A 55,814-nucleotide genomic window follows, 5' to 3' on the forward strand; every position below is an offset into this window, starting at 1 on the left:
TCGGCCGGCAGTTTTTTTGAGTCCAATCCGCCGAACTTGGCTGCGAGGTAGAACTGGTTGTTGTATTGGAATGGCTGCTCCAGCACGTCCACCCAGTAGGTGCTGACGGTCTGCTTGCCGATGGTGTTGGCTTGTCCCGCCACGTCGGGGCGGATGTCCTTGGTGTTGGCGTCGAAGGCCAGGCCCGCGATGTAGGCGGAGTTGTTGCGACCGCTGTAGTCGTTGGAGTTGCCGAGATTGCCCAAACCCTGCAGCGCGCCAACACGGTTGGTGGCCGTGACTGCGTTAACAGTGTTGTCGTTCGCCACCTCGTCAGGCATGGTGGGCTCGCGTGTGCGGTAAGTGGTGTTGCCGGCCACGTTCTTGTCAACGTGGGTGTAGATGTCGCCGATGCCCAGTACGAAGTTGCGCTGGCACGAGTACTGGATCGGGTCGCCCCAGTTGGTGATCACCGGGAAGCCATCGACCCAGCTGGTTTTCGTGGGGGCGTCGGCATTGCCCATCGAACTCCAGGCCGCGACGTTGCCAAGGTTTCGGTAGTACCGCATGACCGCGTAGTACAGCTCGCTGACCGGGTCGTAGCCCTTGTAGTCGCCCGGAAGGATCTGGCCGAACTTGTTCAGGTAGTTCATCACGCCGCTGTCCGCGATGGCCACGCCGGTCGCCGTCGTGGTCGCGGCCGCATCGGTGTCATCGGGATTGCGGATGAAGGTGCCGTCCGTCTCGCTCCATTCCTTGCCGGCGTTGGTCGCGGGTGCCTGGCCGGGCGTCGGCGCGGTCGGTCCGACGAATTTCTGCCTGGCGCGCAGCACGCCGCCGTCGCGCTGGTCGCTGCTGTCGTTCAGGTAGCCGAAGGCGCTGAAGCGCATCTTGTCGGCATACTTCTGGATCAGCCCTTCGGGCTTGTAGTTGGTGCCGTAGGCCTTGCAGTTGGCTTCGAGCCCGCCTGCCGCGGCCGAGGGGTCGCACACTTTCACGCGCATCGTGAAGTCGCCATCGGCCGGCCCCTCTACGTTGAACGGCGTGAATGCGGTCGACGAGGGCGTGCGCCATTGGAACTGCATCACCGCACCGCCGCCCCTTTCGTAGTATTCGATCTGCACGCTGAACTGCTGACCCGCCGTCAGCGAGATGGTGGCCGAATCGTCGGTGGCCGGCCCGTGATCGGTCCAGTTGTTGATGCGGCGGGTGCTGTCGTTGAAGATGTTGTTGCCAGTGGTGTCTACCCAGAGCCGCACACCATCGTCGCTGATGGTGCGGAAGGTGTAATCGCCGGTTTGGGGTGCCGTGTAGACCCCGTTGAAGCGGGCCGAGAAGTTGTCGGCATTCACGCCGGCCACGGGGCTGCCGTTGCCCCAATTGTGGTCGGCGTTGTCCGTGGTGACGGTGGCAATCACCGGGCTGGTCAGGGTGATGTTGTTGAAGTACTGCGCCGTCATGGTGCGGCTACCGGTGCCCGTCGTGGACATGCGCATCTTGAAGCCGCGGTTGGTGATGCTCACGTTCAGTGAGGTGGCGCTGTTGAAGGGCGTCGCGCCCGCGATGGCGGATGCCGTGAGGCTGCGGTTCGGAAAGAGGCCGCGGTTGCCGTGCCAGGCTTTCTCGAGGATGGTGGTGGTGGCTGTATCGACCACCCGCCGCCCACCCGTCATGGCCCATCGGAAGGGATCGATCGTGGCGGTGGAGGCCCAATTCAGGAAATTGCCGCTCCACTTGTTGTCGTTGGCGCCCGTGCAGGTGCGGTTGGTGGCGGCGCCGGCCGGGTAAAAGTAGCTGGAGTCGCCCTTGTCGGCGGTGCTGACGCCATTGGCGGTGGTATCGACCTGGTACAGGTAGCACTTGCCCGGGTCGAAGTAGCCCAGGTAGTTGGTGTTGCTGGAGTAGTCGCCGACGTGGGCGGTGCGGGATGCGGTAGGCCATTCCACCGACAGCGCCAGCGCCAGGTTGCCCGGAACCTCCGAGGTCGAGAACACGGGCTGGTTGCCCAGGTTGGCCGCCGAAGCGACCAAAGCGCTGCCGAGCATCAGGCCGAGGCCGGTGGCGATGCCCGCGCGGCGCACGGCGCGAACGGACGAACGAATTCTTGTTTTCATGATTCGCCTGTGCCCTATTCGGGCTTGGTGAAGGAGGCTTGCAGGAACACTTGCGTGTCGCGCGGACCGTCGACGCGAACGGAGATCCGGTAGATGGGCGGGCTGGGAACGGAGGGGCCGGGCGTGCTCAGCTGGCTCTGGTCGCCGCCCTGCGTTTCAGTGCTCGACGGGGTATAGACGCAGCCGCTCTTGCCGATGGTCGAGAAGGCGCCGGTGGTGTTGCACATGCGGTCGATCACGTAGCGTACGGTGACGCCGCCGTTGCCCGTGATGGCGCCGCCGGACGGCGTGAAGGTGTTGCCCGCCACATCGGATCCGGTCAGTGTGGTTTTCTGCAGCAGCACTTCCGGGATGCCCTGTTCATTGGTCCGCAGCTGGATCGCGCTGTAGTTCGCCGTCAGCAGGTTGGCGGCGGTGACGGTCGTCTCGACGAGCGCGCCGCCGGTCTGGAACTCCTTCATCGCCTTCGCGATGGCAAGTTCGCCCTGGTTGACCAGATCGCGCTTGAAGGCGATGTTGCCGGCGCCGAAGAGCGAGTTGCCCGTCGACCGCATGACGGCCACGCCACCGGCGAGCAGCACCACGAGGATGATCAGGCAGAACAGCAGTACCACGCCGCGCTCGCGCGTCGGGCCGTGCATTTTGGACAATGTCTTCATGGCAGGGGCAGCAACAGCATGTTGCGCAGCGGGATGGTGGTGTCGATGACCCGGTAGCGGAAGTTCCGGTCGGCCTCGGGGATGGTCAGGGTGCGTCGGCTCGCTGCAGCGAGATCGCCAAAGATGGTCAGGCTGTCCTTGGTGACGGGGGTCTTCTCGAACAGGCTGCCTCGCATGACCAGCGCGACGCGCGCCGCCACGATGTGGCGCATGGTGTCGGGAGCGAGCATGAGGGTGCCGATGGCGTAGCCCGCGGTGGCAGGATCGATCCATGCATCGACGGTGCCGTTGCTGTCCGTGTCGACGCCGTACACCGCATACAGGGCCACGACGCCATCGGCCAATGCCTGCATGGCCGAGGTGTCGGTGCCCTCGTCGCTGCCGGTGCCGGCTGCTCGCAGCAGGTCGTAGGCGACGAGCGTGCGATTGGCGTTCACGCCGAGCAACTGGAACTGCAGGTTGTTGGCGTTCACGTTGCCGAGCGGAGTGAAGAGTGCCGTGCCGTTGGCTGCGAGCGTGGCAAGCGACGTGGTGGCGCCGGTCGAAGTGAAGTAGCGCCCGCCCATGGGGAGGACTTCGTTGCCCGCCGCGGCGAATGCCGTCGCGTCCGTCACGCTCACCTGTTCGATCAGGCAGTCGGCCGTGCCTTCCTGGCTCACCAGTCCGATGTCGCCATTCGCGAGGCCAATGGTGTTGTCCAGCCGCAGGTTGTTGTCGCTCGGGAAGCCGGAGCGAATGCGGCGCGGCACGTCGCCCGCTGCTGCGTTGCCGCCCATGATCACGAGGATGTCCGAGGCGCCGTCGGTCGCGCCCTTGGCAATCAGGAACGGCGCCAACCGCAGATTGCCTGCCGCGGCGGCGCCTGAACCACCGAGCAGCGTGTCGAACGGCGCCGGAAACGCGGATGCGGTTCGTGGCAGGATGGTGGTGGCGGTGCCGCCAATGCGGCGCGTGGCGCTCAGCCGGCAACCGAACAGCCCACGCGTCCCGGTCTGCGCGAAGCCGGAGCCAGCGCTTCGCAGCAGGCGATCGATCATGTAAGTGGCGTAGGAGCCACTCTGGTTCATGTCGTTGGTCGAGGTAGTGCTGCGCTTGTGCGTCTCGCCGACCGTGACCACACTGGTCACGGCGAGCACCACGACCAGGCCGATGACCAGAGCCACCAGCAGTTCGATCAGCGTCAGGCCGCGCTGCGCGGCGCGGGCAAAGGACTTGGAGCGGGCATTCATGGTGTGAGCGGCAGCGCGACGCGCGTGGTGAGGCGGCTGTCCTGTTCGCTGGCAGCGCGTTGGGGGGGGCGCCATGTGATGAGGATGTCGACGGTATTGGCCGCGCCGGTCGGGGTGATCGTGACACTGCCCTCAGGCAGGCCACCGGCTTGCGGGTCGCGGGCGCGGTCGTTCCACGAAGGGCTTCCGGCCGCGAGGTCGATCACAACCGTGCGTTTGATCCACATGGTGGACGCGATGTCGTTGGCGATCAGGGCGGCGCGGTTGCGGTCTTCCGCATCGATCGACAGGCTGATCGCGCGCGTCTGCAGGCCGATCAGGCCCAGGATGCCCAGCGAGAACAGGAGGATCGAAACCAGGACTTCGATCAGCGCGACACCGGACTGCGAAGCGCGTGCGCAGGAGGGCGTGGAGTGATGGTATTTCGTCACGCGGGGCATCCGTCGGGATGGGTGTTGGACAGCGTCTTGGCCCGGTCGCACAAGCGCACCTGTCCGCCAATGGCGACCAGCACGCGCAGGGGGCGATCGGCATTGGGGATCGTGATGTCATAGGCCGCAGCCGTGGCGCTGCATGCCACGCCGGTGCCCGGCGTGGGGTTGTCGACGACGCGTCCCAGGGAGTTGAAGCACAGCGTCGCGGGGCCGGTGATCTGGACGTCCGGGGCCAGTCCGGTCAGGCCGCCACCTTCGATGAACGTGGCGTCGGTTTCCTCACCCGTGAGGAGCGGCACGAAGTTGACCGACCAGTTGGCGCCATTGACTGCGGCGGTAAGGCCGTCCGCGGGGTTCGTGTCGGCCGTCAGCGAGAAGACGGTCTGGCGGCTGCGTCGAAGGGCTTCGGTCTGCGCAAGGCGAAGGCCGTTCTGCAACGCGTCGGCGACGGTGCGTATGCGGCTGTTGCGTATCCATCCATTCATTGCCGGAAACGCCAGCGCCATCAGGATGCTCAGCAGCACCACCGTCACCATCATTTCGATCAGCGTGAAGCCGCGCGCGCCATGCAGCCGATGGGTTGGCGTCTTCATCAGCAACCCGACTTCTTCGTCGTCCAGCCGGTGGCGCACTGCGTCCAACCCGAACCCACTGCGGTCGTGGCACGGGTGTTCTGCTGGTTCACGGTGAACGTGAAACCATTGGCGGACGACGCGGCCTGCGCTATGAACGTCGTGGCCGTCAGTGTCGGGCAGGAGATGGTGAAACTGCCTGCCGCGGGCGGCGCGGCGCACGGCGAAATGAACGTGGTGCCGATGGAGCGGTAGTCCCGGTTGTCCTGGAAGTGCCGCTCCATGTTGGCGCGCAGTGTCGAAAGGGCGTTCTGGGCGTCCACGAGCTGCCCGCGAAGCACGTACTCTCGATAGTTGGGGATCGCGATGGCGGCCAGGATCCCGATGATCGCCACAGTGATCATCACTTCGATGAGCGTGAAACCGGAGGCGCGACGCAGGTGGGAGGATGTCGATTGCAAAGTCGTACCTTTCGGAAAGAGGGCCCCGTTCCGGCGCCTTGCTCGAATGCACGAGCGAATAGATTTGGAAACAATTGGTGAAGAATTGTCTTTATTTGTTGGCAATTGAGAATTCCGCCCGTCCTCGACGGCCTGCCGCTTGTCGGGTCCAGCGGTCAGTGATGCGGCGAGCCAAGGTGCGTTTGGCGGCCAAGGACGGGCGCTTCCAATGACCTTCGTTGCGGCCTCTGTCCCATCTCCTTCGCGCGACCACGCGAGCCGGATCCTTGGTGCGTGTCTCGTGGCATTCCCGTTCTTGTGCCCGTTCGCCTCAGGTCCCTCTGCCGGCGCATGGCAACTGTTCGCCTCCGGCCTGTGCGCCGCGCTGTTCTTTTTCTTGCCTCCGGCTTGCGGCTCGATGTCCCGGGGGTTGATGGCTTGGCTGGGCTTGTGCGTCGCCGCCGTCGCGTTGTCGGGCCAAGGCGCCGTGGATGCCAGGTTGCTGGCCTGCGCCGTGCTGGCGGCCATCGGGGTGTCAGCCTTGACGGGGGCTGCTCTGGTTCGAATGCCCCTCGCCCGGGAGGCGCTGGCCTGGGGCGTGCTGGCTGCCGCGGTCATCAACGCCGTTCTCGGCCTGCTCCAGTACTTCGACCTTGCCGAGACGCTCCTTCCTTGGGTCACCTCCCCGACGGCGGGCCGAGCCTGGGGGACCTTGCGCCAGCGCAACCAATTTGCCACGCTGATCAGCCTCGGGCTTGTGGCCGCGCTGTGGCTCTATGCGGCCCGCAAATCGCGGCGCGAGCCAGTGCTGGTCGGCGGCGTCGGCGTGCTCCTTCTGGTGGCGACGGCTGCTTCGGGCTCGCGCACCGGTCTGCTGCAAATCGTGCTGATTGCTGGCGGGGCAAGCCTTGTGGCGTGGCGGCAGCGCCGTACGGAGCGCCAGATTGGACCGTTCAGCTTGCCGCACCCTCTCGCGCTGTTGTCCATGCTCCCGCTCTACTTCGTCGCGAACTGGTTGCTGCCCCGGTTGGCAGCCAGCGGGAGCGCGAACGTCCTTGCTTCAGCTGGCGCCCTGGTCCAGCGTCTGGAACCCGCTGCCCTCGGGGGTGACAGCCGCGTGACGCTGTGGCGTAACGTGCTCTCGCTCATCAGCGAGCGCCCCCTCACCGGCTGGGGCTGGGGCGAACTCAGCTTCGCGCACTTCACCACGCTGTACAGCGGCCCGCGGTTCCCCGTGATCCTCGACAACGCCCACAACCTGCCGCTGCACCTTGCCGTCGAACTGGGCATTCCGGCGGCGCTGTTGATCTGCGGGGGCTTTCTGTGGATGGTGGGTGCGGCGAAGCCGTGGCGCGAGCGCGACCCCTTGCGGCTGATGGCGTGGGGCCTGCTCGGCGTCATCCTCGTGCACAGCCTGCTCGAGTACCCGCTCTGGTACGGCCCGTTCCAGCTGGTGTTCGGCCTGTGCCTCGGCATCCTGTGGCCGGCATCGCCCAAGCGCCCGAACGCGAACAGCAGAAAGCTCGCCGCGTTCGCAGCCGCCGCGGCCTGGGTCGTCGTCATTGGCTACGCCGCCTGGGACTACACCCGCATCAGCCAGATCTACCTGCCGCGCGATGCCCGCATGCCGGCCTACCGCGACGACACGCTCGCCAAGCTCCAGGGCTCGTGGCTGTTTTCACGCCAGGTGGATTTTGCCGAGGTGACGCTGACAGCCGTCACGCCGGTGAATGCCGCGCACATGCACGACCTGGCCGGGCGCGTGCTGCATTTTTCGCCCGAGCCGCGCGTCATCGTGAAGTTGATCGAAAGCGCCGAGTTGCTGGGCCGCGATGCCGAGGCGCATGCATGGGCCGAGCGCTTCCGGGTGGCGTTTCCGGCCGCGTTCGCCCGCTGGCTGGACAACCGCCCGGACGACGCGCCCGAGCTGTAGCCGCTTGAATTCAGCCCGCAGTCGCGACGTAGCTGCCCGACTTCCCGCCGTGCTTTTCCAGCACATGCACGTCGGTGATCCGCATCCCCCGGTCGACGGCCTTGCACATGTCGTAGATGGTGAGCAGCGCGACCTGCACGGCGGTCAGGGCTTCCATTTCCACGCCGGTCGGGCCGACGGTCTCGACGGTCGCGGTGCAGGCCACCTGCGGCGCCTGGCCGCCCTCGGCGAGCGCGAAGGCCACGGCCACGCGGGTCAGCGCCAGCGGGTGGCACAGGGGGATCAGGTCGCTGGTCTTCTTGGCCGCCTGGATGCCGGCGATGCGCGCGATGCCCAGCACGTCGCCCTTCTTGGCGGTGCCCGATTCGATCAGCGCCAGCGTCGCGGGCTGCATCTCGATGCGGCCGGTGGCCACGGCCACGCGGTGGGTGGCGGGCTTGGCCGCCACGTCGACCATGTGGGCCTGGCCCTGGGCGTCAAAATGGGTGAGGGTGCTCATCGGTGAACGTTCGTTTTGAAGATGCATCATACGAGCCCGAGCCACAGACGAGGAATGCCGCGCTTGACTCCCTCTTCCCACAAGAAAACGCGCCCGACGCCCCTCCGGCACGCGGTGTGCGCTACTTTTTTGATAGCTTCCCAGGTGCTGCTGCCGGTCCCCGCGCTGGCGCAGGTGCAGCAGATCCTGCCGGGCCTCGGTGACGGCGGCGAGATGACGGCCAGTGCCGAGCGCCGGCTGGGCGACCAGATCGTGCGCGAGCTGTACCGCGACACCGACTACATCGACGACCCGGTGATCGCCGCCTACGTGCAGGACATCTGGCAGCGCCTGCTGGCCGCCGCGCGCGCGCGCGGCGAGCTCACGCCCGAACTCGACGAGCGCTTCGCCTGGACCATCCTGCTGGGGCGCGACCGCAACATCAACGCCTTCGCGCTGCCGGGCGGCTACCTCGGGCTGAACCTGGGGCTGCTGGCCGCGGTCGGCAGCCGCGACGAGCTGGCGACGGTGCTCGGGCACGAGCTGTCGCACGTCACGCAGCGCCACATCTCGCGCATCATGAGCAAGCAGGGCAAGCAGATGCCCCTGATGATCGCCGGCCTGATCTTGGGGATGATCGCGGCCAGCAAGAGCCGCAATTCCGACGCCGGCCAGGCCGTGATCATGGGTAGCCAGGCGTTGTTCATGCAGAACCAGCTGAGCTTCTCGCGCGACATGGAGCGCGAGGCCGACCGCATCGGCTTCGGCGTGATGACGCAGGCGGGCTTTGCGCCGCAGGGCGCCGCGGCGATGTTCGAGAAGCTGCAGTACGCCTCGCGCCTGAACGACAACGGCTCGTACCCCTACCTGCGCAGCCACCCGCTGACGACCGAGCGCATCTCGGACATGCAGGGCCGGTTCCAGTTCCGCGCCGACGCCGCGCCGCCGACGGTGCCGCTGGTGATGGACCACGCCATGGTTGCCTCGCGCGCCCGCGTGCTGACGCGCCCGGGCGTCGATGTGCTGCGGTTGTGGGTCAACGCGGCGTCGAGCGGCGAGTTCGCGGGCAGTTCACCGGCGCAGCAGGCGGGCACGCTCTATGCGGCGGCGATGTCGGCCAAGGAGCTGCGCGACTTCAAGGCGGCGCGTGCGCTGGCCGAGCGGCTCGTGGCCCGCACGGCCGACGATGCGGCCGCGAGCAAGCAGGCGCGCTGGCTGCAGGCCGAGATCGAACTCGCGGCCGGCGGCGCTTCTCGCGCGGCGGCGCTGCTCGACGCCAAGTCGAAGGAGCGGCCCGAGATGATCCTCGCAGCCGAAGCGGCGATCGCCCAGCGCCAGCCTGCGCCGATGGTGTCCGTGCTGCGCGACTGGGTGGCTGTCCATCCGCGCGATGCCACGGCCTGGCGCACGCTGGCCAATTTGTACGGGGCGCAGAACGACACGCTGCGCGCCATTCGTGCCGATGCCGAGGCCAACGTGGCGATCCTCGACTACCCGGCGGCGCGCGACCGCTTCAAGGCGGCACAGGAGCTGGTCCGCAAGTCGGGCGCGCCCATCGACCACTACGAGGCATCGATCATCGACACGCGCGCGCGCGCCGTCGACGTGCTGGTCAAACAGCAGGCCGAGGAGCCGCCGCTGAAGTAGTGAAGCGACGAGGGCCGGCGCTCAGCGCCGGGAGGACAGCAGCCCGCCCAGCGCGCTCTCGATGAGCAGCCCGAGCAGCGAGTAGATCAGCGAGCCCAGCAGCGCGGCGAGGAAGCCGTTCACATGGAAGCCGCCGAGCAGGCCCGAGGCGGCCCAGAACAGCAGGGCGTTGATCACGAACAGGAACAGCCCGAGCGTGACGATGGTGACCGGCAGTGTCAGGATCACCAGCACCGGCCGCACGACCATGTTGAGCAGGCCGATCACGGCCGCAGCGAGCAGCGCCGAACCGAAACTCTGGACCTGGACGCCGCTGTAGAGGTAGGCGACCGCGAGCAGCGCCACGGCGCTGAGCAGCCATTTGAGGAGGATGCGCATGCGCCGCAGGATACCCCACGGGCCCGCACAAAAGAACAAGCCCCGCTGCGTTGCCGCAGCGGGGCTTGTGTCGGTTCGGAGGGCCGGGCGTGTGGCCCCGCCCCGGGCTTACTCGGCCAGCTCGTTGGCCAGCACCAGCAGCGCGCCCATGCCCATCACGGCGCCGGGAAAGGCCCAGCCCGATTGCTTGGGCGGGGTCTGGTCGGGCGTGACCGGTTCCAGGTCGACGCCGATCTTCGGGCGGCGCGCATCGACCACGTGGGTGGCCGCGTGCTCGCGCTTGAGTTGCTGCGTCAGGTCGGTCAGCGGGCCCTTGGCCAGCACCGCCGTCACCTGGCCGCCGTTGCGTTCGAGCAGCGGCAGCATCTGCGCCTGCACCTTGCTGAACCACTTGGCGCGCCAGTTCTCGCGCGCGCTGTGGCTCACCCACTTGCTGATCCGGTGTGTCATGCGCGGCGCGCAGGCCACGAGCACCCAATGGCGCGCCACGACGTTGTCGGCATCCGGCGCCAGTTCGGCGAACTGCTCGCTGGCATAGACGGCGTCGTCGACGTAAAGAATGATCTTTTCCATGAGTGCTCTCCTTTGATAGTTAGAGTGACAGAGACCGGATTGATGCAAGAAGTTTCAGTGCGGGGCGTTTATCGTTCAACGAACGCTCAGTGGGCCGGGGTGGCGGGGGCCGGCTTGCGCGAAGCCACCCACTTGCCGATCGCCAGCACCAGCAGCGCACCGATGATGCCGGCGGCGTACTTGATGGTGTCGGTCTGCGGCACCTTCGGCACCCAGGTCCAGTTGGCGGGGTTCGCCAGGGCCGGGTCGGACACGGCCATCGTGCCGGCGATCCAGCCCAGCAGCATGCCGCCCAGCGTGATGATCATCGGGAAGCGGTCCATCAGCTTGATGACCAGCTGGCTGCCCCAGACGATGATCGGGATGCTCACGAGCAGGCCGAAGATCACCAGCGGCATCTGGTGGCCGTCGCCCGCGCCTTGTGCGGCACCGGCGATGGCGATCACGTTGTCCACGCTCATGACCAGGTCTGCCACGATCACGGTCTTCACGGCGCCCCAGAGGCGGTCGCTGCCGGCGATGTTGCCGTGCGCGTCGTCATGGTCGGGGGCCAGCAGTTTCACGCCGATCCACAGCAGCAGGATCGCGCCCACCAGCTTCAGGAACGGAATCGCGAGCAGCGTGAGCGCGAAGAAGATCAGGATCACGCGCAGCACGATGGCGCCGGCGGTACCCCACAGGATGCCCTGGGTGCGTTGCGCGGGCGGCAGCTTGCGGCAGGCCAGCGCGATGACGACGGCGTTGTCGCCGCCCAAAAGAATGTCGATCATGATGATCTGACCGACCGCGACCCAGAATTCCGGGGCCATGAACTGTTCCATAGATTCCTCTTTGTCTTGGCGCCACGCCCGCAGCTCCCTGATGGGGACCACGACGGGCAGCGGCATGCCGATGCGTTTCGATTCACCCTGCGCGGGTGCGGTCGAAAGCGGGGGAGCGAAGGCCGGGTGACACCGGGGACTTGCGAACGCTTCGACCAAACCTGCGCAGGTTCAAATCGAAGGTCTCGCTCGACAACAGCAAGCGCGCCGACCTGCGTCCGCGCGTGTGTCGCCCGACAGGCCGGAAGTGTTGTACTTCGTATTGACGACCTGACGATTCACGCTGCCCGGGGACAGCGATCGGGAGCTACTCCCCTTCGTGGGCGGGATTAGAGCATTGAAGACCGCGCCGAGGCAACCAAAAGTTTTCTTTACATTTGAAGGCAAATGTCCGGAGGGGCGCATGCAGCGGGCATTTGATGCTCCATTTTTGGGAGCGACTATGGCCCTAAAAAGGAGCGGGACATTGCGGGACTATGATCGCCGCTCGCTGTTTTTTCACTCTCCATGGCCGCCATCCACATCACCGACATCGAGGCCGCCATCAACCACTGGCGCGAGAAGTCTCCCTCGCCCGACGGCATCACGCTGGCGCCCGAGCTGCGCGCGCTGGCCGAGGTCTACGCGCTCATGGTCTTCCACCACGAAGACGAGGTCGACGAGGTCGGCTTTCCCGCCAAGGCCTGGGCCGCCTGGCTCGACTGGTACCACAGCACGCCCGACACGCCCTGCATCGCGATCTGCTCGACCAGCCAGGGCGACGACGAGTGCAAGGGCTGCGGCCGCAGCTTCGACGAGGTGCAGTACTGGCCGGCCATGACGCCGGTCGAAAAGCGCGTCACCTGGCGCCGCATCACCATGGAAGACTCGGCCTGGCGCTTCAACCGCTATGCCGAGCGTGCGCGCGAAGCCGAGCCCACCGCTGCGCAGCCCGAGTTCGACCCCGACGACGAGAAAAACTGGGCCTCCTGACCATGCGCCGCCTCGCGCAAGCCCCCAACCTCGCGATCGCGACCGTGTGGGCGCACGCCTTGTGCGAGGAGGGCGTGGCCGCGACGGTGCAGCGCGAATTCCTCGGCGCGGTCATGGGCCAGCTGCCGCCCGACCAGTGCCTGCCCGAGATCTGGATCGACGACGAATCGCAGTACGAACTCGCGCGGCGCCTGCTGCACGAACTGCAGCACCGTCCGCAGCGCAGCTGGCGCTGCGTGTGCGGCGAGCAGGTCGAAGGCGGTTTCGAGCAGTGCTGGCAGTGCGGCGAGATGATGCCGGCGGCCTAGCCGCGCGGACCCTTCACTTCCACTTGAGCAGTTCGACGTCGATGCTGTTGACGCCGTCGCCCAGCGTCAGCGTGCTTTCCTGGATCGTCGCCTGCAGCTGCATGCTGCGCTGCGCCAGCCTGGCGAGCGCCTGCGAGGCCTCGGTGGGCACGCGGTAGACCTTCAGGTTCTGCGGGCGTGTGAGCTTGCTCTCGATGCCGCGCCACCAGATCTCGGCCGCGTGGTTGAAGCAGTAGACGATCACCTCGTCCGCCTTGCCGCAGGCCTTGATGATGGGCTTGTCTTCCGGCTGGCCGACCTCGATCCAGATCTTGGTCTGGCCCGTGAAGTCGCGCAGCCACACGTCGGGCTCCTCGACGTTCGACAGGCCCGCGCCGAAGGCCAGCGTGCCGTCGCCGTTGCAGATGTCCTGCAGCTGGTGCGCGTTGAGCGCGAGCGCGACCAGCCGGATCATCATCCGCTCGTCGGTCTCGCTGGGGTGGCGCGCCAGGGTCAGCGCATGGTCGGCGTAGTAGCCGTGGTCGATGTCGGCCACCGCGAGGGTGGCCTTGAAGATGGTGGATTTGAGAGCCATGGGTGCGCGAGTGTATGCGCGCGCCCCTTCGGCCTCAGAACGCCAGCGACGCCTGCAGGTACAGCGTGCGCGGCTGGCCCACGTACTTGCCGCCGTTGTTGTCGACCGAACGGTTGTAGTAGCGGCGGTCGAACAGGTTCTTCACGCCCACGGCCAGCTTCAGGTGGCTCAGCGACGGGCCGAAGTCGTAGGCGGCGCGCAGGTTCACCGTGCCGTAGCCCGGGATGTCGCCCAGCCGCCCGCTCGGGTCTTCCACGGTGATGTACTTCGCGCCGTCGTCCGGCGAGCCCGGCGAACGCTGCTTCGATTGCGCGTAGAGGTCGGCGTTGAGCGTCCACGGCCCGCGCTCGTAGCGCGCGCCGAGCGTCGCGACATGGCGCGAGTAGAAGGGCAGGTCGCGCCCCGCGAACACGCCGGCCTTCGAAGTGGCCTGCGTGTACGTGTAGGTGCCCGACACCGACAGTCCCTTGAGCGCGTCGCTCAGGCTGCCCAGGTCGTAGCGCAGCGCCGACTCCAGCCCGCGGTGGCGCGTGGCGCCCAGGTCGGTCCACTGGCCGACGTCGCCGGTGATGGAGCGCGCCAGCTGCAACTCCTTGTCGAAGTTGATGTTGAACAGCGTCAGCTCGCCGCTCCACGATTCGCCCTTGTACTTGGTGCCGATCTCGTAGGTCTTGGCCTTCTCGGGGTGCAGGCTGGTGGTCGACTGCGCGAGCTGGGCGTACTGCTGCGGCCCGAACGACACGCCGGCATTGGCGAACAGCGTCCAGCGCTCGCTCATGCGGTAGAGCACCGACAGCGTGGGCAGCACCTCGTTGGAGTCGATCTTCGGATAGATCGCGTTGGTGATGCGGTTGTTGGCCACGGTGAACACGTCGTTGTGCGAGCGGAAGGACTCGTAGCGCACGCCGGGCGTGACCGTCCAGTTGCCGAAGTCGATGCGGTCGTCGATGTAGAACGCGTGCGCGGTCGTGCCGCCCTTGCTGGTCTGGTACGCGGGCTGCGCGAGCGCGTAGGCGTCGAAGCCCGGCGCCGGCCGGTAGTAGCTGCTGCGCGTGGCCGTTTCGGAGGCCTCTTCCTTCAGGTAGCGCGCGCCGATGCTGATCTCCTGCACCACGCTGCCCGAGTCGATCAGGCGCGAGTAGCGGGGCTCGAAGGCGTAGGTCTTGTAGTTGCGCGGCGCGGTGGTCAGGCGGCGGCGGTTGGCGTTGGCGCCCGTGCCTTCCTGCTCGAGGTAGCTGCTGCGGTACGAGTCCGTGTAGTAGGTCAGCATCTCGAACTTGTTCACGCCGTCGTTGTGCGTGTACTTGAGCGAGCCGTCGGTGCGGCGGCCCGTGAACTCGTCGTAGGGGCGGTCCGACTGGAACGGGTTGGCCGCGAACTGCGCCGTCGTCAGGCCGCCGGGCATGCGCCCCTTGCCTTCGAAGTGGTGCAGCGAGATCGCGATGTCGTCGGTCTTCGAGAGGCGGTAGGCGCCCTTGAGCATCAGGTCGTCGATGCGGGTCTTGTCGTTGCTCTGGCGAAAGCCGTCCCCATGCGTACCCGAATAAAGCAGTGCCAGCCCCAGGCCGTTCTCGTTGGTGCCGCCGATGAACAGGCTGGGCGTGGTCTTGGTGCCGCCGCCGTGGCTGGCGCTCTCCACGCCCACGCCGACTTCGCCCGCGAACTGCTTGGGGATCGAGCGCGTCACGAAGTTGATGATGCCGCCCACGTTCTGGGGGCCGTAGCGCACCGAGCCCGCGCCGCGCACCACGTCGACGGCCTCGAGGCTGCCCAGCGACACCGGCGCCAGCGACAGCTGCGGCTGGCCGTAGGGCGCGTAGGCCAGCGGCACGCCGTCCAGCAACACGGTCGATCGCGGCGACAGACGCGAGGTCAGGCCGCGCACGCCCACGTTGAGCGAGATGTCGCTGCCGCCGGTGCCATTGCTCTCCTGCACCTGCACGCCGGGCACCTGGCGCAGCACGTCGCGCACGCTGGCCGAGCCGCTTTCCTGGATCTGCTGGCGCTCGACGATGCTGCGCGCGCCGGCGTGCTCGAGCACCTTGGTCTCGGTGGGCGTGCCGAGCCAGTCGCCGGTGACGGTGATGGCTTCGAGCGACTTCGACGGCTCGGCGTCGGCCGCGAAGCTGTGCAGGCTCAGGGGCAGCAGGGCCAGGGCGATGGCGGTCTTTTTGTGCGGGAACAAGGGGAGTCCTCCTCGATGTATTTGTGATGGATGAAGGGATGGGATGTGTGTGTCGTTCAGGGCGCCGTGCCGCGGGACAGCGCCTGGCTGCGCGCGGCCGCAGCCACGGCACGCCGGCGCCACCAGAGCCACACGCCGCTCAGGCCGAGACCGGCCAGCGCCAGGCCCAGCAGCGCGGTGACTGCCTGGTGCACCACGCCGCCGAGCACGCCGGTGTGCAGCGGGTAGATCACGGCCACCGCGCCATTGCCGGTGTCCATGTCCTGCCAGCGGCGCACGCCGAGCAGCTCGCCCGTGACCGGATGCACCCACACCGAGCCGATGCCGTTCGGGTGCGGGTCGTCGGCGAGCCGGAAGCGCACGCGCAGCGGCCGGTCCGCGCGGCCGGGCACCTGCACGTAGCCGATGGGCTGGCCGGGGAACACGACCTGCGCGCGGGCGACGAGGTCGTCGAGCGGCAGGCGCGGGCCGGTGGCGGTGCCCTTGGGCACCCCGGGCGCCTTGGCAGGTGTTTGCCCGAGCGCGGTCGAGATGAAGCCCCCCAGCGGCCGCCAGGCCATGTAGGCACCGGTGAAGACCGACACCGCGATCAGCAGTCCGAGCACGGCGCCGCCCGTGCGGTGCAGGTCGAACAGCCCGCGCAGCAGGCCGCGGTCCAGCACGATGCGCAGCGAGGGCGGCCAGCGCGCCGGCCACCACAGCACCACGCCGGTGACCAGCAGGAACAGGTACGCCAGCGCGGCGATGGCGAGGATGCCCTTGCCCGTGTCTTCCAGCAGCAGGCTGCTGTGCAGCTCGAACAGCAGGTTGTAGGCGCCTTCGTGCGTGCCGCGGCGGCCCTGTTCGGCGCCGGTGGCGGGGTCGAGGTAGAGCGTGCCGTCCCACGGGCCGCGCACCAGCACCCAGAGCGTGTCGCCGGGCTGGCGTGGCGGGCGCAGCGTGAAGTTGGTGTCGGGGCCGAACTCGGCGAGCAGGCGCTGGCGCAACGGCTCCAGCGGCGCCGGGGCCGTGCTGCTGTTGCTGCGCGCGACGAAGAGCTCAGGATGCGCCGCGCGGTCGAGCGGCAGCGCTACGACCAGCACAGCGCCCAGGAGCGCCGTGAGGGCGAGCAGCGGCCCGAGCGTGAGGCCGATCCATCGGTGGAGCGTGAGCCAGAGGCGTCTCAGTGGGGCGCGCCGCATGAACAACGGGGACGTCGGGGCGTCCCGTCAGGGTTGTCGGCTGGCGTGCCCTGCACAGGGCACGTTGGCTGGTGGGTATCGAATGGCGAACGAGGCGCACCGGCCGTGGGCGGCACGGGCCGGCGGATCGTCGCGGGGGAAGCCTAAATTCTACGGGCCAGCTCGGCCGCCTTGCCGGTGTAGCTGGCGGGCGTCATGGCCAGGAGGCGGGTCTTCTCTTCCTCGGGAATGGCCAGCGAGCGGATCAGCCCGTGCAGCGCCTCGGCCGTCACGGTCTTGCCGCGCGTGACTTCCTTGAGCTGCTCGTAGGCGCCCTGCACGCCGAAGCGGCGCATCACGGTCTGGATCGGCTCGGCCAGCACTTCCCACGAGGCCTCGAGGTCGTCGGCCAGCGCTTCCTGGTTGATCTCGAGCTTGCCCAGGCCGGTGGCCAGGCTCGCGTAGGCCAGCGTGGCGTAGCCGAAGGCCACGCCGATGTTGCGCAGCACCGTGCTGTCGGTCAGGTCGCGCTGCCAGCGGCTGATGGGCAGCTTCTCGCTCAGGTGGCGCAGCACCGCGTTGGCCAGGCCCAGGTTGCCTTCGGCGTTCTCGAAGTCGATCGGGTTGACCTTGTGCGGCATGGTCGAGGAGCCGATCTCGCCCTTCTTCAGGCGCTGCTTGAAGTAGCCCAGGCTCACGTAGCCCCAGATGTCGCGCGAGAAGTCGACCAGGATCGTGTTGACGCGCGCCACGGCGTCGAACAGCTCGGCCATGTAGTCGTGCGGCTCGATCTGGATGCTGTAGGGCTGGAAGCTCAGGCCCAGGCCCAGCGGCGCGGGCGTCTCGACGACCTTGCGGCTGAAGGCTTCCCAGTCGAACTCGGGCCAGGCGGCCAGGTGGGCGTTGTAGTTGCCGACCGCGCCATTCATCTTGCCGAGCAGTTGCACGGCGGCGATTTGCGCGCGGGCCTTGGTCAGGCGCACCGCCACGTTGGCGATTTCCTTGCCCACGGTGGTCGGGCTGGCGGTCTGGCCGTGCGTGCGCGAGAGCATCGACACGTCGGCGAACTGGTGCGCCATCTCGCGCAGCTTGGCGATCAGGCCGTCGATGGCCGGCAGCACCACGGTGTCGCGCGCGGCCTGGATCTGCAGGGCGTGGCTGGTGTTGTTGATGTCTTCGCTGGTGCAGGCGAAATGCACGAACTCGGCGGCGGCCAGCAGCTCCGGCCGGGCTTCGAACTTCGACTTGATCCAGTATTCGACGGCCTTCACGTCGTGGTTGGTGGTCTTCTCGATGTCCTTGATGGCCAGGGCGTCGGCCTCGGAAAAATGCGACACCAGCCCCATCAGGTACTTGCGGGCGCCGCCCGTGAGGGGCTTGAACTCGGCAAAGCCGCAGTCGGACAGCGCAATGAACCAGGCCACCTCCACCTGCACGCGACGGTGCATATAGCCCTGTTCGCTCATCAGCGGGCGCAAGGCCGCGAGTTTGGCCGCATAGCGGCCGTCAAGGGGGGAGAGGGCGGAGACGGTGGAAAAGCTCATGCCCGAATTTTAGGCGGCCGCCGGGTGGCCGCGCCGCGGGGGAATTCGGGCGCCGTCTTTTTCCCTTCACCTAAAATGCCTGCGAACAAACGTTAACAAGCGATGGGGAGAGAGCCTTCATGAAACTGATCGGATCCGCCGCCAGCCCGTATGTGCGCAAGGTGCGCGTGGTGCTGGCCGAAAAGCGGCTCGACTACCAGTTCGTGATCGAAGACGTCTGGTCCGCAGACACCACGATCGCCCATTCGAACCCGCTGGGCAAGGTGCCGTGCCTGATCATGGAAGGCGGCGAGGCGATGTTCGACTCGCGCGTCATCGTCGAATACATCGACACCCTGTCGCCCGTGGGCAAGCTCATTCCGCAGCAAAGCCGCGAGCGCGCCGAGGTCAAGACCTGGGAAGCGCTGGCCGACGGCGTCATGGACGCCGGCGTGCTCTGGCGCCTCGAAGCCACCTGGTCCGGCCGCGCCGACGCCGAGCGCAGCGCCGCCTGGATCGAGCGCCAGCGCGCCAAGGTCCAGGCCGGCGTGGCCGCCATGGCCAAGGGCCTGGGCGACAAGCCCTTCTGCAGCGGCATCCACCTGAGCCTGTCCGACATCGCGGTCGGCTGCGCGCTGGGCTGGCTGGGGCTGCGGTTTCCCGAGATCGACTGGCGCGGCGACCACGCCAACCTGGCCAAGTTGTACGACAAGCTCATGCTGCGGCCGAGCTTCATCGACACCCAGCCCTGAAACGACAAAGCGCCCCGTGGGGCGCTTTTTTCTTGGGGCCGTTCGGGCCACCGCGTACAGGAAGGCCGAGGGGGGCGCTGCGTCATCGCGGGCCCCGCTGTCGGCGGGAAGACAAAAATGCTGCGAGGCGCCCCGACACGAAGGAGGGAGGGAGGGAGGAGGAGAAGAATCGCCTCGGGATTTCAACCGGACGGCAGGCGCCCGGAAGACCTCGCAACATGAAAACCTGTGGGCCTTGGCCGCCCACGCTCAAGTATGAGCGCGGCTCCGCCGCACGGTTCCCGTTCGAGTGGTAAACGTTTGTGACTCAAAGTTCACATTGCAGGGCCGGTCAGTCGCCGCTGGGGCCGAGCTGTTTCTCGATCACCTGGATGAAGCCGTTCTCGTCGGGCGCCGTCATGCTCGACCACGCCTGAACCACCTTGCCGTCGCGCCCGATCAGGTACTTGTAGAAGTTCCACTTCGGCGTCGTGCCCGAAGCCTGCGCGAGCTGCTTGAACAGCGGGTTGGCGTCGGTGCCGCGCACCGACGACTTGGCGAACATCGGGAATTTCACGCCGAAGGTGCTTTCGCAGAAATCGGCGATTTCCTTGTTGGAGCCCGATTCCTGGGAGAAATCGTTCGACGGGAAGCCCAGCACCACCAGGCCGCGGGCGCGGTACTTCATGTCCAGCGCCTCCAGCCCCTTGTACTGCGGCGTGAAGCCGCAAAAACTGGCCGTGTTGACCACCAGGACCACTTTTCCGGAGTACTGACACAGGTTCTGGGGCTTTTCATCCTGCAGCCGCGGGAAGCTGTGCTGCAGGATCGCCGGGCACCCGGCGGCGCCGCCCACCGCGGGCGCGGCAGGGGCGGCGGGGGCCGTCTGGGCGCCCGCCGACAGGGCGGCGGACAGGCCCGCCACGAGGGAAAAGGCCGTGGCGCAACGTCGCAGCATCGACAATCGGGCGGGGGTTCGCATGACGGGCTCCTGGATCGAAAAGGGGGGTGTGCATCTATGGCGCGGGCGCGCGCGTAAGCACATCATCGCGCGTCTGTCACGGGCGCGCCAAACGGCCCGACTAAAATCGGCGGCCATTGAAAGACTTTGATGCTCTACCCGGAACTCTTCAGACAACTCGAATCCGTCCGCTGGGACATGGACAAGGACATCCCCTGGCAGTCGTTCGACGCTTCCTTGCTGACTGAAGAGCAGGCGCAGACCATCAAGATGAATGCCATCACCGAGTGGTCGGCGCTGCCGGCCACCGAGATGTTCCTGCGCGACAACCGGCACGATAGCGACTTTTCGGCGTTCATGTCGATCTGGTTCTTCGAAGAGCAGAAGCACTCGCTGGTGCTCATGGAGTACCTGAAGCGCTTCAGCCCGCAGCACGCGCCCACCGAGCAGGAGCTGCACGAGGTGCGCTTCGACTTCGACCCGGCGCCCCCGCTCGAAACCCTCATGCTGCATTTCTGCGGCGAGATCCGCCTGAACCACTGGTACCGCCGCGCCGCCCAGTGGCACACCGAGCCGGTCATCAAGCACATCTACACCACGCTGAGCCAGGACGAAGCCCGCCACGGCGGCGCCTACCTGCGCTACATGAAGCGCGCCATGGAAAAGTTCGGTGACGAAGCCCGTGCCGCCTTCACCAAGGTCGGCGTGCTCATGGCCAGCGCGCGCCGCACCGCCCAGGCGCTGCACCCGACCAACCTGCACGTGAACAAGGCGCTGTTCCCGAACGACACCATCCAGAGCCGCATGCCCGACCCCGACTGGCTCGAGCACTGGCTGGACAAGCAGATCAAGTTCGACGCCGGCTGGGAAACCAAGGTCGGCGAGCGCATCCTGCACAACCTGAGCCTGCTGATGAACCGCAGCTTCAAGACCGTGCAGGAGCTGAACCGCTACCGCAAGGAAGTCTCGGCCACGCTGGGCCCCAAGCCCGAATACCAGGGCGCCTGAGCCGCACCCCGTGACCCGACAAATCGCCCCGCATGCCGGGGCGATTTTTTTTGGGCGCGGGTTGTCACAGCGCGCCGGCGTCAAACGTCTAATCGGGCATGGACGACCCGACCCTCACCTTCGACAGCCACCGCCGCCGCCTCCAGGGCATCGCCTACCGCATGCTCGGCTCCGTGGCCGAGGCCGAAGAGGTGGTGCAGGACGCCTGGCTGCGCTGGCATGAAGCCGACAAGGCCAGTTTCGACAGCGCCGAAGCCTGGCTCGTGACTGTCGTCACGCGCCTGTCGATCGACCGGCTGCGCAGCGCCAAGGTCCAGCGCGAGCACTACATCGGCCCGTGGATGCCCGAGCCCACGCTCACCGGGTCGCCCGACACGCCCGAGGAAACGCTCGAGCGCGCCGACAACATCTCCGTCGCCTTCCTGGCCGTGCTCGAGCGGCTCGCGCCCGAGGCGCGCGCCGCCTTCCTCATGCGTGAGGTGTTCGACGCCGACTACGACGAGATCGCCCAGACCCTGGGCAAGAGCGAGGCCGCCTGCCGCCAGCTGGTGCACCGCGCCAAGACCCAGGTGCAGGAGGCCCGCCCGCGTTTCCAGGTCTCGCGCGAGACCCACCAGCGCCTGCTGCGCGCCTTTGCCGACGCCGCCGCGCGCGGCAGCATGCAGGACCTGAAGGCGCTGATGGCCGAGGACGTCGAACTCATCGGCGACGGCGGTGGCAAGGTGCAGACCTTCAGCAAGATCCTGCGCGGCAGCCAGCGGCTGGCGCAGCTGTACTTCTCGCTCTGGCGCCGCATGGGCGCCGGCGTGCGCATGGAGCTGGTCGAGCTCAACGGCGAGCCCGGGATGCTGCGCTTTCTCGACGGCGAACTCGAATCGGCCCAGACCTTCGAGATCGAGGGCGAGCGCATCGTGCGCATCCGCGCCCAGCGCAACCCCGACAAGCTGGCGCGCATCGCCCAGCTGTTCGCGGCCAAACGGGGCGCCTGAAGAAAAAATTCGGGCAGCCTGTCACAGGGCCGGTGGCTGGCGCGTCTTCAGGGTGTAGCAAGCAGATTTCGCTTTTCTTCCTTCAACCACCCTGGAGTACATCCCATGAGCCAAGCCCCCGCCCTCCGTCTCGCCTGGACCAAGTTCGCCCCCAAGTCCTTCCAGGCCATGATCGCCGTCAACGGCAGCTTCGAGTCGAGCACGCTCGGCAAGGTGCTGATCGACCTCGTGTTTGCCCGCGTCTCGCAGATCAACGGCTGCGCCTACTGCCTGGACATGCACGTGCGCGACCTGCGCGTGCAGGGCGAAGACTGGCAGCGCATCAACAGCCTGGCCACCTGGCGCGAGGTGAGCCTGTTCAACGAACGCGAGCGCGCCGCGCTGGACTGGGCCGAAACGCTCACGCGCCTGGCCGACCACCACGCCGATCGCGATGCCGAGTTCGAAGCCCTGAAGGCCGTGTTCAGCGACCAGGAAATCGTCGAGCTCTCGCTCGCCGTGGCGCAGATCAATGCCTGGAACCGCCTCGGCGTGGGCCTGCGTTCGCAGGTCGTGGCCAAGGCGATGCCCTGAACCTCAGCGCCGCTCGACCACCATCGGCGCGATGCGCAGGTTGTCGCGCAACTGCGTGACGGCCTCGCCCGCGGCATTGCGTGACGGGAACGGCCCGGCTTGCAGGCGGTGCGTGCCGGCTTCGCTGAACACGCGCAACTGCGGTGCCAGCGTGGGCAGGCCGCGTGCGGCCTGGCTTCTCAGGGTCTCGGCGCCGTCGCGTTCGCGGAACGCGCCGAGCTGCACCCAGAAGCCGGCGGCAGCGGAAGAGGGCGTCGATGGCGCCGATGACGTGGCAGGTGCGGCGAGCGGGGCCAGCGGCGCAAGGTCGGTCACCACCATCGCCTCGCGCGGGCCGGCCGGGGCCTCGGGTTCCGACGGTGCCGCGGCCATCACCGGCGTCTGCGGCGCCACGGGCATCGTTGCCACGGGGGCTGCCGTGGCCGTCATCGCGACCGGCGCGACCCAGGCCGACGGCACGGCCACCGGCGCCGCCGCCACCCGGACGGGCGCAGGGGCCGGTGCCGGTGCAGGTGCCGCGGCATAGGCCGTGCCCGCGTCGCGGCGCCAGGCGCCGGTGCGGATGTCCTCGTTGGTGATGCGCTCGATCTCCACCGGCGCCACGCCGCGCAGCAGGTCGAGCTTCAGCGCCGCCGTGTAGCTCAGGTCGATCACGCGGCCGTCCACGAAGGGGCCGCGGTCGTTCACGCGCACGATCACCTCGCGCCCGTTGGCCGGGTTGCGCACCCGCACGTAGCTCGGCAGCGGCAGCGTCTTGTGCGCGGCCGTCATGGCGTACATGTCGTAGGGCTCGCCGCTGGCGGTGGAGGCCGCATGGAACTTGCGCCCGTACCACGAGGCGATGCCCGATTCGCGGAACGGCCGGTCGTCGGTGATCGGCACGTAGCCCCGGCCCAGCACCGTGTACGGCTTGCTGGTGCCGCCGCTGCTGCGGATCGCCTCGATGCGGGGTTCGGCGTCGGGCACGCGGTCGAGGTCCGACGGGATGTTGCTGCCCGGGCCGTCGCGGCCACTGGCGACGCCGCCACCACTGCTGCGCGGTCCGCTGGCGCAGCCGGCCAGCACGAGCGCCGCGGCCAGGGCGCAGGCCGTCAGCGCGCGGGAGGCGAGGGCGCGGTCAGCCAAAGACCGCCTTCCACAAGGCCAGCATGGCGTCGCGTTCGGCGCTCAGGGCGGGCGGCGTGACCTGCGTGGGCTCTTCGTTCAGGCGTGCGGTGTGCTGCACGCGGCGCAGCTCGCGGTAGGCGGTGGCGGCGTTGCGGCCCACGCCTTCGGGCAGCAGCCCGGCCTGCTCGGCACGCAGCAGCAGCGCGATGTTGCCCAGGTTGGGAATCAGCTCGGGGTGTGCGCCCGAGGCCGACAGCACCAGGAACTGCACCGCGAACTCGGCATCGACCATGCCGCCGGGGCTGTGCTTCACGTCGAAGCGGTCGGCCTTCACGGGGCGGGCGCCGCGCAGCTTGTTGCGCATGCCGATGATCTCGGCCTTCAGCGCCTCGCGGTCGCGCGGCGCCACCAGCACGGCCTCGCGCACCTGGTCGAAGCGCGCGCCCAGTTCGGCGCCGTGGTCGGCGCTGCCCAGCACGAAGCGCGCGCGCGTCATGGCCTGGTGCTCCCAGGTCCATGCGGTGTTGCTGCCGCGCCCGAGCTGGTATTTTTCGTAGGCCTCGAAGCTGGTGGTGAGCAGGCCCGAGTTGCCGTTGGGCCGCAGCGCGGTGTCGATCTCGAACAGGTCGCCCTCGCGCGTCTTCACCGTGAGCCAGTTGATGAGCTTGCGCACGTAGGCCGCATAGACCTCGCCGGCGCGCTCGTCGTCGTCGTCATAGACGAACACGATGTCCAGGTCGCTGCCGTAGCCCAGCTCTTTGCCGCCCAGCTTGCCGTAGCCGATGATCGCGAACTGCGGCACCTCGCGGTGCCGGTTGCGCACGTGCGGCCAGCACCAGCGGGCGGTCACGCGCAGCGTGGTGTCTGCCAGCGCGCTCAGGTCGTCGGCCACCTGTTCGACGGTGATGCGGCCATCGACGTCGCGCGCCAGCGTGCGGAACACCTCGGCATGGTGGGCGTGGCGCAGCAGGTTCAAGAGGCGCTCTTCGTCGGCCTCGCCGGTGCGGGTGAGCGAGGTGTGGCGTGCTTCGAGTTCGCGCTCGAATTCCTCGGCGATGAAGCGGCCCGAGAGCATTTCGTCGCTCGCGAGCTCGTCGATCACGCCCGGGTGCTGCATCAGGTAGCGCGCGGGCCATTTCGCGGCGCCCAGCAGGCGCAGCAGGCGCTCCTGCACAGCGGGGCGTTCGACCAGCAGCGCCAGGTAGCTCTCGCGGCGCATCAGCGGCTCGATCCAGTCGGCCCAGCGCATGGCGGCATCGACGTGGCGCGGCGTCTGTCCCGCGCCGTCGCCGTCGGGCTCCTTCAGCCACTGGCCGGTGCGCTGCACCAGCTGGCGCAGGCGGCCCCGGGTTTCTTCGCGCAGGGCGAGTACGCGCGGTGTTTCGCACCAGTCGCGGATGCGCTCGGCGAACACGGGCGGCAGGTCGTCGAGCAGGTCGACCAGGTCGGCGGGCGCGGCAGCTTTCTTGCCGTTGCACTTGCCGTTGCAGGGTTTCTCGCCGCCCAGCAGCTTGTCGAACTCCTGGGCCACGAACTCGCGGTGGGTGTCGAGCTGTTCGAGGAAGGGGCAGCAGTCGGCGTAGCCCATCGACTGCGCGATCCAGCGCAGGTCGTCGTCGTTGACCGGCAGCACATGGGTCTGCTGGTCGTCCAGGTACTGGATGCGGTGCTCCACGCGGCGCAGGAACTCGTAGGCCGCGGCCAGCGTGTCGGCCGTGTCCTGCGGCATGAGGTTGGCGCGCGCCAGCCGCTGCAGCGCGTCGAGCGTGGGGCGCGTGCGCAGTTCGGGGAACTGGCCGCCGCGCACCACCTGCAAGAGCTGCACGGTGAATTCGATTTCGCGGATGCCGCCGCGCGAGAGCTTCACGTCGTTGGCGCGCTCGGGGCGTCCGGCGCTGCGGCGCGCCGACTGCTCGCGGATCTGGCGGTGCAGGATGCGCAGCGAGTCGAACACGCTGTAGTCGAGATAACGGCGGAACACGAAGGGCAGCACCACGTTGCGCAGCGCCTGGGCCTGGCCGCCGAGCACCACGGCGCGCGGCGCGACCACGCGGCTCTTCATCCAGGCAAAGCGCTCCCATTCGCGGCCCTGCACCTGGAAATACTCTTCCAGCGCGTCGAGCGAGACCACGCTCGGCCCCGAGTTGCCGTTGGGCCGCAGCGCCAGGTCGACGCGGAACACGAAGCCGTGCTCGGTCACGTCGCCCACCAGCGCATAGATGCGCTTCACGGCCCGCGCGAAGTACTCCTGGTTGGACAGCTTGCCGCGTCCGTCGGCATCGCCGGCCGTGTCGCCGTCCACGTCGTACAGGTAGATGAGGTCGATGTCGCTGGACACATTGAGCTCGCGCGCGCCGAGCTTGCCCATGCCGATCACCCACAGCTGCGAGCGCTGGCCTTCGGGGCCGAGCGGCGCGCCGTGCTGGGCGTCGAGTTCATGGCAGGCGTCCTGGCAGGCGATGTCCAGGGCCAGTTCGGCCAGCTCGGTCACGGCGGTGGTCACCACCGCGAGCGGGGCCTGCTGGTCGCAGTCGAGTGTGACCAGACGTTCCATCGTGAGCTGGCGCACGATGCGCAACGCATCGCCCACGGCCACGCCGCGTGCGCGCAGGGCGTCGTAGGCGACGGTCATCGATTCGCGCCGGGGCTCGCCGGGCGGCAGCAATTCGAGCTCGGCCGCATAGCGGCGGCGCAGCCGCTGGACGAATCGGGAACTGGAAGAAAACGCGGGAGGCGTCGGATTGGATGGCAACTGATTCACACTGGTGTGGGTTGGCGCGGAACCCGGCTCAAGGCTGGCGGTCATAATTCCCGACACAGCGCGATCCTCAATGAACGACACGGCGTCTTCCCCTTCACGTCTGCTCCAAATCACCGCTGTGACAGCGCGCTGGCTATTGGGTCTGCTCTTCGCTGCGTGGCTTCTGCTGGCACTGTCAGTCGTGGTCCTGCACGCGTGGATTGTGCCGCGAATCGGCGATTTTCGCGGTGCACTCGAGGCGCAGGCTAGCAAGGCCATCGGTGTCCCGGTGCGCATCGGCGCCATCACCGCCCGTTCCGAAGGGCTATTTCCGGCCTTCGAATTGCGCGACGTGGTGCTGCAGGACGCAGACCAGCGCGAGGCCCTTCGCCTCGTGCGGGTGGTGGCGAGCGTGTCGCCGCGCTCGCTGTGGCGCCTGAATTTCGAGCAGCTCTACATCGAGGGCCCGCAGCTCGACGTGCGCCGCGACACTCAGGGAAAACTCCATGTGGCTGGATTGCACATGGAGACCGACACGACCGGAGAAACCCGCGCCGCCGACTGGTTTTTCGCGCAGCGCGAGTTCGTCATCGAAGGCGGCACCGTGCGCTGGACCGACGAGCAGCGCCGCGCCGAACCATTGCTGCTGACCGACGTGCGCTTCGTGTCCCGCAACGGCGCGCGCCGCCACGGCCTGCGGCTGGACGCCACGCCGCCGGCCGGCTGGGGCGAGCGCTTCACGCTGCGCGGCCAGTTCCGCCAGCCGCTGCTGTCGATCCGCAGCGGCCACTGGCAGACCTGGGACGGCCAGCTCTATGCCGACCTGCCCTACATCGACGTCACGCGCCTGGGCCAGTACGTTTCGCTCGACGCGCGCATCCGCGAAGGCAACGGCGCGCTGCGCCTGTGGGCCGACGTGGACGACGGGCGCATCGTCGGCGGCGCGGCCGACCTGGGGTTGAACCGCATCGACGCCTCGCTCGGCAAGGGGCTGCAGCCGCTGGTGCTGCGCGCCGTCACCGGCCGGCTGGCGGGGCAGATGAACGCGGACACCTTCGAGTTCTCGACCACCGCGCTGCAGTTCGACACCGTCGACGGCCTGCGCTGGCCCGGGGGCAACCTGTGGCTGCAGCACACGCCCGCCAAGGGCCGCACGCCCGAGCACGGCGCGCTGAAGGCCGACCGGCTCGACCTCGCGGCGCTGGCGCTCATCGCCGACCGGCTGCCGCTGGGCGAGGCCACGCACCGCGTGCTGGGCGCCTACGCGCCGCGCGGGCTGGTCGAGCGCATCGACATGAACTGGCAGGGCGCGCCCGACGCGATCGCGCGCTACCAGGCCAAGGGCCGGGTCAGCGGCCTGCGCGTGGCCTCGCAGCCGGCGCCTGCAGCCACCGCCCCGAGCACCTCGGTACCGGCCGGCGCCCCCGCCGCGCCACCGCGCGTGCACCCCGGCACCCCCGGCCTGAGCGGCGCCACGCTCGACTTCGACGCCAGCCACACCGGCGGCACCGCCACGCTGGCCATGGCCAAGGGCACGCTCGAGTTCCCCGGCGTGTTCGAAGACCCGGTGATCCCCATCGACCGGCTCTCGACCCAGCTGCAGTGGAAGCTCGACAACGGCGCCATGCAGGTGCAGGTGTCGAAGCTGCGCTTCGCCAACGCCGACGCCGAAGGCGAGGCCGAGGCCCACTGGCGCACCAGCGACCCGGCCACCTCGAGCAGCCGCGCGCAGCACCCCGGCGTGCTCGACCTGCAGGGCAAGCTCACGCGCGCCGACGGCACCCGCGTGTTCCGCTACCTGCCGCTCGACATTCCGCAGCACACGCGCGACTACGTGCGCGAGTCGGTCGTCAAGGGCACCGCCAGCACAGTCGATTTCCGCGTGCGCGGCGACCTGCACGACATGCCCTTCATGGACCCGAAGCAGGGCGAGTTCCGCATCGCGGCCAAGGTGTCGGACGTGCACTACGCCTACGTGCCGCCCTCGCTCGCGGCCGCCGCCGCCGCGCCCGCGACCCCGGCGTCGCGCACCGGCCCGCCCGCCGCGCCGCCGCCCGTGTGGCCGGCGCTCACGGGCGTGTCGGGCGAGCTGGTGTTCGAGCGCGCAGGCATGCTGGTGCGCAATGCGCGCGGGCGCATTGCCGGCGCGCCCGGCGTCGAGGTCACGAAGGCCGAGGCGCAGATTGCCGACATGTCGCACCACGCCGCGCTGCTGCGCGTCGATGCGCAGGCCAAGGGCCCGCTGGGCGAGGTGCTGCGCGCCGGTGCGCCGCTGGCCGGCGAGGCCGGGCCCTTCCTGCAGCGCGCGCGTGCCACCGGCTCGGCCGACTACAAGCTGCGCCTCGACTTGCCACTGGAAAACGTCGACAACACCAAGGTGCAGGCCACCGTGACGCTGGCCGACAACGAGCTGCAGGTGGTGCCCGAGGCGCCGCCGTTCACGCAGGCGCGCGGCACGCTCAACTTCACCGACACCGGCTTCTCGCTGGCCGGCGTGCAGGCCCGCCTGCTGGGCGGCGAGGTGCGCGTCGAAGGCAAGGGCCGCTTCAGCGGGCCGCAGCGCGAACTGGCGCTGAAGGCGCAGGGCACGGCCAGTGCCGAAGGCCTGCGCGGCGCGCGCGAGGTCGACTGGCTCGCGCGCCTGGCCAAGCACGCCACCGGCAGCACGCCCTACGCCGCCACCTTCTCGATGCGCGACGACACGCCCGAGTTCTCGCTCACCAGCAGCCTGCAGGGGCTGGCGCTGCAGCTGCCCACGCCGCTGGTCAAGACGGCCGAAGAGCTGATGCCGCTGCGCATCGAGAAGAAGGTGCTGGCGCGCGACGCCCGCCGCGCCACGCAGGACCAGCTGACGCTCGAACTCGGCCGCGTCGGCTCGGTGCAGTACGTGCGCGAGCTGTCGGCCAACGGCCAGGCGCACGTGCTGCGCGGCGGCATCGGCATCGGGCTGGCGCCCGGCGAGACGGCGCTGCCGCCCGACCGCGGCGTGTTCGCCAACGTCAACGTGGCCAAGCTCGACATGGGCGCCTGGCAGACGCTGGTGGGCACCGCCGCGGTGGTCGGCGGCGGCGAGCGCGCCGACGATCCCGACCTGGCCTACCTGCCCACGCGCATCGCGGTGCGCGCGCAGCAGCTGGGCATCGCGGGGCGCACCCTGCACAACGTGGTGCTCGGCGGCACGCGCGAAGGCGCGCTGTGGCGCGCCAACGTCGACGCCTCCGAGCTGAGCGGCTACGCCGAGTACAGCCACAGCCAGGCCGGCCGGCTCTATGCGCGGCTCGCGCGCCTGAAGATCGCGCCGGCCGAGGCCACGCAGGTCGAGACCCTGCTCGACGAGCAACCCGGCACCCTGCCGGCGCTGGACATCGTGGTCGACGACTTCGAGCTGCTCGGCAAGCGCCTGGGCCGCGCCGAGATCGACGCCGTCAACCGCGGCGGGCGCGAGTGGCTGCTCAACAAGCTCGCCTTCAGCGTGCCCGAGGCCACCTTCACCGCCAAGGGCACCTGGGCCGCACCGGCGGGCGGCGGCGCAAGCGCCGGCCAGCGCCGCACCACGGCCATGAACTTCAAGCTCGACATCGCCGACGCCGGCGACCTGCTCACGCGCTTCGGCATGCCGGGCGTGCTGCGCCGCGGCAAAGGGCGGCTCGAGGGCGAGGTGAACTGGCGCGGCTCGCCGTTCTCGCTCGACTACCCCAGCCTGGGCGGCCAGTTGCAGGTCGACGTGGAGCAGGGCCAGTTCCTCAAAGCCGACCCGGGCCTGGCCAAGCTGCTGGGCGTGCTGAGCCTGCAGGCGCTGCCGCGCCGGCTCACGCTCGATTTCCGCGACGTCTTCAGCCAGGGCTTCGCCTTCGACTTCATCCGCGGCGACGCGAAGATCAACAAGGGCATCGCCAGCACCAACAACCTGCAGATGAAGGGCGTGAACGCCGCCGCGCTCATGGACGGCTCGGCCGACATCGTGCGCGAGACGCAGAACCTGCGCGTGGTGGTGGTGCCCGAGATCAACGCCGGCACGGCCGCGCTGGTGGCCACCGCCATCAACCCGGCCATCGGCCTGGGCACCTTCCTCGCGCAGTGGGTGCTGAGCAAGCCGCTGGCCGCGGCTGCCACGCAGGAGTTCCACGTCGAAGGCACCTGGGCCGACCCCAAGATCGCCAAGGTGCCGCGCTCGCTGCAGCTGCTGCCCGGCCTGCCGGGCGGATCGACATCCACGGGCGCCAGCGAAGGCAAGAAAACGGAGACCACGCAATGAAAGTCGCAGCCATCCAGATGGTGTCCGCCATCGCCCGCGAAGCCAACCTCGTGCGCGCCCATGCGCTGCTCGGGCAGGCGGCGCGCGACGGCGCCGAGCTTGCGGTGCTGCCCGAGTATTTCTGCATGATGGGCGCGCGCGACACCGACAAGCTCGGCCTGCGCGAAACCGCCGGCGCCGGCACGGTGCAGGGCTTTTTGGCCGACGCGGCGCGCGAGTTCGGCCTGTGGATCGTGGGCGGCACGCTGCCCATCGAGAGCGACGACGCCGACCATGTCTTCAACAGCTCGCTGGCCTTCTCGCCCGAAGGAAAGTGCGTGGCGCGCTACGACAAGATCCACCTGTTCTTCTTCGACAACGGCACCGAGCGCTACGACGAGCGCCGCGTTATCGCGCCGGGTGCCGAGCCCGTGGTGTTCGAGCTGCCCTCGCGCGACGGCCACGCCTGGCGCGTGGGCATGAGCGTGTGCTACGACCTGCGCTTTCCCGAGCTGTACCGCGCGCTGGCAGGGCAGGGCGCCGACCTGCTGCTGGTGCCCAGCGCCTTCACGCGCACGACCGGCGCCGCGCACTGGGAGGTGCTGCTGCGCGCGCGCGCCATCGAGAACCTGGCCTGGGTGGTCGCGCCCGCGCAGGGCGGCACGCACGAGAACGGCCGCCAGACCTGGGGCCAGTCGCTGGTCATCGACCCCTGGGGCACGGTGGTGGCGCAGCAGGCCGCCGAAGAGGGCGTGGTGCTGTTCGACCTCGACGCCCGGCAGGTCGAGCGCACGCGCGCCCAGCTGCCCGCGCTGTCGCACCGCGTGCTCGCCTGACGATGGCCGACGAGGCGCTCGACGTTCCTGCACCGCCGCCGCCGCAACAGCAGCCGCAGCGCCGGGGATGGGGCGTCGCCTTCGCGCGCCTGCGCTCGCTGTGGAAGCGCTGGTTTCTGTGGCTGCTGCTGGCGGTGCTGGTGTCGGCGCTGCTGGTCACCGTCGTGTGGCTGGCCGGTCGGCACGAGGTCGAGCAGGTGCAGGCCGCGCTCGAGCGCGACACCGCCGACGCCGTCGTCGACCTGCGCAGCGGCCTGCAGCGCAACGCCCAGAGCCTGCGCGCCACGCTCGCGCCGGGCATGGAGCGCACGCACTGGGCCGACCGCGCGGCGGCGCAGCTGCGCGAGCACCGCGAATGGCTGCGGCTCGAATGGCGCGATGCGCAGCTGCAACCCATCGAGGCCGTGAACACGCCCTACCGCACGCGCATCCTCGAGGAAAGCAACCGCGGCCCCGCGCAGGCCGACGTGGCGCAGGCCTGCGCCACCGCGCGCAAGGCCGGCGCGCCCGCCTACTCGCCCAGCCACTACGTGCCCGTGGCCGGCGGCGGCGGCGTCGAGGTGATGGAGCTGTGCCTGCCGATGGACGCCGGCGACTACCTGGTGGCCAGCTATTCGCTGCGCGACACGCTGGTCGAGCTGGTCGGCCCCACGCTCACGCGCGGCCAGGAGGTCGCCTTCACCGAGGCCGACGGCACGCGGCTGGTGGCGCTGGGCACCTCGCGGCGCATCGGCACGCGCGTGTTCACCTCGCAGCAGCGCATCGACCTGCCGGGCGCCTCGCTCATGCTGCGCGTGGACGGCTGGCGCGCCGCGCCCGACCTGTTCCCGAACATGCTCACGGCGCTGGTCACGGCGATCTCGATCGCGCTCGTGTCGGTGCTCGTGCTGCTGGCGCGCGACACCCGCCGCCGCCTGCGCGCCGAACGCGACCTGGCCGACGCGCTGGCCTTTCGCAAGGCGATGGAAGACTCGGTCATCACCGGCCTGCGCGCGCGCGACCTGCAGGGGCGCATCACCTACGTCAACCCGGCCTTCTGCGAGATGGTCGGCTTCACGCCCGAAGAGCTCATGGCCGACAGCGTCGAGGCGCCCTACTGGCCGACCGAGCTGGCGCACGAGTACCACCTGCGCCAGACGCGCCGCTTCGCGGGCGGCCTGCCGCCGCGCGAGGGCTTCGAGTCGGTCTTCATGCGCAAGGACGGCACGCGCTTTCCGGTGCTCATCTTCGAGGCGCCGCTGATCAACGCGCACAAGGTGCAGACCGGCTGGATGAGCGCCTTCATCGACGTGAGCGAGCAGCGCCGCGTCGAGGAACTCTCGCGCGCCAGCCAGGAGCGCCTGCAGGCCAGCGCGCGCCTGGCCACCGTGGGCGAGATGGCCTCGCTGCTGAGCCACGAGCTCACGCAGCCGCTGGCCGCCATCGCCAGCTACGCCACCGGCTCGCTCAACCTGATCGGGCCCGAGGCGCGCGGCGAGCAGGCCGAGGTGGCCATGGCCGTGAAGCGCATCGCCGAGCAGGCCGACCGCGCCGGCCAGGTGATCCGCAGCGTGCACGACTTCGTGCGCCGGCGCGACCGCATGCGCGAGGCCGTGGCGCCGCAGGCGCTCATCGATGCCGTGCTGCCGCTGGTGCGGCTGCAGGCGCGCAAGCTCGACGTGACGATCGAGATCGTGTGCGAAGAGCGCCTGCCCGCCGTGGTGTGCGACCGCACGCTGGTCGAACAGGTGCTGTTGAACCTGGCGCGCAACGCCATGCAGGCCATGGACGGCGCCGACCACGCGCCCGGCAGCCGCGTGCTGCGCCTGCGCGTGGCGCGCGCCCTGCCGGTGGGCGCCACCGTGCCGGCCGACGGCCGGCGCTGGCTCGAGTTCTCCGTGGCCGACCTGGGTTGCGGCATCAGCGAGGAGGTGGCGGCGCGCCTGTTCACGCCCTTCTTCACCACGCGCCCCGACGGTATGGGCCTGGGCCTGAGCCTGTGCCGCACCGTGGTGGAGCAGCATGGCGGCGCGTTGATGTTCGAGCCCAACCGCCCCCGGGGCACCGTCTTCAGGTTTACCCTTCCCGCTGCGGGATAGCCGCCTTTTTCTTCTTCTTCGTTTTCTCTGCTCCGCTGGACCTCATGGCATGCAACCGCTGATCGATGGCTTGATCTTTATCGTGGACGACGACGCCAGCGTGCGCGAGGCGCTGGCCTGGCTGCTGCGTTCGCGCCGCCTGGCCAGCGAGCACTTCGGCAGCGCCGAGGCCTTCGAGCAGTACCTGGACGAGGCGCCGCTGCCCGACCAGCCGCGCTGCCTGCTGCTGGACGTGCGCATGCCCGGCATGAGCGGGCTGGTGCTGTTCGACCGGCTGGCCGAACGCGGCCTGCTGGCCGAGATGCCGGTGATCTTCCTGACCGGCCATGCCGACGTGCCCACCGCCGTCGAGGCGGTCAAGCGTGGCGCCTTCGACTTCTGCGAGAAGCCGTTCTCGGACAACGCGCTGGTCGACCGCATCGAGCAGGCGCTGGGCATGTCGCAGCGCGCGCTCGAGGTGCAGCGCGTGCGCCGCGGCCTGGCCGACCGCATCGCCGAGCTGACCGACCGCGAGCGCGACGTGATGCGCCTCGTGGTCGAGGGCCTGCCGAACAAGCTCATTGCCGACCAGCTCGCGATCAGCGTGCGCACGGTGGAGGTCCACCGGGCGCGCGTGTTCGAGAAAATGGAAGTGAAGTCGGCGGTGGAGCTGGCCAACCGCCTGCGCGACCTCTAGCCCGCACCGCAGGTCGGGCCTCAGCTGTGCACGTGCTGCGCGGCGCCGTCGCGCGTGGCCATCTCAAGCATGCTGCGGCCGTCGACGATGCCGACGACGTTGCCGTCCTCGCCCAGCCCGGCAATGGCGCCCTCGAACACGCAGAACAGCACGCAGCCGCCGTCGGAGCGCGGCTGGTGGATGTCGCCGGCGGGCTCGTGCATGTAGTCGCCCGGGCGGCCGATGTCGTTGCGCTCGTAATAGATGTCGCCCTCGAGCACGATCACCTCGATGGCGCCCAGGTGGTGGTGGACCGGCGCCTCGGTGCCGGGATCGACCTTCAGCAGGCAGGTGAAACCGCCGCTGCGCCGGTTGATGCTCAGCAGCTTGTAGGCCACGCCGGGCATGACCCACGGCTTCCATGGATAGTTGTCGAGCTTCTGGAAATGCGGGTACGGCAGCGTGATGCGCGCGTGGGCGGCGCTGGCGGGCGGCGTGGCTTTCAGGGCGGTCAGGGTCATGGTGTCTCCGTGGGTGATGCGGCCGGGATCGGCCTGCGAAGCCAGTCTAGGAGCGGCTTCCCACGCCATGGCATGTTGGCCCGAACGAAGCACGGGATGTCGAAAGTGGCGCGCTTTTGCGCAAGTTGCAGCGCGGTTCAGCGCATGCGGCGGTAGGCACTCGGCGCCACGCCGAGGAACGCACGAAAGCGCGTCGAGAAGTACGCGGCGCTGCCGAAGCCCATGCGCGCGGCCACGGCCTCGACGGGCAGGTCGCTGGTGCGCAGCAGTTCGGCGGCGCCTTCCAGGCGGCGGCGCAGCAGGTACTGGTAGGGCGCCATGCCGCTGGCCGCCTTGAAGCTGCGGATGAAGTGGTCCTGCGACAGGTGCACCAACGCTGCCAGGTCGGCCAGGCCCAGCGGCGTGGCCAGGTGCGCGTCGATGTGCTCGGTCACCCGGCGCAGCTGCCGCGGCGTCAGGACCGGCTGCCGGCGCGCGCCCTCCGTGCGCGGCGGTGCACCGCACCCCGGTGCGCAGTGGCGCCGCACGAGGTGATGGGCCAGCAGGTGCTGGCTCTGCGAGAGCAGCAGCGAATCGGGGCTCGCGGGCACGCTGCCGTACAGCTCCACCTCGCTCACCAGCATCTGGAAGAAGCCTTGCAGCCACGGGTCGCGGATCGCGAAGAAGGGGTCGATCTCCGCCGCCGGCCCGAGGCCTTCCTCGGCGGCGACACGGGCGATCAGCGCCTGACCGATGTACAGGTGCACCACGCCGCAGCGCCCGCCGATTTCCCATTCGGTGCCGTCGCAGGGGATGAAGCTCACGCTGCCCAGCCGCGAGCGCGAGGCGACGAGCTTGCCGCGCTCGTACTTGCGCACCGCCGTGCTGCCGTTCTCGTGCAGCACCAGCACGTGATGCGCCGCGCCGTGAAAGGGCAGCCAGCACGCGTCCTGCTGCCAGCGGGCGGCGAACAGCTGGTCGCCGCCGGTCACGAGGTACTGCGGTTGCGCACCGGTGCCCGCGGCGATGATGTCCGGAGCAAAGTGGGATGCGACGCTCGATGGGGCCGGCGCGATGGCGTTCATCGGAGTTTCCTCTCGTGTCCGCCCGGCGCGCGGTGCGCGCGCCGCGTGCAGGCCGCGCGATGTTAGGGCCGGCGGTGCCGAGCCCTCATGCGGGATTTCCTGACGGTGCCGCGCGGGGTGCGCGCAGCACCTGGGCTCAGATCTTCTCGGCGACGAAGATTTCGACGCGGCGGTTCTGCGCGCGGCCGGCGGCCGTGCCGTTGTCCGCCAGCGGCTCGCGCGAGCCGCGGCCGTCGGTGGTGATCACGGTGGTCGACACGCCACGGCCCACCAGGTGGTTGCGCACGCTGTCGGCGCGGCTCACCGAGAGGCGCTCGTTGCCTTCCTCGCTGCCCGTGCTGTCGGTGTGGCCGACCACGCGCAGGCTGGCGGTGGTGGCGCTCTTCAGGCCTTCGGCGACCTTGTCCAGCACCTGCGCCAGGTTGCGCTTGACGTTGGCGCGGCCGGTGTCGAACGAGAGTTCATTCGGAATCACGACGTGAAGCTGGTTGTCGGCGGTCTGCGAGATCACCACGCCGGTGCCCTTGGTGGAGCTTTCGAGTTCGGCCTTCAGCGCGTCCAGGCGGGCGGTCCAGCTGTTGGCCGGTGCGGCCTGCTGTGCGGCCGGTGCTTCGGCCGGCGGGGTCGACGATGCGCACCCCGCGATGAACAACACAGCGGCCAGGGCCGCGCTAGACACAACAAACTTCCTCATGAATTTTCCCTCTGCTTGGACCAATGAAAACTGAAGCGGGAACCGGCCGTTCGATGCGGCGGCCGGTTTCCCGGTGGGGCTGCGATCAGCCGCGCTGTGCGCGCTCGCCCACGTAGATCTCGACGCGGCGGTTCTGTGCCCGGCCGGCGTCGCTGTTGTTGTCGGCCACCGGCTCGTGCGAGCCGCGGCCTTCGATACGGAACGCCGCGGCACTCACGCCGCGTGCCACCAGGTAGTCGCGCGTGCTGGCGGCGCGGTCCACCGACAGCGGGTTGTTGATGGCGTCGGAGCCGGTGCTGTCGGTGTGGCCGATGATGCGCACCTCGGCGTTCGGGTTGTTGCGCAGGCCGTTGGCGAACTGGTCGAGCACGGGCGCGAAGTTCGACTTGATGTTGGAGCGGCCCACGTCGAACGACACGTCGCTCGGAATGGCGAGCTTGAGCTCGTTGTTGGCCGTCTGCGTCACGGCCACGCCGGTGCCCTGCGTGGCGGCTTCCATCTGGCGCTTCTGGTTTTCCATGCGCTGCGACCACAGGTAGCCGCCGAGTGCGCCGGCCGCCGCGCCGACCACCGCGCCCGTGCCGATGGCACCGCGGTTGCCGCCGGTGGCCGAGCCGATGGCGGCGCCGCCGAGCGCGCCGATGCCGGCACCGATGCCGGTGTTGCGCTGGGTGTCGGTCATTCCGCCGGCACAGCCGGACAGGACGAGGGCAGCTGCGGTGGTTGCAAGAACGAACTTTTTCATGGCGATCCCTTTCAAGGTTGAATCAAGCGGGCCACAGCTTAGCCCCCGGCGGGTACGCGATGGTACGTGCTCAAAGCCCTACGGAAAATAAGAAAACTTTCGCCATCGCCCGTGAATGCTGCGATGATTGCTACTAAAGTTGTAGCAATAGGGTGCTTGTCCGACAGTGGGCCGCGCCGTGTGGCTACACGAGCAATTCACACTTTGGGCGGCGAATCCTTGTCCTCACGCTCGGCGTCGGGGTCGTCATGCAATTCACCCTTGTTACGCCCGGAAAACATGGTCCACCAGATGATCAAGATCAGGACGAGTCCCGCGGCGAGGGCTTCAAGCAGAATCAAACCCATGAGAAATGGACTCCAGTGGCTGGTCGGGCTTGCGATCGTAGCAACGCTTGCCGGCTGTTCCCTCGGCCCCCGCGCCCCCGACGCCCCCACCCGACCCACCGTCACCCCGCCGCGCGACCTCGGTCCGCTGACCGGATCGCTCGCGCATCCGAAAAGCCGCTGGGTGCCCGTGGGCTGGTCCGAACTGCCGGGCTTCAGCGAAGACCCGCTGCATGAGGCGTGGATCGCGCTGCTGGCCAACTGCGCGCGCCCCAACGCCGCCTTCGCGCCGCTGTGCCGCGAGGTGCGCCAGCTGGCCATCGCCACGCCCGAGGAGCAGCGCCGCTGGATGACCGACCGGCTGCAGCCCTACCGCGTCGAATCGCTCGCGGGCCAGAGCGAAGGCAAGCTCACCAGCTACTACGAGCCCGTGTACGAAGCGTCGCGCGTGCCCTCGGCCGGTTTCAGCGTGCCGCTGTACCAGGCGCCCGACGGCCTCGTGCCCAAGCGCCCCTGGTTCACGCGCCAGGAGATCGAGACCCTGCCCGAGGCCCAGGCCGCGCTGCGCGGTCGCGAGATCGCCTGGATGGCCGACCCCATCGACGCGCTCATGTTGCACATCCAGGGCTCGGGCCGCTTGCGCATTACCGAGGCCAACGGCTACCAGCACACCGTGCGCGTGGCCTACGCGGCCACCAACGAGCAGCCGTACCGCAGCGTGCAGCAATGGCTGATGAGCCAGGGCGTGGCCAAGGTCGGCAAGTGGCCCGACGACACCAAGGCCTGGGTGGCGCAGAACCCGCAGCGCGTGTCGCAGCTGCTGTGGAGCAATCCGCGCTACGTGTTCTTCCGCGAAGAGACCATGAGCGAACTCGACGCCGCCTTCGGCCCGCGCGGCGCGCAGGGCGTGCCGCTGACGGCAGGGCGCTCCATCGCGGTCGACCGCGAGAGCATTCCCTACGGCACGCCGGTGTGGCTCGCCTCGAACGGCCCGACCGCGCAATTGCAGAAGCTCGTGGTGGCGCAGGACACGGGCAGCGCCATCCTGGGCGCCGTGCGCGCTGACTACTTCGCCGGCACCGGCGCCGAGGCCGGACGGCTGGCCGCGAGCGTGAACCAGCCGCTGCGGCTGTGGGCGTTGTGGCCGAGGCAGTTGCCGGCGCCCTGAGGGCCATTTCTTTTCCTTGAACGACACGACGGCGCGGTGATCCCGCGCCGTTTTGCATGCCGCCGGCCGGTGCGTGGGCGGGGTGTGGTTGTGGCGGTCGTCATCGTTCTGTCATGCGCGATGCATGCCTTCGTCATGGGCGCCTTTTAAGGTCTGCGCCCTGACAGAGGTCGACTTTCGGCCTCATGCCGAACCACCCACGATCCCTGGAAAACAAATGACTGATCAAGCCAAGGCGCCCGGCGCCTCCCGCCGTCACGCCCTGAAACTGCTGGGCGCCGCCCCGATGCTCCCGCTGGGCGGCGTCGCCTTCCTCACCGCCTGCGGCGGTGGCGGCGGCGGTGGCCAGGCCTTCCCGCCCTTCGTGGTACCGCCGCCGGCCCCCGCGCCGGCACCCGCACCGGCTGTGCAGTTCGTCTCGGCCGAATTCAACGGCATGGCCGCGCCCACGCTGGCCGACCCGGCCGCCATGGCCACGAACACGGTCGGCTCCACGCTCAAGGTGTCGTTCGACAACGGCAGTTCCACCGAATACCGCCTGGCCTACCAGCCCTTCTTCCTGACCGGCGACATGGTGCCGGACGGCAAGGGCGGCAAGATCCTCGCGGGCGGCTACGTCGACATCAAGAACCAGCCGATCATCGACGCCTCGGTGGCGGGCAAGGAGCGCCAGTTCTTCTCGGACAGCCCGGACGGCACCTCGCTGATCTCGCTGCCCAACGCCAACGTGCCCGGCGTCAAGGGCAAGGCGGTGTTCGCCGTTGTGCAGTTCGAATACACCAGTCGCAACCTGAAGGGCGACAACACCTACGGCACGCTGCCTTCGCCCATCGCGGTGCTCACGCTCGACCAGGACCAGACCACCGGCAAGCTGAGCCTGGTCAAGTACCACAACGTCGACATGTCGAGCGCCCACGGCCTGTGGATCACCTGCGGCGCCAGCCTGTCGCCGTGGAACACCCACCTGTCCAGCGAAGAGTACGAGCCCGACGCGACCACCGCCGCCGGCACCGACATGTTCAAGGCCTACAGCAAGAACGTGTTCGGCGATGAGACCAAGGCCAACCCGTACCACTACGGCCACCTGCCCGAGGTCACCGTGAACCCCGACGGCACCGGCAGCGTGAAGAAGCACTACTGCATGGGCCGCATCTCGCACGAGCTGATCCAGGTCATGCCCGACAACCGCACCGCCATCATGGGCGACGACTACACCAACGGCGGCTTCTTCATGTTCGTCGCCGACAAGGAAAAAGACCTGTCGGCCGGCACGCTCTACGTGGCCCGCTACGAAGCCGGCTACTCGATCGACCCCGCCGCAGCCGCCACCAAGATGACGTGGATCAACCTGGGCCATGCCACCAGCGCCGAGATCGAGGCACTGGCCAATACGCTCAAGGCCACCGACATCATGGACGTGACCACCGCCGACCCGCTCGACCCCACGTACACCGCCATGTACCTGGACGGCAAGGCCAGCTGGGGCCGCGTGAAGCCCGGCATGGAAAAGGCCGCGGCCTTCCTGGAAACCCACCGCTACGCCAACGTGAAGGGCGCCAGCATGGCCTTCACCAAGATGGAAGGCACCACCGTCAACATCAAGGACAAGGTGGCCTACTCCGCGCTGCAGAACATCCAGGACTCGATGGTCAGCGGCGGCAAGGGCTGGTCGGCGGCCAACAACATCGCGCTGCCCAAGAAGCTCAGCGCCGGCGGCGTGATGGCGCACAACCTTGCGGGCGGCCAGAAGGACACCGACGGCAAGTCCATCAACAGCGACTGGGTGCCGACGCAGACCCGCGCGTTGATCGTGGGCGAAGACCTCCCCACGCCCGACGCGCTGGGCAACACCTCCAGCCCCGACAAGATCGGCAACCCCGACAACATCAAGTTCTCGGAAAAGCTGCGCACGCTGTTCATCGGCGAGGACAGCAGCAGCCACGTCAACAACTTCCTGTGGGCCTACAACATCGACACCAAGAAGCTCTCGCGCCTCATGTCGATCCCCGCGGGCGGCGAATCGACTGGCCTGCATGCCGTGGACGAGATCAACGGCTGGACCTACATCATGAGCAACTTCCAGCACGCGGGTGACTGGGGCGGCATCCACTCGAAGGTGCAGGCCACGCTCGACCCGCTGGTGCGCGCCAACTACAAGGACCGCTACGCCGCGGCCGTCGGCTACCTCACGGCCGACCCGATCCAGATCAAGCTGGCGAAGTAAGGCGAGGCTGCCGCTGCGGCGGCTTGCGCTTGCTTCAGGACGGCGCTGCTGGCAACGGCAGCGCCGTTTTGTATCTCACCTGCTTGAGCGCAAAGCTCGAGCGGATCTTCTCGATCCCCGGGATCGGCGTGAGCTGCTCCATGATGAAGCGCTCCAGCGCCGCCATGTCGGCCACGGCGATGCGGATCAGGTAGTCGCTGTCGCCGGTCATCAGGTAGCACTCCATCACCTCGTCGTGCTCGGCGATGCGCTGCTCGAAGTCGGCCAGCGACTGCTTGCTCTGCGTGGTCAGGCTGATCGAGATGAACACGTTGAGCCCCAGGCCCAGCGCCTTGGCGTTCGCCAGCGCCACGTAGCGGTCGATCACGCCACTGGTCTCCAGCACCTTCACGCGCGCCAGGCAGGGCGAGGGCGACAGGTGCACGCGGCGCGCGAGTTCGACGTTCGACAGGGCGCCGTCGCGTTGCAGCTCGTCGAGAATGCGCAGGTCGATGGCGTCGAGTTCCATGAAATTCCGTGAAGCGCTTGATCTGCAGCATTTTATGCTTGCGAATAGCCATGAAGTCGCAGGTGCCGGTAGCTAATTTTCCGCAAGGCGGCTTAAAGTGCTGGCATGAACGCCCCGATCTCCGCCGACCAGATGCGCGCCCTGTTGCTCGACACGCCGCCGTCGCACGACCCCGACCCCGAAGAGACCGCCGAATGGCGCGACGCCTTCCTGGCGCTGGCGCAGACGCAAGGTCCGCAGCGCGCGCGCCAGATGCTGGCCGAGCTGGCGCGCCTGGCGCGGCAGCAGCGCATCGGTTGGCAGCCCGAGCTGGCCACGCCGTACGTCAACACCATCGCCGCGGCCGACCAGCCGCCGTTCCCGGGTGACCTCGCCGTCGAGGAAAAGCTCGCCTCGCTCATGCGCTGGAACGCGCTCGCCATGGTGGCCAAGGCCAACCAGGCGTACGGCGAACTCGGCGGCCATATCGCCAGCTACGCGAGCGCGGCCGACCTGTTCGAGACCGGCTTCAACCACTTCTTCCATGCGCGCAGCCCGGCGCACCGCGGCGACCTCGTGTTCTTCCAGCCGCACAGCGCGCCCGGCGTGTATGCGCGGGCCTACCTCGAAGGCCGCCTGAGCGAAGAAGACCTGAACCACTACCGCCAGGAACTCACCGCGCCGGCCTTCACCGACGGCAGCGGCGCGCGCGGCCTGTGCAGCTACCCGCACCCGTACCTGATGCCGGACTTCTGGCAGTTCCCCACCGGCTCGATGGGCATCGGCCCGATCAGCTCGATCTACCACGCGCGCTTCATGCGCTACCTCACTCACCGCAACCTCCTGAACTGCGAAGGCCGCAAGGTCTGGGGCGTGTTCGGCGACGGCGAGATGGACGAGCCCGAATCGATGAGCGCGCTGACGCTCGCCGCGCGCGAAAAGCTCGACAACCTCGTGTGGGTCGTCAACTGCAACCTGCAGCGCCTCGATGGCCCGGTGCGCGGCAACGGCCGCATCATCGACGAGCTCGAAAAGCTCTTCGCCGGGGCCGGCTGGAACGTCGTCAAGCTCGTGTGGGGCAGCGACTGGGACGGCCTGTTCGCGCAGGACGTGAGCGGCGCGCTCGCGCGCGTGTTCGCGGAAACCGTCGACGGCCAGATGCAGACCTTCGCCGCCAAGGACGGCCGCTTCAACCGCGACAACTTCTTCGGCCAGAACCCCGAGCTCGCGCGCCTGGCCGAAGGCATGACCGACGAGCAGATCGACCGCCTGAAGCGCGGCGGCCACGACCTCGTGAAGATCCATGCCGCGTACGCCGCCGCTGCCGCCCACAAGGGCCAGCCCACCGTGATCCTGGCCCACACCAAGAAGGGCTACGGCATGGGCAGCGCCGCGCAGGGCAAGATGACCACGCACTCGCACAAGAAGATGGGCGATGTCGACCTCATCGAGTTCCGCGACCGCTTCAACCTGCCGCTCACCGACGCGCAGGCCACCGCGATGGACTTCTACCGCCCGGCCGAAGACAGCGCCGAGATGCGCTATCTGCGCCAGCACCGCGAAGCGCTCGGCGGCGCCATGCCGCGCCGCGAGACCGCCTGCGACGTCGTGCCCAAGCCCGACATCGCGGCCTACGCGCAGTTCGCCACGGCCGCCGCGGGCAAGGAGATGAGCACCACCATGGCCTTCGTGCGCATGCTGGGCAACCTCATGAAGGACAAGGCGCTCGGTCCGCGCATCGTGCCGATCGTGGCCGACGAGGCGCGCACCTTCGGCATGGCCAACCTGTTCAAGCAGGTCGGCATCTATTCGAGCGTGGGCCAGCGCTATGCGCCGGAAGACATCGGCTCGGTGCTGAGCTACCGCGAAGCCACCGACGGCCAGATCCTCGAAGAGGGCATCAGCGAGGCCGGCGCCATCGCCAGCTGGACGGCCGCGGCCACCAGCTACAGCGTGCACGGCCTGGCGATGCTGCCGTTCTACATCTACTACTCGATGTTCGGCTTCCAGCGCGTGGGCGACGCCATCTGGGCGGCCGCCGACCAGCGCGCACGCGGCTTCCTGCTGGGCGCCACGTCGGGGCGCACCACGCTCGGCGGCGAAGGCCTGCAACACCAGGACGGCAGCAGCCACCTCGTGGCCGCGACGATTCCCAACTGCAAGGCCTACGACCCGGCCTTCGCGGGCGAGATGGCGGTCATCGTCGATGCGGGCATCCGCGAGATGATGGTCGAGCAGCAGGACGTGTTCTATTACGTCACGCTCATGAACGAGAACTACGCGCAGCCCGACCTGCCGGCCGGCGCCGAGGCCGACATCCTGCGCGGCTGCTACCGCTTCGGCACGTATGCGCCGGCATCGGGCAAGGCGAAGCAAAGCGTCACGCTGCTGGGCTCGGGCGCGATCCTCACCGAGGTCATCAAGGCGGCGCAGCAGCTGGCCGACGAAGGCATCGCGGCCGAGGTGTTCAGCGTCACGAGCTGGAGCGAACTCGCGCGCGACGGCCAGGCCTGCGAGCAGCGCGCGCTGGCCGGCGAGAAAGATGCCGGCACGCCCTTCGTCGCGCAGCAGCTCGGCAAGGGCAGCAAGGCCCCGATCGTCGCCGCCACCGACTACGTGCGCGCCCTGCCCGAGAGCGTGCGCGCCTTCCTGCCCGAAGGTCGCCGCTACCTCACGCTGGGCACCGACGGCTTCGGTCGCAGCGACACGCGCGCCGCGCTGCGCGGTTTCTTCGGTGTGGACGCGGCGAGCATCGCGCGGGCCGCGCGGCACGCGCTCGGCGCCTGACGCCAGCGCGGCCATGCGGCGTGACGGTGCGGTGCCTGCGTTAGAGTCGCAGGCCCCACCGCCTTCCCGCGCCCATGACCGCCCGCTTCCAGTCCCTTGCTCCCGCCGTCCGCCTGGCCGACCAGGTGGCGGAAGCGCTCGTGGCCGAGGTGCGCAGCGGGCGCCTGTCGGAAGGCGACCGGCTGCCCACCGAGACCGCGTTGGCCACGCAGTTCGGCGTGAGCCGCACGGTGGTGCGCGAGGCGGTGTCGCGGCTGAAGTCGCTCGGGCTGGTCGATTCGCGCCAGGGCAGCGGCGTGTACGTGCGCGCTGCCGGCGTGGAGCCGCTGCGCTTCGAGATGCCGCATGTGGCCTCGCGCGAAGCGGTGGTGCAGATGGTCGAGCTGCGCCGCGCGCTCGAGGCCGAGGTGGCCGCGCTCGCGGCCGAGCGCCGCACGCCCGAGGACATGCTGCGCATCCGCGACGCCATCGATGCGCTGCACGCGGCGGTGTCGATGGGCGGCAACGGGGCCGACGAGGACGTGCGCTTTCACCGCGCCATCGCCGAGGCCGCGCGCAACCCCTTCCTCATCGGCACGCTGCAGTACCTGCGGCAGTTCCTGCATGGCGCCACCCGCGTCACGCGCGCCAACGAGGCGCGCCGTGCCGACTTCGTGCGCGAAGTGGCGCAGGAACATGCGCGCATCGTCGAGGCCATCGACGCCGGCGACCCGCTGGCCGCGCGCGAGGCCGCCAAGGCCCACATGGACAACGCCATCCGCCGCATCGAGCAGGCCGACCCGGCCTTCTGGCAGCAGGAAGGCGCCCAGCTCGCCCGACCCCTGGTCGAAGGCTGGCCTGCGGGCAAGTAAGCCCACGCTTACTATTTTCTGAAGAGGACAGAATGTGCGGGTTATCCCGTATCCGGGAGCTTGTCTTAAATTTGTATGATGACCTGACAAGTAAGGGGCGACCGCGCCGCAGGGTGACGGGACGGCCCCGTTTTTTCATCCAGCGGACTCCCTCCCAATGACTTCCACCCTCCAGGCCGGCGCGCCCCTCGCGGCTGACGCGCCCGACGCCGCGCTCGAAAAACGCGCCTACGCCAAGGTGTTCTGGCGCCTCGTGCCCTTCCTGATGCTGTGCTACGTGGTCGCGTACCTCGACCGCGTGAACGTCGGCTTCGCCAAGCTGCAGATGGGCGCGGACCTCGGCTTCAGCGAAACCGTGTTCGGCCTGGGCGCCGGCATCTTCTTCCTGGGCTACTTCCTGTTCGAGGTGCCCAGCAACCTGCTGCTCAACCGCGTGGGCGCACGCGTGTGGATCGCGCGGATCATGATCACCTGGGGCCTGCTGTCGGCCTGCTTCGTATTCGTGGAAACGCCGACCAGCTTCTACATCCTGCGCTTCCTGCTCGGCGTGGCCGAGGCGGGCTTCTACCCCGGCGTGATCCTGTACCTGACGCACTGGTACCCGTCGCACCGGCGCGCGCGGATCATCGCGGTGTTCATGTCGGCGATTCCCGTGGCGGGCATCTTCGGCAACCCGCTGTCGGGCTGGATCATGGACGCCTTCCACGGCGTGTCGTCGATGCACGGCTGGCAGTGGATGTTCATCATCGAAGCCATTCCCGCCGTGCTGGTGGGCGTGATGGTGCTGTTCTACCTGGACAACGGCATCAAGCACGCACGCTGGCTCTCGCCTGAAGAGAAGAACCTGCTGCAGCGCGAGGTCGACCGCGACCAGGCGCACGGCGCCAAGGGCCCGCACTCGGTGGGCGCGATGTTCCGCGACGCGCGCGTGTGGTGGATGGCGCTCATCTACTTCGCCTTCGTCATGGGCCAGTACGCGCTGACCTTCTGGCTGCCCACGCTGGTCAAGGCCACGGGCGTGCAGGGCAACTTCAACATCGGCCTGCTCAGCGCCATTCCGTTCCTGTGCGCGATCGTCGCGATGAACCTGTTCGGGCGCAGCGCCGACGCGCGCCGCGAGCGCCGCTGGCACCTGATCATCCCCGCGATGATGGGCGCCGTGGGCTTCACGGTCGCGGCCTCGTACACACAGAACACGGTCGTGTCGCTGACCTTCCTGTCGCTCGCCGCGGCCGGCGTGCTCACCTGCGCGCCGCTGTTCTGGTCGCTGCCCACCGCCTTCCTCTCGGGCACGGCGGCGGCCGCCGGCATCGCGGTCATCAACTCGGTGGGCAACCTCGCGGGCTTCGTGAGCCCGTACCTCATCGGCTACCTGAAGGACCTCACGGGCAGCACGCAGATCGGCATGTACGTGCTGGCCGGCGCGCTGGTGCTCGGCGCCATCGGCGTGTGGCTCACGCCCAAGCAGTTGGTCAACCGTTGATCGAAGGACGCACGACATGACTTCTTCTTCCAGCAACACCCCCGTCGTCGGCCTCGTGGGCCTGGGCGCCATGGGCAACGGCATGGCGCAATCGCTGCGCCGCGCGGGCCATGCGCCGCATGTGTTCGACGTGCGCCCCGGCGTGGCCGAGGCCTTCGCGCGCGAAGGCGGCACCGCCTGCGACACGCTGGCCGCGCTTGGCGCGCAATGCGACATCGTGGTCAGCGTGGTCGTCAACGCGGCGCAGACCGAGTCGGTGCTGTTCGGCGACGGCACCACGCCCGGCTGCGCGGCATCGATGAAGCCCGGCAGCCTGTTCGTGATGTGCTCCACCGTCGACCCGAACTGGTCGGTGGCGCTCGAAGCGCGCCTGGCGCAGCAGGGCATCCTGTACCTCGATGCGCCCATTTCCGGCGGCGCCGCCAAGGCCGCGAGCGGCCAGATGACGATGATGACCGCCGGCACGCCCGCGGCCTATGAGAAGGCCGGCGCCATGCTCGACGCGATGGCCGCCAAGGTCTACCGCCTGGGCGATTCGGCCGGTGCGGGCAGCAAGGTGAAGGTCATCAACCAGCTGCTGGCCGGCGTGCACATCGCCGCCGCGGCCGAGGCCATGGCGCTGGGCCTGCGCGAAGGCGTGAACCCCGACGCGCTGTACGAGGTCATCACCCACAGCGCCGGCAACAGCTGGATGTTCGAGAACCGCATGGCCCACGTGCTGGCGGGCGACTACACGCCGCTGTCGGCCGTCGACATCTTCGTGAAGGACCTGGGCCTGGTGCTCGACGTGGCGCGCGCCAGCAAGTTTCCGCTGCCGCTGTCGTCCACCGCGCACCAGATGTTCATGCAGGCCTCCACGGCCGGCTTCGCGCGCGAAGACGACAGCGCGGTCATCAAGATCTTCCCGGGCATCGAACTGCCTGCTGCGAAAGAATCGAAAAAATAGCATCGAGCGTCTGCGCTCCACCGACCCAGGAAAGACACACACCATGAACGTTCTCATCACCGGCGGCTGCGGCTTCCTCGGCGCCCGCCTCGCCCGCACCCTGCTCGCCGGCGGCCCGCTCGCACTGGCCGGCGGTCCGGCCAAAGACATCGCACGCATCACGCTGGCCGACCGCGTGCCGCCGCCTGCCGACCTCGCCGCCGACGCGCGCATCCAGTTCGTGCAGGGCGACCTCTACGAGCAGGCCGCCAACGGCGCGCTGCCGCTGGCCGACACCGACGCCGTGTTCCACCTCGCCGCCGCGGTGAGCGGCGAGTGCGAGGCCGACTTCGACCTCGGCATGCGCAGCAACCTCGACACCACGCGCGCCCTGCTCGACGCCTGCCGCAGCGCGGGCCATGCGCCCGTGTTCGTGTTCTCCAGCTCCGTCGCCGTGTTCGGCGATTCGCCCGAGCAGCGCCTGCCCGCGGTGATCGAGGACACCACGCTGCCCACGCCGCAGAACAGCTACGGCATCCAGAAGTTCATCGGCGAGCAGCTCGTGGCCGACTACACGCGCAAGGGCTTCGTGCAGGGCCGCAACGTGCGGCTCATGACGGTGTCGGTGCGCCCGGGCCGCCCGAACGGCGCGGCCTCCAGCTTCCTGAGCGGCATGCTGCGCGAGCCGCTGGCCGGCGTGCGCGCACGCTGCCCCGTGGCCCCCGAGACGCCGGTCGCACTGGCCTCGCCCGGCAACACCGTCGCGGGCATCGTGCGCGCGGCCACCGCCGGCGCCGCCGAATGGGGCGCGCGCACCGCCATCAACCTGCCCGCGCTGACCACCACCGTGCGCGAGATGGCGCAGGCGCTCGAGCGCATCGCCGGCACCGAGGCCACCGCCCTCATCGACTGGGAACCCGACGCCGCCATCGCGAAGATCGTCACCAGCTGGCCCAGCCGCATCCACGCGGCGCGCGCCGAGGCGCTGGGCCTGAAGGCCGACGCCAGCTTCGACGCCATCCTGCGCGACTACGTGCGCGAGAACGCGCAGGCGGTCACGCTCGCGCTGAAGGGCTGAGCGATGGCGAAGCTCGTGCTCGGCTGCATCGCCGACGACTTCACCGGCGCCACCGACCTGGCCAACAACCTCGTGCGCGCCGGCATGCGCGTGGTGCAGACCATCGGCGTGCCCGCCGGCCCGCTCGATGCCGACGTGGATGCCGTGGTGGTCGCGCTCAAGTCGCGCACCATCGCGCCGGCCGAGGCCATCGCGCAGTCGCTCGAGGCGCTGCGCTGGCTGCAGGCGCAGGGCGCGCAGCAGATCTACTTCAAGTACTGCTCCACCTTCGACAGCACGGCCCAAGGCAACATCGGCCCCGTGACCGAGGCGCTGATGGACGCGCTGCAATGCGACTTCACCATCGCCACGCCCGCCTTCCCCGACAACAAGCGCACCGTGTTCAAGGGCTACCTGTTCGCGGGCGACGTGCTGCTCAACGAGAGCGGCATGCAGAACCATCCGCTCACGCCGATGACCGACCCGAACCTCGTGCGCGTGCTGCAGGCGCAGTGCACGCGCAAGGTGGGGCTCATCGACCACGCGGTGGTCGCACGCGGCGCAGCGGCGATCGAAGAACGCATCGCGCAGCTGAAGGCCGAGGGCGTGACCATCGCCATCGTCGACGCCGTGTCGAACGACGACCTGCTGCGCATGGGCCCGGCGCTCGCGAAGCTACCGCTGCTCACGGCGGGCTCGGGCGTGGCCATCGGCCTGCCGGCCAACTTCGGCCTTGCGCCGTCGTCGCAGGCCAGCGCCTTGCCGAAGGCCGGCGGCAAGACGGCGGTGGTCTCGGGCAGCTGCTCGCTGGCCACCAACCGGCAGGTGCTCGACTTCATCCAGCGCGGCGGCGCGGCGATGGCCATCGACCCGCTGCGCATCGCGGCGGGCGTAGACGTGACGGCCGAAGTGCTGGCCTGGGCCGCACCGCTCATCGACAAGGGTTCTGTGCTCGTCTACTCGACCGCTGAAGCCGGCGCCGTGAAGTCGGTGCAGGGGCGGCTCGGCGTGGAAGAAGCCGGCGCGATGGTCGAACGCACCATCGCCGCCATTGCGCGCGGCCTGGTCGAGCGCGGCGTGCACCAGCTGGTGGTGGCCGGCGGCGAAACCTCGGGCGCCTGCGTGCAGGCGCTGGGCATCGCGCAGATGCAGATCGGTCCGCAGATCGACCCCGGCGTGCCGTGGTGCCATGCGCGCTGCGATGCGGCGCCCGAAGCGGGGCTGCACATCACGCTGAAGTCGGGCAACTTCGGCAGCGACGATTTCTTCACCAAAGCTTTTACAGTGCTCGCATGACCGAGAACGAAACCCGCGACGAAATCTGCCGCGTCGGCCGCAGCCTGTTCGAGCGCGGCTACGTGCATGCCACGGCCGGCAACATCAGCGTGCGGCTGGACGACGGTTTCCTCATCACGCCGACCGATGCCTGCCTGGGTTTTCTCGACCCCGCGCGGCTCGCACGGCTCGATGCGCAGGGCCAGCAGACCGGCGGCGACCGCGCCAGCAAGACCATCGCGCTGCACACGCGCATCTACGCCGCCGCGCGCGGCTTCGATGCCGCCACGGCCTGCGTGATCCACACGCACAGCACGCATTGCGTGGCCCTGACCCTGGGCAACCCGCAGGCCGAACTGCTGCCCGCGCTCACGCCCTACTTCGTGATGAAGGTCGGCCATGTGCCGGTCATCCCGTACCACCGCCCCGGCGCGCCCGAGGCGGCCGAGCAGGTGGCACAAACCATCGCGCGCTACGGCGCGGCCGGCACGCCGATCCGCGCGGCGATGCTCGCGCGCCTGGGCCCCAACGTCTGGCACGAGACGCCGGCCGCCGCGATGGCCGTGCTCGAAGAGCTGGAAGAAACCGCCCGTCTGCAGATGCTCACGCAGGCCACCCGGCCCGCACCGCTCACCCCCGACCAGATCGATGAACTGCGCCGCACTTTCGGTGCGCGCTGGTAGTACAAACACCCCATGCCCCAATTCGCCGCCAACCTCTCGATGCTCTACCCGGAGCTCGCATTTCTCGACCGCTTCGACGCCGCCGCGAAAGACGGCTTCCAGGCCGTCGAGTACCTCTTCCCCTACGACTTCAGCAAGGAAGACATCGTCGCCCGCCTGAAGCACAACGGCCTGCAGCAGGTGCTGTTCAACGGCCCGCCCGGCGACTGGGCCGGCGGCGAACGCGGCCTGGCCTGCCTGCCGGGGCGCGAGGGCGAGTTCCGCGAAGGCATTGCGAAAGCCATCGACTACGCCGTGGCGCTCGACTGCTCGCGCATCCACGTCATGGCCGGCCTCGTGCCCGAAGGCCTCACGCGCGAGGCGGCAGAGGCCGTCTATGTCGGGAACCTGCGCTGGGCCGCGGCCGAGGCCGCGAAGGCCGGGCGCGACGTGCTGATCGAGCCGATCAACACGCGCGACATCCCGCGCTTCTTTCTCAACCGCCAGGACCACGCGCACCAGATCGTCGAGACCGTGGGCGCCGCCAACCTCAAGGTGCAGATGGACCTGTACCACTGCCAGATCGTCGAAGGCGACGTGGCGATGAAGCTGCGCCAGTACCTGCCGACCGGCCGCGTCGGCCACCTGCAGATCGCGGGCGTGCCCGAGCGCCACGAGCCCGATGTGGGCGAGCAGAACTACGACTACCTCTTCGGCGTGATCGACGAGGTGTCGGCGCAGTGCGGCTGGCAGGGCTGGGTCGGTTGCGAGTACCGACCGCGCCGCGGCATGGAGCCCGGCGGCACCTCGGCCGGCCTGGGCTGGCTGCGCGACTGGCGCCAGCGCGCATGACGACCACGCGGCTCGAAGCGCTGCGCATTCCGGCGCCGCTGCGGGGCTTTGCAGCGGCGGGCGATGCGCAGGTCTTCGACGTCACGATCGACGGCGACAAGGTCGCGGCCATCGCGCCCAGCGCGTCGCAGACGCAGGCGCGCGGCACGCTGCTGAGCGCGCTCGTCGAGGCGCACGCGCACATCGACAAGAACTTCACCGTGCAGGACGTCGGCGCCGCGCAGGGCGACCTGTTCACCGCCATCGAACGCATGGGCCGTCACCGCGCGAGCTGGACCGGCGCCTCGCTGCGCCTGCGCATGGAGCGCGCGCTGCACGAGGCCTGGCGCGCCGGCACGCGCGCGCTGCGCACGCACCTGGACTGGGTCGAGCCCGAGCCGCCGGCCGCGCTGGCCGTGTTCGAGGCGCTGCGCGAGGAATGGGCCGGCCGCATCGAGCTGCAGTTCGTCGCGCTCGTGCCGCTCGATGTGTTCGCCGACCTCGCCGCCGGTGAGCGCATCGCGCGCGACGTGAAGCGCGCGGGCGGTTCGCTGGGCGCTTTCATCTACCGCAACGACGGCCTCTTCGCCAAGCTGGGCCGCGTGTTCGACCTCGCGCAGCAGCACGGGCTGGGGCTGGACTTCCACGTCGACGAAGGCCTGGACACCGACGCCAGCGGCCTGCGCAGCATCGCGCAGCTGGTGCGCGCGCGCGACTTCAAGGGCCGCGTGGTCTGCGGCCACGCCTGCTCGCTCTCGGTACAGGACGACGCCGTGGCCGCCGAAACGCTCACGCTGTGCGCCGGCGCCGGGCTGCACCTGGTCGCGCTGCCGACCACCAACCTCTACCTGCAGGGCGCGTGGGACCGCACGCCCGTGGCGCGCGGCATCACGCGCATCCGTGAGGCGGCTGCGCACGGCCTGCGCGCCAGCCTGGCCACCGACAACGTGCAGGACGCCTTCTATCCCTACGGCAGCTACGACCTGCTCGAGACCTTCGGGCTGGGCGTGCAGATGGCGCACCTGGCGCCTGCCGCCGACTGGCTCGACACCATCACCGTGAACCCCGCCAAGGCGCTGGGGCTCGCGTGGGACGGCCGCATCGCGCCGGGCTGTCCGGCCGACCTGGTGGTGCTGGCCGCCACCGACGAACACGAACTCATCGGCCCGCGCGGACGGCAACGCACCGTCTACCGCGCAGGCCGGGCACTGGAGAACACACCATGAGCATGGGCAAGCCGATGGCCAACTATGCCGCCGCCAAGCGCGTCGGCGATTTCGTCTTCATGAGCGGCGTGGTCGCCGTCGACCCGGCCACGCGCCGTGCGGTGGCCGGCTACGACGCCATCCCGGAAGAAGCCCGCACCGCGCTGCAGGGCGTGGGCTATGCCACGGGCCAGATGTCGGTCGACATCTTCGAGGCGCCCATCGTGGCGCAGAGCTGGTTCGTGCTGGAGCGCATCCGCCAGATCGCCGCCGAGCACGGCGGCACCATGGAAGACGTGGTGAAGCTGGTGCAGTACTTCCGCCACCTGCCGCACTACGCCTTCTACAACCGCGTGCGCGGCCTGTTCTATCCGGGCGAGCCGCCGGTGAGCACGGTGGTCGAGGTGTCGCGCTTCCTGCCGGGCGACGAGGTGCTCGTCGAGGTGGAAGCCACCATGTACCTGCCGCAGCGCGCGGCTACTTGACGCCCGCGCCCTTGAGCAGGAACTCCGTCACCTGCTCGATCAGGTAGCGGCGGTCCTTGTCGTCGCCCTGCTGCGCCGTGTTGCGGTAGTAGGCGGCCTGCGTGGCGTGGTCGGCATAGAACTGCGTCACGGCCCAGATGTGGAACAGCACCAGCATCGGGTCGGCTGTGTCCATGAGGCCCTGGTTCATCCAGTTCTGGATCACGGCGGCGGCCTGGTCGGTGCGCTGCTTGCTCGTGTCCATCATGCTGTTGATGACAGGCGCGCCGCGCATCATCTCGGCGGTGAAGATGCGCGAGCGCAGCGGATGCTCGAACGAGAACATCATCTTGCGCTGGATCAGGTCGCCCAGCACCTTGCGCGGGCCGAAGGCCTCGTCGCTGAAGCCGAACACCACGATCCAGTCGGTCAGGATGTCCTGCAGCACCTGGCGGTACAGCGCCTCCTTGCTGTCGATGTAGTAGTGCAGCTGCGCCTTCGACAGGCCCGCCTTGTCGGCGATGGCCTGCGTCGACGCGCCGGCCAGGCCTTCGCTGGCGAACACCTCGATGGCGGCCTGGTTGATGAGGCCGAGCACCTGCGTGTACTTGCGCGAACGCCCGCGCGTGGCGGGGGCTTCGCTGTCGGTGTCCGTCACGCTCACAGCTGCAGCACCAGGTCGGGGCCCTTGGCGCGCGAGCAGCACAGTGCCACCTTGGTGCGCCGCTCGGTGCCCGTGAGGCAGAAGTCGCGGTGCTCGGCGCCGTTGCCGTCGCCCTCGACCACGCAGGTGCCGCACAGGCCCTGCTGGCACGACACGGGGATGTCGATGCCCACTTCGTGCAGCGCGTCGACCGCGGTCTGGTCGGCCGCCACCGGCACCTCGATGCCGCGCCGCGCCAGCTTCAGCGTGAAGGGCAGGCCCGTGGTGGCGGCGGCCGTGCCGGTGGGCGCGGCGAAGTACTCGGTGTGCAGTGAGTCCTCGGGCCAGTGCGCGGCGGCCTCGCGCACGGCCTGCATGAAGCCGCCGGGGCCGCAGACGTACAGGTGCGTGTCGGGCGCGCGCTCGGCCAGCAGCGTGCGCAGGTCGATGCGTTGCGTCGCGTCGCCCTGGTCCAGGTGCAGCTTCAGGTGCGGCGCCAGCGCGGGCGCGTGCAGCGCTTCGGCAAAGGCCAGGTGCTCCTCGCTGCGCGCGAACACGCACAGCGTGAAGTCGGCGCCGCGCGCGGCCAGTGCCTGCGCCATGGCCAGCAGCGGCGTCATGCCGATGCCGCCGGCCAGCAGCAGGTGGCGGCGGGCTTCGGCGCGCAGCGGGAAGGTGTTGCGCGGCGCGCTGATCGCAATGAGGTCGCCCTCGCGCACGCGCTCGTGCATCGAGGCCGAGCCGCCGCGGCTGGCGTGTTCGCGCTTCACGCCGATCACGTAGCCGCCGCTGCCCGAGGGCGCGCGCGCCAGCGAGTACTGGCGCGAGAAGCCGCCGGGCATGTGCACGTCGATGTGCGCGCCGGCCTCGTAGCCGGGCAGCGGCCGGCCCCACGGGTGCGTCAGCTCGAAGGCCAGGATTTCCGGCGTCTGGCGCGAGATGCGTTCGACACGGACGGTCAGCGTGCGTTCGAGGCTCATGGTGTGTGTCTCCCTGCGTGTCTACTGGATGTTGTGCAGCGTGCGCGCCACGCGCGCGATGAAATGGGTGCGGTCGCGGTCGGTGACGGCGTTCATGTCGTGCAGCTGCAGCCACGTGACCTTGCAGCGCCACGCGAACAGCGCCCGCAGCGCGCGCGTGAACAGCCGCCGCCCCGGGTCGCCGATGGCCATCACGAACCAGCGCGGCGAGCCGCCCGTGGTCACCACCGTCAGCCGCCGGATGTGCCGCATGCCCGACTTCGCGAGTTGTCCCTTGCGTTCGGCGGGCAGGAAGGCCACGCCCGGCAGCCACACGCGCTCGAGCCAGCCCTTGAGCATGGACGGTGGTCCATGGAACCAGGTGGGGTAGACGAACACCAGGTGCTCGGCCCACAGCAGCGCTTCGACGTGGGGTTTCACGCGTTCGCGGATCAGTTCGGGGTTGTCGAGGTAGGCGATGCGCTCTTCGCGTGTCAGCGTCGGGTCGAAGCCCTCGGCGTACAGGTCGATGGCCTTGACGGGGTGTCGCGGCGTGAGGGCCTCGAGGGCGGTGCGGTACAGCGCGTGGTTGAAGCTGTCAGGGTTCGGATGGCAATGGACGACGAGCGTTTTCATGGTTCGGGCCGGTTCGCCTGTTCGGCGAGACGGGGTCAGAGCCCAAGGGAACAAAGGCCGCGCAGTGCCTTATGGCAACCCAGGCGCCGGCATCTGACCCCGGCGCAAGCCCCGCGCGACCCACGGGAAAGAACGAAGCGAATTACTTGCCGGTGAGCTTCTTGCGGATGTCGACACCGACGCCCTTGTTGACGAACTGCGTGGTCGCGACCTTCGACAGGTCGATCTCGCCGGGCTTGTACAGGCCGGCCTTGACCATCTTGTCGTAGAAGTCCTTCACGCGTGCTTCGTCCATCGCGCCGATGCCCTTGGTGAGCGAGTCGCCGCTGTCCACGATGCCCATCTTCTTGATGAGATCGATGGAGCCCTGCAGCGCGGCCGGCGTGGCGTCGGGGTTGGTCTTGGCCATGAGCTCGTTGGCGGCCTTGTTGTCGCCGTAGAGGTAGTTGTTCCAGCCAACGATCGAGGCCTCGATGAACTTGCGCACCGTCTCGGGCTTGGTCTTGATGAGGTCGGCGCGGGTCTCGATGGTGGTGGCGTAGGTCGAGAAGCCGTGGTCGGCCAGGAGGTGCACCACCGGGTCGAAGCCGGCCTGGGCCTTGATCGACAGCGGCTCCGAGATGGCGTAGCCCTGCTGGATCGATTTCTTGTCGGCCAGGAACGGGCCCACGTTGAAGGTGTAGGGCTTGAGCTGCGAATCCTTGAAGCCGTGCTCCGACTTCATCCACTGCCAGAAGCTGAACTGGCCGTCCTTGCCGATGAAGGCCACGGGCGCCTTGGTCATGTCCTTGAAGGTGTCGTAGCCCTGGCCCGGGTGGGCGAACATGGCCTGCGGGTCTTTCTGGAAGATGGCCGCGACCACCACGGTGGGCACGCCGTTCTTCACGTTGTCGAAGGACTGCAGCAGGTTGCCGGT

The 55,814-nt window shown here is 69.0% G+C and carries 50 protein-coding genes and 1 pseudogene (2 of these 51 running past the window's edge); 24 read left to right on the plus strand and 27 right to left on the minus strand.

Annotation, left to right across the window (positions count from 1 at the left end):
• The 6 genes in view from VHAB30_RS26590 to VHAB30_RS26615 are tightly spaced (at most 14 nt apart) and all read right to left on the minus strand, a layout consistent with a single transcriptional unit that may run on beyond the window.
• Positions 1-2,093 carry the start of a PilC/PilY family type IV pilus protein gene (locus VHAB30_RS26590; RefSeq protein ID WP_159279163.1) on the minus strand. 2,101 nt of this gene lie to the left of the window's left edge, so 2,093 of the gene's 4,194 nt are visible here — the first part of the coding sequence; its start codon is at positions 2,091-2,093; its stop codon lies off the left edge, out of view.
• A gap of 14 nt (positions 2,094-2,107) precedes the next feature.
• Positions 2,108-2,752 (minus strand): pilus assembly PilX family protein, encoded by a 645-nt coding sequence (locus VHAB30_RS26595; RefSeq protein WP_159279164.1) that lies wholly within the window; start codon positions 2,750-2,752, stop codon positions 2,108-2,110.
• Positions 2,749-3,981, minus strand: coding sequence for a PilW family protein (locus VHAB30_RS26600; RefSeq protein ID WP_159279262.1), 1,233 nt, complete (start codon positions 3,979-3,981; stop codon positions 2,749-2,751). The genes VHAB30_RS26595 and VHAB30_RS26600 overlap by 4 nt, the downstream gene beginning before the upstream one ends.
• Complete coding sequence (gene pilV, locus VHAB30_RS26605) at positions 3,978-4,412, minus strand: type IV pilus modification protein PilV (RefSeq protein WP_235926926.1); 435 nt, start codon at positions 4,410-4,412, stop codon at positions 3,978-3,980. Before pilV ends, VHAB30_RS26600 begins: the two co-directional genes overlap by 4 nt.
• Positions 4,409-5,008: a GspH/FimT family pseudopilin gene (locus tag VHAB30_RS26610; RefSeq protein ID WP_159279166.1), complete on the minus strand. Its 600-nt coding sequence runs from the start codon at positions 5,006-5,008 to the stop codon at positions 4,409-4,411. The genes pilV and VHAB30_RS26610 overlap by 4 nt, the downstream gene beginning before the upstream one ends.
• Positions 5,008-5,448, minus strand: coding sequence for a type IV pilin protein (locus VHAB30_RS26615; protein ID WP_286670852.1), 441 nt, complete (start codon positions 5,446-5,448; stop codon positions 5,008-5,010). Before VHAB30_RS26615 ends, VHAB30_RS26610 begins: the two co-directional genes overlap by 1 nt.
• A gap of 280 nt (positions 5,449-5,728) precedes the next feature.
• Between VHAB30_RS26615 and VHAB30_RS26620 the strand changes: the two genes are divergently transcribed.
• Positions 5,729-7,360, plus strand: coding sequence for a PglL family O-oligosaccharyltransferase (locus VHAB30_RS26620; protein WP_235926927.1), 1,632 nt, complete (start codon positions 5,729-5,731; stop codon positions 7,358-7,360).
• Between the two features lie 10 nt (positions 7,361-7,370).
• On the opposite strand, the gene moaC is transcribed toward VHAB30_RS26620, so the two are convergent.
• On the minus strand, positions 7,371-7,859 hold the full coding sequence (gene moaC / locus VHAB30_RS26625) for a cyclic pyranopterin monophosphate synthase MoaC (protein ID WP_062475294.1): 489 nt from the start codon (positions 7,857-7,859) through the stop codon (positions 7,371-7,373).
• Positions 7,860-7,913: 54 nt separating this feature from the next.
• Between moaC and VHAB30_RS26630 the strand changes: the two genes are divergently transcribed.
• The gene (locus VHAB30_RS26630) at positions 7,914-9,485 is read left to right on the plus strand and encodes a M48 family metalloprotease (RefSeq protein WP_159279168.1); all 1,572 of its coding nucleotides are present in this window, start codon (positions 7,914-7,916) and stop codon (positions 9,483-9,485) included.
• A 21-nt stretch (positions 9,486-9,506) separates the two neighbouring features.
• On the opposite strand, the gene VHAB30_RS26635 is transcribed toward VHAB30_RS26630, so the two are convergent.
• The 3 genes from VHAB30_RS26635 to VHAB30_RS26645 form a co-directional block, all read right to left on the minus strand.
• On the minus strand, positions 9,507-9,863 hold the full coding sequence (locus VHAB30_RS26635) for a phage holin family protein (RefSeq protein WP_095747298.1): 357 nt from the start codon (positions 9,861-9,863) through the stop codon (positions 9,507-9,509).
• 108 nt (positions 9,864-9,971) lie between these two features.
• The gene (locus VHAB30_RS26640) at positions 9,972-10,436 is read right to left on the minus strand and encodes a hypothetical protein (RefSeq protein WP_062475284.1); all 465 of its coding nucleotides are present in this window, start codon (positions 10,434-10,436) and stop codon (positions 9,972-9,974) included.
• Between the two features lie 86 nt (positions 10,437-10,522).
• Positions 10,523-11,257, minus strand: a complete 735-nt coding sequence (locus VHAB30_RS26645; RefSeq protein ID WP_062475282.1) for a TerC family protein — start codon at positions 11,255-11,257, stop codon at positions 10,523-10,525.
• 507 nt (positions 11,258-11,764) lie between these two features.
• Here VHAB30_RS26645 and VHAB30_RS26650 point away from each other — a divergent pair.
• Both VHAB30_RS26650 and VHAB30_RS26655 read left to right on the plus strand, forming a co-directional pair.
• A complete protein-coding gene (locus tag VHAB30_RS26650; protein WP_159279169.1) occupies positions 11,765-12,229 on the plus strand; it encodes a DUF3717 domain-containing protein in 465 nt (154 codons plus the stop codon).
• Positions 12,230-12,231: 2 nt separating this feature from the next.
• Positions 12,232-12,537 (plus strand): putative signal transducing protein, encoded by a 306-nt coding sequence (locus tag VHAB30_RS26655; RefSeq protein WP_070063276.1) that lies wholly within the window; start codon positions 12,232-12,234, stop codon positions 12,535-12,537.
• 13 nt (positions 12,538-12,550) lie between these two features.
• On the opposite strand, the gene VHAB30_RS26660 is transcribed toward VHAB30_RS26655, so the two are convergent.
• The 4 genes from VHAB30_RS26660 to purB all read right to left on the minus strand — a co-directional run bounded on the left by VHAB30_RS26660 (position 12,551) and on the right by purB (position 18,000).
• On the minus strand, positions 12,551-13,111 hold the full coding sequence (locus tag VHAB30_RS26660; protein WP_159279170.1) for a YaeQ family protein: 561 nt from the start codon (positions 13,109-13,111) through the stop codon (positions 12,551-12,553).
• A 34-nt stretch (positions 13,112-13,145) separates the two neighbouring features.
• Entirely contained in the window at positions 13,146-15,296 is a 2,151-nt protein-coding gene (locus VHAB30_RS26665; protein WP_159279171.1) for a TonB-dependent receptor family protein, read from the minus strand.
• Positions 15,297-15,352: 56 nt separating this feature from the next.
• Positions 15,353-16,477, minus strand: coding sequence for a PepSY-associated TM helix domain-containing protein (locus tag VHAB30_RS26670; RefSeq protein ID WP_159279172.1), 1,125 nt, complete (start codon positions 16,475-16,477; stop codon positions 15,353-15,355).
• Between the two features lie 143 nt (positions 16,478-16,620).
• Entirely contained in the window at positions 16,621-18,000 is a 1,380-nt protein-coding gene (gene purB / locus VHAB30_RS26675; protein WP_095950454.1) for an adenylosuccinate lyase, read from the minus strand.
• A 119-nt stretch (positions 18,001-18,119) separates the two neighbouring features.
• Between purB and VHAB30_RS26680 the strand changes: the two genes are divergently transcribed.
• Complete coding sequence (locus VHAB30_RS26680) at positions 18,120-18,731, plus strand: glutathione S-transferase N-terminal domain-containing protein (protein ID WP_159279173.1); 612 nt, start codon at positions 18,120-18,122, stop codon at positions 18,729-18,731.
• Positions 18,732-19,062: 331 nt separating this feature from the next.
• Here VHAB30_RS26680 and VHAB30_RS26685 read toward each other — a convergent pair whose 3' ends face one another.
• The gene (locus VHAB30_RS26685) at positions 19,063-19,692 is read right to left on the minus strand and encodes a glutathione peroxidase (RefSeq protein WP_070063272.1); all 630 of its coding nucleotides are present in this window, start codon (positions 19,690-19,692) and stop codon (positions 19,063-19,065) included.
• A gap of 129 nt (positions 19,693-19,821) precedes the next feature.
• Here VHAB30_RS26685 and VHAB30_RS26690 point away from each other — a divergent pair, with 129 nt between their 5' ends.
• The 3 genes from VHAB30_RS26690 to VHAB30_RS26700 all read left to right on the plus strand — a co-directional run bounded on the left by VHAB30_RS26690 (position 19,822) and on the right by VHAB30_RS26700 (position 22,241).
• On the plus strand, positions 19,822-20,679 hold the full coding sequence (locus VHAB30_RS26690) for a ferritin family protein (protein WP_062475258.1): 858 nt from the start codon (positions 19,822-19,824) through the stop codon (positions 20,677-20,679).
• Between the two features lie 98 nt (positions 20,680-20,777).
• Complete coding sequence (locus VHAB30_RS26695; protein ID WP_159279174.1) at positions 20,778-21,668, plus strand: RNA polymerase sigma-70 factor; 891 nt, start codon at positions 20,778-20,780, stop codon at positions 21,666-21,668.
• A gap of 105 nt (positions 21,669-21,773) precedes the next feature.
• Positions 21,774-22,241 carry a carboxymuconolactone decarboxylase family protein gene (locus tag VHAB30_RS26700; RefSeq protein WP_062475252.1) on the plus strand — a complete coding sequence of 156 codons (468 nt, stop codon included), beginning with the start codon at positions 21,774-21,776 and terminating at the stop codon, positions 22,239-22,241.
• 3 nt (positions 22,242-22,244) lie between these two features.
• Here VHAB30_RS26700 and VHAB30_RS26705 read toward each other — a convergent pair whose 3' ends face one another.
• Both VHAB30_RS26705 and glnE read right to left on the minus strand, forming a co-directional pair.
• Positions 22,245-23,366 carry a septal ring lytic transglycosylase RlpA family protein gene (locus VHAB30_RS26705; protein ID WP_159279175.1) on the minus strand — a complete coding sequence of 374 codons (1,122 nt, stop codon included), beginning with the start codon at positions 23,364-23,366 and terminating at the stop codon, positions 22,245-22,247.
• Entirely contained in the window at positions 23,359-26,154 is a 2,796-nt protein-coding gene (glnE, locus tag VHAB30_RS26710) for a bifunctional [glutamate--ammonia ligase]-adenylyl-L-tyrosine phosphorylase/[glutamate--ammonia-ligase] adenylyltransferase (RefSeq protein ID WP_159279176.1), read from the minus strand. Before glnE ends, VHAB30_RS26705 begins: the two co-directional genes overlap by 8 nt.
• Before the next feature lie 25 nt (positions 26,155-26,179).
• Here glnE and VHAB30_RS26715 point away from each other — a divergent pair, with 25 nt between their 5' ends.
• From VHAB30_RS26715 to VHAB30_RS26730, 4 genes are read left to right on the plus strand one after another with little or no spacing between them, the layout of a single operon-like run.
• On the plus strand, positions 26,180-30,343 hold the full coding sequence (locus VHAB30_RS26715; protein WP_159279177.1) for a YhdP family protein: 4,164 nt from the start codon (positions 26,180-26,182) through the stop codon (positions 30,341-30,343).
• On the plus strand, positions 30,340-31,158 hold the full coding sequence (locus VHAB30_RS26720) for a carbon-nitrogen hydrolase family protein (protein ID WP_070063267.1): 819 nt from the start codon (positions 30,340-30,342) through the stop codon (positions 31,156-31,158). Before VHAB30_RS26715 ends, VHAB30_RS26720 begins: the two co-directional genes overlap by 4 nt.
• Before the next feature lie 2 nt (positions 31,159-31,160).
• The gene (locus VHAB30_RS26725) at positions 31,161-33,236 is read left to right on the plus strand and encodes a sensor histidine kinase (protein ID WP_159279178.1); all 2,076 of its coding nucleotides are present in this window, start codon (positions 31,161-31,163) and stop codon (positions 33,234-33,236) included.
• 49 nt (positions 33,237-33,285) lie between these two features.
• Positions 33,286-33,912 (plus strand): response regulator transcription factor, encoded by a 627-nt coding sequence (locus tag VHAB30_RS26730; RefSeq protein WP_062480799.1) that lies wholly within the window; start codon positions 33,286-33,288, stop codon positions 33,910-33,912.
• Between the two features lie 20 nt (positions 33,913-33,932).
• Here VHAB30_RS26730 and VHAB30_RS26735 read toward each other — a convergent pair whose 3' ends face one another.
• The 5 genes from VHAB30_RS26735 to VHAB30_RS31010 all read right to left on the minus strand — a co-directional run bounded on the left by VHAB30_RS26735 (position 33,933) and on the right by VHAB30_RS31010 (position 37,262).
• Positions 33,933-34,412: a 2,4'-dihydroxyacetophenone dioxygenase family protein gene (locus tag VHAB30_RS26735; RefSeq protein ID WP_159279179.1), complete on the minus strand. Its 480-nt coding sequence runs from the start codon at positions 34,410-34,412 to the stop codon at positions 33,933-33,935.
• 137 nt (positions 34,413-34,549) lie between these two features.
• Positions 34,550-35,476 carry a helix-turn-helix domain-containing protein gene (locus VHAB30_RS26740; RefSeq protein ID WP_159279180.1) on the minus strand — a complete coding sequence of 309 codons (927 nt, stop codon included), beginning with the start codon at positions 35,474-35,476 and terminating at the stop codon, positions 34,550-34,552.
• Positions 35,477-35,612: 136 nt separating this feature from the next.
• A complete protein-coding gene (locus tag VHAB30_RS26745; protein ID WP_062480792.1) occupies positions 35,613-36,170 on the minus strand; it encodes an OmpA family protein in 558 nt (185 codons plus the stop codon).
• A gap of 85 nt (positions 36,171-36,255) precedes the next feature.
• A complete protein-coding gene (locus tag VHAB30_RS26750) occupies positions 36,256-36,915 on the minus strand; it encodes an OmpA family protein (RefSeq protein ID WP_062480790.1) in 660 nt (219 codons plus the stop codon).
• Between the two features lie 197 nt (positions 36,916-37,112).
• On the minus strand, positions 37,113-37,262 hold the full coding sequence (locus VHAB30_RS31010) for a hypothetical protein (protein WP_167395077.1): 150 nt from the start codon (positions 37,260-37,262) through the stop codon (positions 37,113-37,115).
• Here VHAB30_RS31010 and mltA point away from each other — a divergent pair.
• Positions 37,261-38,409: a murein transglycosylase A gene (gene mltA, locus VHAB30_RS26755; RefSeq protein ID WP_159274134.1), complete on the plus strand. Its 1,149-nt coding sequence runs from the start codon at positions 37,261-37,263 to the stop codon at positions 38,407-38,409. The genes VHAB30_RS31010 and mltA overlap by 2 nt on opposite strands.
• 217 nt (positions 38,410-38,626) lie before the next feature.
• Complete coding sequence (locus tag VHAB30_RS26760; RefSeq protein WP_159279181.1) at positions 38,627-40,633, plus strand: PhoX family protein; 2,007 nt, start codon at positions 38,627-38,629, stop codon at positions 40,631-40,633.
• 34 nt (positions 40,634-40,667) lie between these two features.
• Here VHAB30_RS26760 and VHAB30_RS26765 read toward each other — a convergent pair whose 3' ends face one another.
• Positions 40,668-41,141, minus strand: coding sequence for an Lrp/AsnC family transcriptional regulator (locus VHAB30_RS26765; RefSeq protein WP_159279182.1), 474 nt, complete (start codon positions 41,139-41,141; stop codon positions 40,668-40,670).
• Between the two features lie 105 nt (positions 41,142-41,246).
• On the opposite strand from VHAB30_RS26765, the gene mdeB reads away from it, so the two are divergent.
• From mdeB to VHAB30_RS26815, 10 genes and pseudogenes are all read left to right on the plus strand, one after another.
• Positions 41,247-43,907, plus strand: coding sequence for an alpha-ketoglutarate dehydrogenase (gene mdeB / locus VHAB30_RS26770; RefSeq protein WP_159279183.1), 2,661 nt, complete (start codon positions 41,247-41,249; stop codon positions 43,905-43,907).
• Positions 43,908-43,981: 74 nt separating this feature from the next.
• Positions 43,982-44,758, plus strand: coding sequence for a FadR/GntR family transcriptional regulator (locus VHAB30_RS26775; protein ID WP_070063260.1), 777 nt, complete (start codon positions 43,982-43,984; stop codon positions 44,756-44,758).
• Between the two features lie 157 nt (positions 44,759-44,915).
• Positions 44,916-46,241 carry an MFS transporter gene (locus VHAB30_RS26780; protein ID WP_095747283.1) on the plus strand — a complete coding sequence of 442 codons (1,326 nt, stop codon included), beginning with the start codon at positions 44,916-44,918 and terminating at the stop codon, positions 46,239-46,241.
• A 13-nt stretch (positions 46,242-46,254) separates the two neighbouring features.
• Positions 46,255-47,187, plus strand: a pseudogene (gene ltnD / locus VHAB30_RS26785) (L-threonate dehydrogenase); the annotation flags it as partial.
• 43 nt (positions 47,188-47,230) lie between these two features.
• A complete protein-coding gene (gene denD, locus VHAB30_RS26790) occupies positions 47,231-48,244 on the plus strand; it encodes a D-erythronate dehydrogenase (RefSeq protein ID WP_159279184.1) in 1,014 nt (337 codons plus the stop codon).
• Between the two features lie 3 nt (positions 48,245-48,247).
• On the plus strand, positions 48,248-49,519 hold the full coding sequence (gene otnK / locus VHAB30_RS26795) for a 3-oxo-tetronate kinase (protein WP_159279185.1): 1,272 nt from the start codon (positions 48,248-48,250) through the stop codon (positions 49,517-49,519).
• Positions 49,516-50,181, plus strand: a complete 666-nt coding sequence (locus VHAB30_RS26800; RefSeq protein ID WP_159279186.1) for a class II aldolase/adducin family protein — start codon at positions 49,516-49,518, stop codon at positions 50,179-50,181. The genes otnK and VHAB30_RS26800 overlap by 4 nt, the downstream gene beginning before the upstream one ends.
• Positions 50,182-50,193: 12 nt before the next feature.
• Positions 50,194-51,012: a 2-oxo-tetronate isomerase gene (gene otnI, locus VHAB30_RS26805; protein ID WP_159279187.1), complete on the plus strand. Its 819-nt coding sequence runs from the start codon at positions 50,194-50,196 to the stop codon at positions 51,010-51,012.
• Complete coding sequence (locus VHAB30_RS26810) at positions 51,009-52,217, plus strand: amidohydrolase family protein (protein WP_159279188.1); 1,209 nt, start codon at positions 51,009-51,011, stop codon at positions 52,215-52,217. The genes otnI and VHAB30_RS26810 overlap by 4 nt, the downstream gene beginning before the upstream one ends.
• Positions 52,214-52,681: a RidA family protein gene (locus VHAB30_RS26815; protein ID WP_062479653.1), complete on the plus strand. Its 468-nt coding sequence runs from the start codon at positions 52,214-52,216 to the stop codon at positions 52,679-52,681. The genes VHAB30_RS26810 and VHAB30_RS26815 overlap by 4 nt, the downstream gene beginning before the upstream one ends.
• On the opposite strand, the gene VHAB30_RS26820 is transcribed toward VHAB30_RS26815, so the two are convergent.
• The 4 genes from VHAB30_RS26820 to VHAB30_RS26835 all read right to left on the minus strand — a co-directional run.
• A complete protein-coding gene (locus VHAB30_RS26820; RefSeq protein ID WP_159279189.1) occupies positions 52,674-53,324 on the minus strand; it encodes a TetR family transcriptional regulator C-terminal domain-containing protein in 651 nt (216 codons plus the stop codon). The two genes, VHAB30_RS26815 and VHAB30_RS26820, sit on opposite strands and share 8 nt — an antisense overlap.
• Positions 53,321-54,283: a PDR/VanB family oxidoreductase gene (locus VHAB30_RS26825; RefSeq protein WP_159279190.1), complete on the minus strand. Its 963-nt coding sequence runs from the start codon at positions 54,281-54,283 to the stop codon at positions 53,321-53,323. Before VHAB30_RS26825 ends, VHAB30_RS26820 begins: the two co-directional genes overlap by 4 nt.
• A 21-nt stretch (positions 54,284-54,304) precedes the next feature.
• On the minus strand, positions 54,305-54,898 hold the full coding sequence (locus VHAB30_RS26830; RefSeq protein ID WP_062479647.1) for an NAD(P)H-dependent oxidoreductase: 594 nt from the start codon (positions 54,896-54,898) through the stop codon (positions 54,305-54,307).
• Between the two features lie 142 nt (positions 54,899-55,040).
• Positions 55,041-55,814: the 3' portion of an ABC transporter substrate-binding protein gene (locus VHAB30_RS26835; RefSeq protein WP_159279191.1), read on the minus strand. Its footprint extends 255 nt past the window's final position; the window shows 774 of its 1,029 coding nt (coding positions 256-1,029); the start codon falls outside the window, past its right edge; the stop codon is at positions 55,041-55,043.

Origin of the sequence: Variovorax boronicumulans (genome assembly GCF_009811375.1) — a bacterium.
Lineage (GTDB): Bacteria > Pseudomonadota > Gammaproteobacteria > Burkholderiales > Burkholderiaceae_C > Variovorax > Variovorax boronicumulans.

Excerpts from the sequence above, each read along its gene's own strand:
- VHAB30_RS26630 (WP_159279168.1), top strand. The coding sequence starts at position 7,914 with ATGCCGCGCTTGACTCCCTCTTCCCACAAGAAAACGCGCCCGACGCCC.
- VHAB30_RS26715 (WP_159279177.1), top strand. The coding sequence starts at position 26,180 with ATGAACGACACGGCGTCTTCCCCTTCACGTCTGCTCCAAATCACCGCT.
- VHAB30_RS26655 (WP_070063276.1), top strand. The coding sequence starts at position 12,232 with ATGCGCCGCCTCGCGCAAGCCCCCAACCTCGCGATCGCGACCGTGTGG.
- glnE (WP_159279176.1), bottom strand. The coding sequence starts at position 26,154 with ATGACCGCCAGCCTTGAGCCGGGTTCCGCGCCAACCCACACCAGTGTG.
- VHAB30_RS26595 (WP_159279164.1), bottom strand. The coding sequence starts at position 2,752 with ATGAAGACATTGTCCAAAATGCACGGCCCGACGCGCGAGCGCGGCGTG.
- VHAB30_RS26685 (WP_070063272.1), bottom strand. The coding sequence starts at position 19,692 with ATGCGAACCCCCGCCCGATTGTCGATGCTGCGACGTTGCGCCACGGCC.
- VHAB30_RS26660 (WP_159279170.1), bottom strand. The coding sequence starts at position 13,111 with ATGGCTCTCAAATCCACCATCTTCAAGGCCACCCTCGCGGTGGCCGAC.
- VHAB30_RS26720 (WP_070063267.1), top strand. The coding sequence starts at position 30,340 with ATGAAAGTCGCAGCCATCCAGATGGTGTCCGCCATCGCCCGCGAAGCC.
- VHAB30_RS26825 (WP_159279190.1), bottom strand. The coding sequence starts at position 54,283 with ATGAGCCTCGAACGCACGCTGACCGTCCGTGTCGAACGCATCTCGCGC.
- VHAB30_RS26760 (WP_159279181.1), top strand. The coding sequence starts at position 38,627 with ATGACTGATCAAGCCAAGGCGCCCGGCGCCTCCCGCCGTCACGCCCTG.
- VHAB30_RS26830 (WP_062479647.1), bottom strand. The coding sequence starts at position 54,898 with ATGAAAACGCTCGTCGTCCATTGCCATCCGAACCCTGACAGCTTCAAC.
- VHAB30_RS26810 (WP_159279188.1), top strand. The coding sequence starts at position 51,009 with ATGACGACCACGCGGCTCGAAGCGCTGCGCATTCCGGCGCCGCTGCGG.
- otnI (WP_159279187.1), top strand. The coding sequence starts at position 50,194 with ATGCCCCAATTCGCCGCCAACCTCTCGATGCTCTACCCGGAGCTCGCA.
- denD (WP_159279184.1), top strand. The coding sequence starts at position 47,231 with ATGAACGTTCTCATCACCGGCGGCTGCGGCTTCCTCGGCGCCCGCCTC.
- otnK (WP_159279185.1), top strand. The coding sequence starts at position 48,248 with ATGGCGAAGCTCGTGCTCGGCTGCATCGCCGACGACTTCACCGGCGCC.
- VHAB30_RS26745 (WP_062480792.1), bottom strand. The coding sequence starts at position 36,170 with ATGAGGAAGTTTGTTGTGTCTAGCGCGGCCCTGGCCGCTGTGTTGTTC.
- VHAB30_RS26670 (WP_159279172.1), bottom strand. The coding sequence starts at position 16,477 with ATGCGGCGCGCCCCACTGAGACGCCTCTGGCTCACGCTCCACCGATGG.
- purB (WP_095950454.1), bottom strand. The coding sequence starts at position 18,000 with ATGAGCTTTTCCACCGTCTCCGCCCTCTCCCCCCTTGACGGCCGCTAT.
- VHAB30_RS26640 (WP_062475284.1), bottom strand. The coding sequence starts at position 10,436 with ATGGAAAAGATCATTCTTTACGTCGACGACGCCGTCTATGCCAGCGAG.
- VHAB30_RS26695 (WP_159279174.1), top strand. The coding sequence starts at position 20,778 with ATGGACGACCCGACCCTCACCTTCGACAGCCACCGCCGCCGCCTCCAG.
- VHAB30_RS26680 (WP_159279173.1), top strand. The coding sequence starts at position 18,120 with ATGAAACTGATCGGATCCGCCGCCAGCCCGTATGTGCGCAAGGTGCGC.
- VHAB30_RS26815 (WP_062479653.1), top strand. The coding sequence starts at position 52,214 with ATGAGCATGGGCAAGCCGATGGCCAACTATGCCGCCGCCAAGCGCGTC.
- mdeB (WP_159279183.1), top strand. The coding sequence starts at position 41,247 with ATGAACGCCCCGATCTCCGCCGACCAGATGCGCGCCCTGTTGCTCGAC.
- VHAB30_RS26690 (WP_062475258.1), top strand. The coding sequence starts at position 19,822 with ATGCTCTACCCGGAACTCTTCAGACAACTCGAATCCGTCCGCTGGGAC.
- VHAB30_RS26775 (WP_070063260.1), top strand. The coding sequence starts at position 43,982 with ATGACCGCCCGCTTCCAGTCCCTTGCTCCCGCCGTCCGCCTGGCCGAC.
- VHAB30_RS26765 (WP_159279182.1), bottom strand. The coding sequence starts at position 41,141 with ATGGAACTCGACGCCATCGACCTGCGCATTCTCGACGAGCTGCAACGC.
- VHAB30_RS26730 (WP_062480799.1), top strand. The coding sequence starts at position 33,286 with ATGCAACCGCTGATCGATGGCTTGATCTTTATCGTGGACGACGACGCC.
- VHAB30_RS26645 (WP_062475282.1), bottom strand. The coding sequence starts at position 11,257 with ATGGAACAGTTCATGGCCCCGGAATTCTGGGTCGCGGTCGGTCAGATC.
- VHAB30_RS26725 (WP_159279178.1), top strand. The coding sequence starts at position 31,161 with ATGGCCGACGAGGCGCTCGACGTTCCTGCACCGCCGCCGCCGCAACAG.
- VHAB30_RS26610 (WP_159279166.1), bottom strand. The coding sequence starts at position 5,008 with ATGAAGACGCCAACCCATCGGCTGCATGGCGCGCGCGGCTTCACGCTG.
- VHAB30_RS26740 (WP_159279180.1), bottom strand. The coding sequence starts at position 35,476 with ATGAACGCCATCGCGCCGGCCCCATCGAGCGTCGCATCCCACTTTGCT.
- mltA (WP_159274134.1), top strand. The coding sequence starts at position 37,261 with ATGAGAAATGGACTCCAGTGGCTGGTCGGGCTTGCGATCGTAGCAACG.
- VHAB30_RS26750 (WP_062480790.1), bottom strand. The coding sequence starts at position 36,915 with ATGAAAAAGTTCGTTCTTGCAACCACCGCAGCTGCCCTCGTCCTGTCC.
- VHAB30_RS31010 (WP_167395077.1), bottom strand. The coding sequence starts at position 37,262 with ATGGGTTTGATTCTGCTTGAAGCCCTCGCCGCGGGACTCGTCCTGATC.
- VHAB30_RS26650 (WP_159279169.1), top strand. The coding sequence starts at position 11,765 with ATGGCCGCCATCCACATCACCGACATCGAGGCCGCCATCAACCACTGG.
- VHAB30_RS26780 (WP_095747283.1), top strand. The coding sequence starts at position 44,916 with ATGACTTCCACCCTCCAGGCCGGCGCGCCCCTCGCGGCTGACGCGCCC.
- VHAB30_RS26635 (WP_095747298.1), bottom strand. The coding sequence starts at position 9,863 with ATGCGCATCCTCCTCAAATGGCTGCTCAGCGCCGTGGCGCTGCTCGCG.
- moaC (WP_062475294.1), bottom strand. The coding sequence starts at position 7,859 with ATGAGCACCCTCACCCATTTTGACGCCCAGGGCCAGGCCCACATGGTC.
- VHAB30_RS26700 (WP_062475252.1), top strand. The coding sequence starts at position 21,774 with ATGAGCCAAGCCCCCGCCCTCCGTCTCGCCTGGACCAAGTTCGCCCCC.
- VHAB30_RS26800 (WP_159279186.1), top strand. The coding sequence starts at position 49,516 with ATGACCGAGAACGAAACCCGCGACGAAATCTGCCGCGTCGGCCGCAGC.
- VHAB30_RS26600 (WP_159279262.1), bottom strand. The coding sequence starts at position 3,981 with ATGAATGCCCGCTCCAAGTCCTTTGCCCGCGCCGCGCAGCGCGGCCTG.
- VHAB30_RS26735 (WP_159279179.1), bottom strand. The coding sequence starts at position 34,412 with ATGACCCTGACCGCCCTGAAAGCCACGCCGCCCGCCAGCGCCGCCCAC.